Raw genomic sequence first — 57,671 nt, forward strand, 5'->3', positions numbered from 1 at the left:
GTAGGTCTTGTTACCAAACCAACTACCGCAGATATTAAATTTGGTACAACCAGCGTAACAGGTGCTGGAGATTTCATCTCGGAAATTACAGGCTTAAAAGCCAATACAAAATATTTTTTAAGAGCTTTTGCTACCAATAAAACCGGTACAGGTTATGGTAACGAAATTACTTTTACCACCACTGCTATAGGTAATGCTAGTTTTAACTTTACACCAATGTTTATTGTGGGTGCAACGGTAGCGGCTGCGGATATCGAAATTACTAATGATGGGGGTGATGCTGTAACCGAACGTGGATTAGTTTATGGTCTTGCCCAAAATCCGACAACAGCTGATACTAAGATTAAACACGGTGCCAATGGCACAGGTAAATACAGATTGATGCTAAAAGGATTGTTAGACAAGACTGGATATCATGTTAGGGCTTACGCTGTTAACGCAAAAGGCACCAGCTATAGCAATGATGTTACTTTTAGAACCATCCCGAAAGGAAAAATAACTTATACCTTTAACAAAGCAACTAATCCGTCGAATTCTGAGTTGGAAGCTTATGCAAGATTGCAAATTGCAGTAGATAGTGCAGCTTGGTATCTATCAAATTTTAGTTCTGCAACTAAGCATGTTTGGTTAAACTATGTTGATGGTGTGCCTACTGCAGATGCCAATAACGAAGGTTGGATGCGTTTTGGTACAAACAGTGGTTTCCAAAATATTAGAACCATGTTGCACGAAATGAACCATACCTTAGGCACAGGTACAAGCAGTTGGTGGAATAGCAAAATTGTTGGTGGCAAATTCCAAGGTCAGCACACGAATGAGCTTTTGCAAAAAATTCAGAAAAGTGCTGTAGCGGTGCAACTAAGTGGCGACACACAACACTGGTGGCCTTATGGTTTAAACCAAAACTCAGAAGTTACTTCTAGTTGGGATTATGTTTACAACTGTATCCTAATTGAGGCTATGCGTAAAGATGGATTAACACAATATAGTGGTGCTTACATCCCTTAATAAATAATAAAACACAACACACAAATGAACCTTAAAAACCTAATTCCACAAACTTTAATTGCGTTAATGTTGGCAGTGCCGGCAATGGCGCAAAATAACGATTGGGAAAATCCGCGATTGGTAGACGTGGGCAAAGAAAAACCACATGTTACTTTTGTACTTTTTAACAACCAGAAAGATGCTATTTTAGATGATTATAGCAAATCTGAAAATTTTAAATCCTTAAACGGAAGTTGGAAATTCAACTATGTTGATCAGCATAAAGATAGACCAACAAATTTTTTTAGCACTAGTTTTAACGATGGCGGTTGGGCCAACTTAAACGTGCCTTCTAATTGGGAGTTAAACGGTTTTGGTATTCCTATCTATACCAATATCGCTTATCCGCATCCAACTACGCCACCTTTCATCGGACCAAATAATCCGGTTGGTACTTATCGTAAAACATTTACGGTGCCACAAAATTGGGACAATAAGGAAGTAATGTTGCACTTCGGCTCTATTTCTGGTTGCGCATTTATTTACGTTAACGGGAACAAGGTTGGTATGACTAAAGCTTCTAAAACGCCAAGCGAATTTGATATTACCAAACACTTAAAAACTGGCGAAAATCAAATTGCAGTACAGGTTTACCGTTGGCACGATGGTAGTTACTTAGAAGATCAGGATTTTTGGCGCCTAAGCGGTATCGAACGCGATGTATACCTTTATGCTTTGCCAAAACTATCCCTTTGGGATTATTTCTTAAAAGGAGATTTAGATGCAAAATATACCGATGGGTTATTTAGCGCTGCCGTAGATGTTAGGAAATTTACCGGCAACGATATTAAAGCAGGTAAAGTTTCTGTTAGTTTGTTTGATAAACAAGGGAAATCAGTTTATTCTAAAGAGCAGGCATTTTCTGTAGGGGCAGATACCATTCAAACTATAAATTTCGCAAGCACCATTAAAAACCCTCTAAAATGGACTGGCGAAACACCTAATTTATACAACTGCGTTATCACTTTAAAGGATGAGAAAGGCAAAGTTTTAGGTGTTACCAATACAAAAGTTGGATTTAGAAAAGTGGAGATTAAAAATGCTAGGTTATTGGTAAATGGAGTTAAAATTTCGGTACACGGAGTTAACCGTCATGAACACGATGATGTTACTGGCCATTACACTACAAAAGAACTGATGTTGAAAGACATTAAATTAATGAAACAATTTAACATCAATGCAGTACGATTATCTCACTATCCAAACGATCCGCTTTTTTATAAACTATGTGACGAATACGGTCTGTATTTGGTAGATGAAGCTAACATAGAAACACATGGTTTAGGCGCAGAGTTTCAGGCTTGGTTTGATAAAAGTAAGCACCCAGCTTATTTGCCAGAATGGGCTCCAGCTCACGTAGATCGTACAGTTCGTATGGTAGAACGCGATAAAAACCACCCTTCGATTATTATCTGGTCTTTAGGTAACGAGTGCGGCAATGGCCAGGTATTTCATGATAATTATAAATGGATTAAAAACCGAGACAACACCAGACCAGTTCAGTTTGAGCAAGCTGGAGAAGATTGGAATACAGACATCGTTTGCCCAATGTACCCAAGTATCGGAAGTATGAAAAGATACGCTGCGGATACCACAAAAACACGCCCTTACATTATGTGCGAGTATTCTCACGCAATGGGTAATAGCAACGGTAACTTTAAAGAGTATTTTGATATCATCAGAAACAGTAAAAACATGCAAGGTGGTTTTATTTGGGACTGGGTAGATCAAGGCATTAAAACAAAAGATTTGAACGGCAAAGAATTTTGGGCCTACGGAGGCGATTTAGGTGGTTTCTATTGGCAAAATGACGAAAATGGCGTAGCCGATGGAATGGTAAGTTCAGATCGTACACCAGATCCAGGTGCTTATGAGGTGAAACAAATCTATCAAAACGTATGGATTACTGATAAAGCAGTATCTAGAGGATTAGTTACCATAGAAAATAATTACGATTTTACTAACCTAAGCGAGTACAATTTTAAATGGATTTTATTCAGAAATGGTGTTCAAATTAAAGAAGGAATTCTTCCGGTACAGTTGGCACCACACCAGAAAAAAGATTTCCAATTAAATTTACCAATGTTTAAAGCAGAAGCTGGATCTGAGTTTTACTTAAACTTCTCGGTAACTACCAAAAATCCTTCCGCAAGCTTAGATGCGGGTTTTGAAGTTGCAAAAGAACAGTTTAAATACGCTGGCGATTACTTTGCGAAAGAGCTTAAAACAGACACTAAATTAGTGGTTAAAAAAGAGAACAATAAAATCAGTTTTACTGCCGGAAATGTAAAAGGAGAGTTTGATACTAAAAACGCAAGATTTACAAATTACTTTAACGGTAGCAACAGGTTTACAAATTTCTTAGAACCCTACTTCTGGAGAGCACCAACCGATAACGATTTTGGTAACGATATGCCAGGTAAATTAGGGGTATGGAAATCAGCACATTTAAATAAGCAGTTAAAAAATGTAAAAGTTGGCGAACAAACTGCAGCAGGCTTAGCAATTAATGTTAGCTGGTTATTGGGCAATATCAACGTGCCTTATGAGATAACTTACCTAATCCAAAATGATGGTTCTGTTAAAGTAACTGGAGCTATGGATTTTACTAATACACAATTGCCAGAGCTGCCAAGATTCGGTATGAGAACAACCTTATCTAATTGGTATACAGATTTAAGCTATTATGGCAGAGGTCCGCACGAGAATTATATAGACAGAAACCACGGTTCGTTTTTAGGAATTTATAGCGATAAAGTGGCAAATCAATATTATAAAGGTTATATTCGTCCTCAAGAAAGTGGTAATAAAACCGATGTACGTTGGTTAACATTAACCAACAATCAGGGTATGGGTGTAAAAATTGAAGGCGCACAAGCCTTAGGTTTTACGGCCATCAACCATAGTGTTGAAGATCTAGACCCGGGACTAACCAAAAAACAACAACATCCAACGGATTTGCCTCCGAGAAACCAGGTTTTCTTGTCGGTTGATTTGAAACAACGCGGTGTTGGTGGCGACGATAGCTGGGGTTCATTACCGCATGCACAATATCGTTTGATGGATAAAAAATATAGCTATAGCTATACAGTGAGTTTAATTGGCCAGTAGAGGCAGAAGCATATGAATACGAATAACATACAAGAAAAGTTTAACCTAATGTTCGGCAAAGCACCTTCGCTTTACCGTTCTCCAGGACGAATAAACATTATAGGTGAGCATACAGATTATAACGAAGGATTTGTACTTCCTGCAGCTATTGATAAAGCAGTTTATGTAGCTATTTCAAAAAGAGATGACCAACAAGTTCATCTGCACGCAACTAAATATGACGAAACGTTTCAATTCGATTTGTCGGATATTAAGCCAACAGAAAAACAATGGCCTAATTATATTTTAGGTGTAGTTGCCGAAATCCAAAAGAAAAACCTAAAGATTGGAGGCTTTAACCTGATGTTTGAAGGCGACATTCCTGGCGGTGCTGGTCTTTCTTCGTCTGCAGCTATCGAGTGTTCTGTAGCGTTCGCCTTAAACGAACAATTTTCTTTAGGTATAGATAAAATGACTTTAGTACATATAGCACAAAAAGCAGAGCATAACTTTGCTGGTGTAATGTGCGGTATTATGGATCAGTTTGCTTCGGTATTTGGTAAAAAAGACCATGCAATTATGCTCGATTGCAAAACATTGGAGTATAAATATGTGCCTATTAATCTACCGGGATATACTTTTGTGTTGTTTAATACCAACGTAAAACATAATCTAGCATCATCTGCTTATAACGATAGAAGAGCATCTTGCTTTAAAGGTGTAGAGTGGGTTAAAGAACATCATCCAGAAGTTAATAGCTTAAGAGACGTAACCATCGCTATGCTAGATGAACATGTTAAGGCTAAAGACCAAGATGTTTATGTAAAGTGTAAGTTTATTGTTGAAGAAATTGAGCGTTTACAGTTAGCTTGTATTGATTTAGAAGTTAATGATTTGGTTTCTTTGGGCAAACGTATGTTAGAAACGCATGAGGGTTTAAGCAAAGCTTACGAGGTAAGTTGCGAAGAGTTGGATTATTTGGTAGACCAAGTTAAAGATAACTCTAATGTTTTAGGTGCCCGAATGATGGGTGGCGGATTTGGCGGTTGTACCATTAATTTGGTTAAAGAAGAAGCTGTAGAAGAACTTACAGCCACACTTACTAAAAGCTATACCGAAAAGTTCGATTTAGAACTTACATCTTACATTGTAAAAATAGAGAATGGTTCTGAAACGGTAAAACTACCAGAACTACAGTCTAGTTAAAAATTAATTTTATTTAAGAAACAATACTCGCAAACACAGATTTTTTAAGCTAAAATCTGTGTTTGTTATATAATGTGGTCTCAACTTATAACAGATGAAGAAAATTACAACTATACTTTTTACATTTTACAGTTTGATCTCTTTTGCACAAATTGATACTAAAGCGGGTTCTGCCGTAGAAGAGAAAGAATATGCAAAGCTCGGTTACAAATTGGTTTGGGCCGATGAATTTAATAAAGATGGCAAAGTAGATTCTGCCAAATGGAAATTTGAGAAAGGTTTTGTAAGAAACCAGGAGTTACAATGGTACCAAGAAGATAATGCCTGGCAAGAGAACGGCGTGCTGGTAATTGAGGCTAGAAAAGAAAACAAACCTAATCCTAAATACAAAGAAGATAGCAAACATTGGGCAAACAGTAGAAAAAACATCGAATACAGTTCGGCAAGTATAAATACCGGCGGTAAACACAGTTGGCAGTATGGTAGGTTTGTAATGCGAGGCAAAATAGATATCAGTGATGGTCTTTGGCCAGCATGGTGGACACTGGGTGTAAAAAACCAATGGCCGTCAAACGGCGAGATAGACATTATGGAATACTATAAAAAGAAACTTTTGGCAAACATCGCCATTGGCACAAATAAACAATACAACGCCCATTGGTTTAGCAATACAAAAGACATTAATGAATTAGGCGGTAAAGAATGGGCATCTAAATTCCACATTTGGCGCATGGATTGGGACGAAGAAGCAATCTCGCTTTATGTAGACGATGTTTTATTAAACAAAGTTGAAATGAGCAAACTTAACAACAGAGATGCCAAAGGCGATAATCCGTTTAAACAGCCACATTACATGCTGTTAGATTTAGCTATGGGCGGGTTAAATGGTGGCGAGTTAAACGATACGAAATTCCCAAATCGTTACGAAGTGGACTATGTAAGAGTATATCAGAAAAAATAATATAATGAGAACAAAACTAATTTTAGCCGTATTAGCCGTGCTGTTTTCTGTTAGGATAACAAATGGCCAAACCCAAAACATTTCTAGCCCTAACAAACAGTTATTGGTCGAGTTATTTAACAATCCTGATGGCACCTTAAGCTACTCGGTAAAACGCAAAGGAAAACTTGTTCTGGCAAGTTCAGATTTAGGCTTAACTACCAACACAACTTCTTTTAAAAGCATTGCTTTCGTGAGTGCATCAAAAATTACTGCAGTAAGCGATAAGTATAGCCTGCTTCACGGAAAAAAGGCCAATGTTATTTACAAAGCCAACAAAAGGACTTTCACTTATGCCAATGAAGCCAAAAAGAAAATCGATATTGTTTTTCAGGTTTCCGACGATGCGGTTGCCTTTAAATATCTATTGGCAGATCAAGCTGGTTTAGGTAAAGAAATTGCCGACGAGCTAACCACATTTAACTTTCCTGAAAAAACCAAAACTTGGTTGCAACCTATGCAGGTTTCTAAAACCGGATGGGAGCAAACCAACCCGGCTTACGAAGAACATTATAATGTAGCTGTAGATGTGGCAAAAGTTATAGATTATAAAACTGGATGGGTTTATCCGGCACTTTACCAAACAGAAAATACTTATAGTTTAGTTACCGAAGCTGGATTAGACGGAACTTATTGCGCTACAAGATTACTTTCTTCGCCAAGCAAACCGGGCAACTTTAAAATTGGTTTTCCAGACCCAAGAGAAATTTTTCCGGGCAAAGCTTTATTGCCTCAAATTACGTTTCCTTTTGCATCGCCTTGGCGTGTAATTGCCATAGGCGATTTAAAAACTGTGGTAGAATCTACCGCCGGAACCGATTTGGCTAAGCCATCTCAACTAAAAGATTTAAGTTATATTAAACCAGGTAATTCTTCATGGAGTTGGATAAACTCTAAAGACGATTTTATAATTTATAAAGAGCAGAAAAAATACATTGATTTTGCTGCCGATATGAATTGGCAATATTGCTTAATAGATGTTAACTGGGATAAAAATATCGGTTACGAAAAAATGAAAGAGCTAGCCGATTATGCAAAAACTAAAAATGTTGGTTTATTACTTTGGTACAATTCTGCAGGTGATTGGAACACCGTAAAATATACGCCTAAAAACTTGTTAACTACGCAGCAAAGTCGCGTTAAAGAGTTTGCTCGTTTACAAGAAATGGGTATTAAAGGTGTTAAAATCGATTTCTTTGGTGGCGATGGACAATCCGTTATTCAATATTACGTCGATATTTTAAATGATGCTGCAAATGCTGGTTTAATGGTCAACTTCCACGGTGCAACGTTACCAAGAGGCTGGGCAAGAACTTATCCAAATTTGTTAACGGCTGAAGCTGTTCGTGGTTACGAAAATGTAACTTTTACGCAAAAAGATGCAGATAAGGAAGCAGAGTTTTGTACCGTTTTGCCTTACGCACGTAATGCATTCGATCCGATGGATTATACACCGATGAACCTGTACAAAAACCCATCAAATGTACAGCGTAAAACCAGCGGTGCTTTTCAATTAGCACTTTCTGTTTTGTTTACTTCCGGTCTGCAACATTTCGCCGAATCTCCAGAAGGAATGGCAAAAATACCGGAAAATGTACAAGCTTATGTTAAATCAATCCCTACAAAATGGGATGATGTTAAATTTATTGATGGCATACCCGGCGAATTTGCTGTTATTGCCAGAAAAGCAGGTGGCAAGTGGTATGTTGGTGGTATAACTAACAAATCTGCTCAGAAAATCAATCTAAATTTAGCACAGTTTGCGGGTAAAAATGCAACCCTGTATTTAGACGGAAAAGAAAAATATACTTGGGATGTTAAAGCTATTCCGGCGAAAGAAAATCTGAATTTTACCATAGAGCCGTCTTCGGGTTTCGTAGTGGTAGTTGAGTAAATATTATTATAACAGATCAATTTGCTAGGCTCAGGATATCAAAATTTAAAAACCTGAGCCTATTTAATTTTCAGTAAGTAACCAATAATCATTTAATTAAAAAACAACGTTGATGCAGAAAAAAATCTACTTTATGTTCACGCTACTTTTAGCTGTTTTTGGTGCTTTTGCCCAAAGGCAAATGGAGTTTTTAGATAGAGGTTTAGTTGCTATCGCAAATGGTAAAGACGTTGCGATTAGCTGGCGTTCTTTAGTTACAGACGCAGAAAAAACTGCGTTTAATGTTTATCGAACTACGGATGGAAAAACTGTAAAACTAAATCAACAACCACTTATTGAAGCAACATTTTTTAATGATGCTAAGGTAGATCAGACTAAAAAACAGATTTATTTTGTAAAAACGGTTTTAGCTGGTAAGGAAAAAGAAAAGAGCAAAGGGTTTGTTGTAGCAGCTAATTCAAAACCTTATTTATCTATCAAACTACAAACGCCAAATGGTTACTCTCCAAATGATGCTTCAGTTGCAGACTTAGATGGCGACGGAGAATACGAAATCGTGCTCCATCAAGTTGGAAGATCAAAAGACAACAGTCAATCTGGGGTTACAGATCCGCCAATTTTTCAGGCTTATAAATTAGATGGAACTTTGTTATGGTCAATTAATCTTGGCAAAAACATTCGCGAAGGTGCGCATTACACGCAGTTTATGGTTTACGATTTCGACGGTGATGGGCGTGCGGAGATAGCCATGAAAACCGCCGACGGAACAATCGATGGAAAAGGAATAGCCATTGGCGATACCACCAAAGACTATAGAAATAGTGCTGGTTATATTTTAGCCGGACCAGAATATTTAACCATGTTTGATGGTTTGACAGGTGCCGCACTTTCTACGGTTAAATATAATCCGCCTAGGCATCCCGAGACAGAAAATCCAACTTCCGATCAATTGAAAAAACTTTGGGGCGATGGTTATGGTAATAGAATGGACCGCTTTTTAGGTGGCGTTGCCTACCTTAATGGTAAAACGCCTAGCTTAATTATGGCTCGCGGTTATTATACCAGAGCGGTTATTGCAGCTTGGAATTTTGTAAACAAAAAATTAGTTCCGGTTTGGGTTTTTGATAGCGAAGATGGTACGCCCGGCAACAAAGCTTACAGCGGACAAGGAAATCACAGTTTAACCGTAGCCGACGTTGATGGAGATGGAAAAGACGAAATTGTTTATGGTGCAATGACGATTGACGATAATGGTAAAGGATTGTATTCTACAGGAATTGGACACGGTGATGCCTTGCATGTTTCAGATTTAGATCCGAATAGGCCAGGTTTAGAAGTTTTTGACATTCAGGAACGTTTTGATGATGCTGGCGCAAGTTTTAGAGATGCTAAAACCGGAGAAGTGATTTGGAAAAAGCCATCGGTTAAAGCTGGTGATGATGGCGAAGGACCAGGCAGAGGTTTATCGTTGAATATCGATCCGAGGTATGACGGTGCAGAATCTTGGGTAGCAGGAGCTGGAATTACCGGGATATTCGACGTAAAGGGAAACAAAATTGCCAACAACACGCCTCCTTGCAATATGGGAATTTATTGGGATGGAGATTTGCTAAGCGAGATTTTAAATGGTACAAAAATAGATAAATGGGACTACCTTAACGAAAAAACAAAACTGCTTTTAAATACAGCAGACTTTAATTGTGCAAGTAATAATGGTACAAAAGCTACACCCACTTTGGTGGCAGATTTATTTGGCGATTGGCGTGAAGAAGTAATTTATAAAACAACTGATAACCAGGAGTTGAGGATTTTTACTACTGCAATTCCAACTAAGCACAAACTGTATAGCTTAATGCAAAACCCACAGTATAGGTTAAGTATTGCTTGGCAAAATGTGGCCTATAACCAACCGCCACATACAGATTATTACATGGATGAAACCATGAAAAAGCCTTCGTTACCAAATATCAAGATCGTAAATCCTACAAAAAACATTAAAAAATGAGTAATCTTAAATTAGTCGCTTTAACTGTCTTAGTTGCATTTTCTTTTATCGCTTTGCAGCAAAAACCTGTGGTTTATATTATTGGCGATTCTACAGTTAAAAATGGAACCGGAACGGCAGAAAATAGTCAGTGGGGTTGGGGAAGTGTAATTCAAAATCATTTCGACACAACAAAAGTAAGTGTAGAAAATCATGCAATTGGCGGCAGAAGTAGCCGTACGTTTATAAATGAGGGAAGATGGGACAAAATTTTAGCAAAGCTGAAAAAAGGCGATTACGTGTTAATCCAATTTGGACACAACGATGCCGGACCGTTAGACGACACCGCAAGAGCAAGGGGAAGTATTAGAGGAATCGGCGAAGAGAGCAAAGTGATTTTTAATCCGAAGCTAAAAATGCAGGAAGAGGTATTTACCTACGGACATTATTTGCGTAAATACATTGCAGATGCGAAGGCAAAAGGTGCAATTCCCATTATCTGTTCTCCAGTTGCCAGAAACGGCTGGAAAGACGGTAAAGTAAATGGGACTGACTATGCGGTTTGGGCAAAAGAGGTAGCCGATAAACAACAAGCTTTTTTCTTGCCATTGAATGAGATTATTAGAAAAAAATACGAAGAATTAGGCTCAGATAAGGTAAAGTTGTTCTTCCCAACCGATCAAACGCATACAAACAAGAATGGGGCAATTTTAAATGCTGCATTAGTAGCAAACGGTTTAAAAGAAGTGCCTAATTGCGATATTAAACAGTACTTACTGCCTTAATAACAAACTATATCATCGTAAATAAACCATTTGTTTACAGATATTAACGAGCTTTTGTTTTCGCTTTAAGTCGTGTTTTTTTAATAATACATTTGATTTATGACAACTTTATCGCATTTCAAAAGCTTGTTTTTTATTGCCATTATTTTGCTGTCGCAAGTAGCTTTAGCGCAAAACAGAACAACTTATACTTTAGAAAAAAATTGGAAGTTTAGCAAAGGAGACCATCTAGAAGCTATTGCTAACAATTTTAATGATAGCAAGTGGGAAACCGTTACTGTACCGCATGATTGGGCAATTAAAGGTCCTTTTGATGGGCAGAACGACAGCCAAAATGTGCAAATTGAACAGAATGGAGAAAAGCAGGCATCTGTTAAAACTGGTCGTACCGGCGGATTGCCTTTTGTAGGTAAAGGTTTTTACCGAAATACTTTTACGGCGCCGGCTTTTAAGAAAGGCAAAAAGGCTGTTGTACTTATAGATGGCGCAATGAGTTATCCGGTGGTTTACCTAAACGGTAAAAAAGTTGGACATTGGGCATACGGATACAACTCGTTTTCTATAGATGTTACCGACCAAATGGTAGAAGGTAAAAATACAATTGCAGTTAGTTTAGAGAATAAAAAAGAGGCTTCTAGATGGTATCCAGGCGCTGGACTTTATAGAAACGTTCACGTAATTATTACCGAAGATGTAAATGTGCCAGTTTGGGGAACTTACATTACCACGCCAGAAATTAATAAAGATTTTGCGAAAGTTAATATCAAAACAAAAATTGATTTTCCGGCAGGAAAGAAAGCAACTTTAAAGCTAAAAACAGAAATTAAAAATGCCAAAGGCGAAGTTGTCTCTACATTTACCTCGTTATTACCGCCTACAGATAGCGAATTTGAGCAGGTTTTGGTTGTTAAAAAGCCTGAACTTTGGTCGCCAGAAAAACCTAGTTTGTATTATGCACATTCGAAAGTTTATGAAGGCGAAGTTTTAAAAGATGAATATACCACTCGCTTTGGTATCAGAACCATAAAGTACGAAGCAGAGAAAGGCTTTTCGTTAAATGGAGAAATTCGCAAATTTAAAGGGGTTTGCAACCACCATGATTTAGGTCCGCTTGGCGCTGCGGTTAATGTAGCTGCATTACGTCGTCAACTAATAATGCTAAAAGATATGGGTTGCGATGCCATTCGTACTTCGCATAATATGCCTACACCAGAGTTGGTTCAGCTTTGCGATGAGTTGGGTTTTATGATGATGGTAGAATCTTTTGACGAGTGGAAAGCGCCGAAGGTTCGTAACGGCTACAGTCACTTATTCGACGAATGGGCGGAGAAAGACGTAATAAACATGATCCACGCAAACAGAAATAGTCCTTGCGTAATTATGTGGAGCATTGGCAATGAAGTTCCTGATCAATCTACCAAAAATGGAAACAAAATCTTAAAATTTTTACAGGATATCTGTCATCGCGAAGATCCAACTAGACCTGTAACCATTGGTATGGACAGAATTAAAGATGCGCTAGATAATAATTTCGCTTCTATTTTAGATGTTCCCGGATTTAATTATAAGCCACATTGGTACGAAAATGCTTACAGTCGTTTGCCACAAGGGTTTATATTAGGAACAGAAACAGCATCAACAGTAAGCTCCAGAGGTGTTTACAAGTTCCCGGTTGAGTTTGCAAAAATGAAAATGTACGATGATAACCAAAGTTCATCATACGATTTCGAATATTGTAACTGGTCGCAAATACCTGATGACGAATTTGCAAAACAAGACGATTTAAAATATGTAATTGGCGAATTTGTTTGGACCGGATTTGACTATTTAGGAGAACCAACTCCTTACGATGAGAAATGGCCATCGCATAGCTCATATTTTGGGATTATTGATCTAGCAGGAATTCCAAAAGACCGTTATTACTTATATCGTGCAAAATGGAATACAAATTCTCCGACCTTACATTTGGTGCCACATTGGACATTTCCGGGTAGAGAAGGACAGGTAACGCCAGTGTTTGCCTACACAAATTATCCTTCGGCCGAATTATTTATTAATGGAAAAAGCCAAGGCAAGCAAAGTAAAAACAATTCCTCTAATGCAAATCGCTATCGTTTAATGTGGAAAGATGTTAAATATGAAGCTGGCACTTTAAAAATTGTGGCCTACGATGAGAGTGGAAAAGCAGTTGCAGAACAAACTGTTAAAACTGCAGGTAAACCACATCATATTGTGTTAGAAACAGATCGTAAAACGCTAACAGCAGATGGTAAGGATTTGGCTTATATTACCGCAAGTGTGGTAGATAAAGATGGTAATTTATGTCCTGACGCTTCAGATTTACTTTCATTTAACGTTACCGGAGCAGGTTCTTACAAGGTAGTTGCCAACGGCGATCCAACCAGTTTAGAGTTGTTCCATTTACCACAAATGAAAGTTTTTAAAGGTAAATTGGTAGCCACTGTGCAAGCTACAGAAGTTGCAGGCAAAATAAATTTAAAAGTGAGTGGCAAAGGTTTAAAAACAGCCGATATTGCCATCGAAAATATTAAATAGTATTAAAGATGATAAGGATGATTAAAGGATATACGCTTGCAGCATTGTTACTTGTTGGTGTAAGTGGTTTTGCGCAAGAAAAACAGTTAACGCCTTGGGAACGTTTGGCTGCAAGACCATCAACCTTAGGCGTAGAGCAAGGCGAACTTACATTTGAGGCGGGTAACTTAAACGTTAAAATTTTAAAATCTTCTCAAACATTATCGTCTTTAACGCTAAAAGCGGATGATAAATTTGATTTTAGTCCGAAGAAATACTTGCAAAAGCGAAGTTCTGATGGATTATATCAGTTAGGCGATATTAACATCAGACTAAAAACCGCTAATGGCGATTGGAAAAAATATACCACGGCTGCAAAAAGAGCCAATGTGGTTGCTCTTCCAGCATCGGGAAACGTTTTAGCTGCTGCTAACTTGGCAGCCACACTTCCTGCAGATCTTCCGCTTAAAATCACCCGTTTGTGGGAAAAAAGCGGTAGCGATTTAGTGTTGCGCTTTCAAATCGAAAATACGAGTAAAGCTGATGTAGAACTTGGTTCTGTAGGCGTGCCAATGATATTTAACAATATTTTAGATGGCGTTTCGCTAGACGAAGCTCATGCGCAAAATGTTTTTTACGATCCTTATATCGGGATGGATGCCGGTTATTTACAAGTTGCCAAGTTAAGCGGTAAAGGTTCGGCTTTGCTGGTTATCCCGCAAGGAAAAACACCTTTTGAAGCATACAGTCCATTGCTAAATGATCCAACACCTAGAGGAATTACCTTCGAAGGCTTTCATGAGTGGATGATTTTAAGTAAAGCGCATGCAAACACAGACTGGAAAAATGCTGATCAATGGAATGAAAACAATAGTATAGTGTTAAAGGCAGGCGAGAAAAAAGATTACGGTTTTAAATTTGTTCTTTCTCCGTCTATAAAGAATATAGAACAAACGTTAGCCGCTAACAAACGTCCAGTTGCAGTTGGCGTTCCTGGTTATGTTATAACGCAGGATGTTAATGCCAAACTTTTTATAAATTATGCCCAAGGTATAAAATCGATTTCGGTGTTTCCTAAAGACGCTTTGACTGTAAAGGCATCAGCAACACTAAAAAACGGAATTAAAACTTATGATGTAAATGGAAAAAATTGGGGTAGAGCGAGAGTAACCATTACCTATAATGATGGTTTGGTGCAAACTATTCAATATAAAATCATTAAATCTGAAACGCAGTTGGTAGCCGATTTTGGTAAGTTTTTAACAACAAAACAGTGGTTTGATGATGTAAATGATGTATTTAAACGTGCACCATCGGTAATTAGTTACGATTATGAAACCAAAAAACAAGTTTTAGAAGATAGCAGAGCTTGGATTGCAGGCCTAGGTGACGAAGGTGGTTCTGGTAGCTGGTTGGGTGCAATGACGAAACAGTTGGTTTTACCAGATGCTGGCGAAGTTGCAAAAATGGAGCGCTTTGCGAACGAAACCATGTATGGCAGATTACAAAGTAGCAAAGCAGATTCTACACATTACGGTGTAAAAAAGAGCTTGTTTTATTACGAGCCAACTTTAATGCCCGAGGGAACTTACAGTAAAGATGTAAACTATAAAACTTGGTCGGCCTGGCCAAAAAAGGAAGCCGATAATTTTGGTAGATCTTACAATTATCCGCATGTAGCGGCAGCGCATTGGGTGCTTTATAGGTTAGGACGTTACCACAATGGTTTTGTAAAGCAAAAAGATTGGAAATGGTATTTAGAAAGTGCTTACCATACCAGTATAGCAATGGTTGAACAAGCCCCTTATTACGCACAGTTCGGACAAATGGAAGGCTCTGTTTTTGTACTTATTTTAGATGATTTAAAACGTGAAGGTTTTACTGAAATGGCTACGAAAATGGAAAGTGCAATGAAAAAACGTGCCGACCATTGGCGTACTTTAAATTATCCATTTGGTAGTGAAATGCCTTGGGACTCGACCGGCCAGGAGGAAGTCTACTTATGGTCTGATTATTTTGGTTATGACGATAAAGCAAACGTGACTTTAAACGCAATTTTAGCTTATATGCCAACAGTTCCGCATTGGGGCTACAACGGTAGCGCCCGTAGGTATTGGGATTTTCTTTATGGTGGTAAATTGAGCAGGGTAGAACGACAATTGCATCATTACGGTTCTGGCTTAAACGCCATTCCGGTTTTGTCTGCTTACAGAAAATCTCCATCAGATTTATATTTATTGAGAGTTGGCTATGGAGGTTTACTCGGTTCGGTTGCTAACATTACCGAAGATGGTTTCGGACCATCAGCCTTCCACTCTTTTCCATCAACCTTAAAAATTGATGCACTTTCTGGAGACTATGGACCTAATTTTTACGGGTATGCGGTTAATACGGCTACTTACCTAATTAACGACGCAACTTATGGTTGGTTAGCCTTTGGCGGAAATTTAACAGCGAAAGGAAACGAAGTGGAAGTTAAGCTTACAACTGCTGCAAAATCAAAAGTATTTATAGCGCCACTAAATTTGTGGCTTAGTTTAGATGCCGGGAAGTTTGATAAAGTTGTATATGACAAAGTAGCAAAAACTGTAGAGGTTACTTTACAAGCTAAAGATGCATTTACACCAAGCGCCTATTTAAGCATTGAACAGCCAAAATCGGGTAAACAGTATAAGCCCGCCACAAATTTAACACAAGATAAAGGTGCTTATGTAATTCCTTTGCAAAACGTTGCCAGTAAAGTGATTTTAAAATAATTGCGCTAAAACAGGATCGTTATAGTCCTTAACAAAAGCGATAACGTTTTTGTATGTAGCAAAATCTTCTTTGTCGTGCATGGTGGTTAAAACTATGCACGGCATATTTGCATTTTCTGCCGCTTCAACACCCTTCGGCGCATCTTCAAAAACTACGCACTCGCTCGGTTTAACACCTAAAATTTCTGCGCACTTTAAAAAAGTTTCTGGGTTTGGCTTGCTGGTAGCCACATCATCTGCGCTAACTATTGCCCCGAAATAAGATCTTAAATCTAAATTATCTAAAACAAAGTTGATGTTAAATGGAATTGCCGCAGAGCCTATTGCCATCTTAATTGATAGTGCCGATACTTTTTCCAAAAAGCTGTCCAGTCCATCAATTAAACGGAGGTGTTCTTTAAAGGCGCTTTGATATCTTTTTTCTTTTTCGATGGATAATTCGTTTTCTCGTTCTACGGTAAAGTGCCCAGCTCCAAAAATACGATGTAATAATTCACTGTTTTTCCCATACATTTCTCGTTTTACATCAGCATAGCTTAAGCCTGCATTCAAATCATCATTTAAGATAGACGCCCAAGCCGTAGCATGAAACTCCATATCATCTATCATTGTGCCGTTTAAATCAAAAAGAAAAGCTTTGGGTTTGTTTATAAAAGTCATGGGCTAAAATACGAGTTGTTCTGGGTTTGGAATAAAATTGATAAAAGATTGAAATTTGGTTTTATACTTGGTGTTATCCAGTTTATAATAAAATGCACCTCGTTTGCTACTAGATTTGTCCTTTTCGGTTAGCTTAATTAGCAAGCCACTTGATGCAAGTTTTCTTAGAAAATTACGGTTGTCTATTTTTGTATTATAAACTTGTTCGTATAAGTTCTGAAGTTGCGGCGTTGTAAATTTTTTTGGTAATAACTCAAATAAAATAGGGTGGAAGGCTGCCTTGTAGCGTAATCTCGCTTTTGCTTCTTCTACCATTAAATCGTGGTCAAAAATTAATTCGGGTGCTTCGTTAATAGGGAACCACTTGGCTTCATAAACATCGTTTATTTGCGCTTTGTACTTATTAATATCTATCAGAGCAAAGTAGGCTACAGAGGCTGTACGTTCTATCGGATCGCGTTTTGGATCTCCGTATATTTTAAACTGGTCTAGGTAAACATCTTTAAGCCCGGTATAAGTTTCCAATACACGTTCTACCGCATGGTATATATTCTCATCTGGACCTACAAAACCGCCCATCAAGCTCCATTGCCCTTTGGCAGGTTCCATTGCTCTTTTTACCAATAAAATTTGTAGTTCTATACCATCATATCCAAAAATTATACAGTCTACTGCTAGTAATAAGGGCGTTTGATTAGGATATTTGTTCATTTATTACATTTACTTTATAAGGTGTTTGCGTGGCAAAGTAATACATTGCCATGCAAACACAAAATAAAATGCAATTTATTAATCCGGTTCTAGAAAAAAAGCAAAGCAGATTAAGGTTTCTTTTCAACGTCTGTATGTTCCCAATCTGCAGCTTTTTTATGCTCTTCCTCGGCATAGTTTTGTGCGTCCTGCTTAATGTCTAAATTATCATTAGCTTCCTCGGGCAATTCGCTTTTATCAACGCTATTGGGCTCCATATCCAAATTTTCTGCGGCAGGTTTTGCCTCGCTTTGTTTTTTAGCAATATCTTTATCGTTCTCCTGTGCTTCTTTATCGTGGTTTTTTCCTAAACCAGCTACATTTTCTTCAATTTCCATAATGGTAGTTTTAAGTATATAGCAATAACAACACTACTTGCACAATGTTTTTTAGGTTTTCGCTTTGCGATGTGAAAAATAAAAAGGGTTTAAAGCAACTCAGAAAGTTCGGTAGGAGAAAGTGGTTTCTTTAGTAGCTTTATCACATGCGGATTCGCTTCTGCACGTTTAATATCGCCAAAATCTAACGACGATGAAAGCATGATAACTTGGCATTTATTGATAAATTGTTTGGGTAAACGTTTATAACAATCTAGAAAATCAAAGCCATTCATGTCTGGCATTTGTATATCGAGAAGAATATAGTTTGGAAGTTTTTCTGGACTGTCAATGAATTTGTTCAAGTAATCCATTCCTTCCAATCCGGATTTGCAAACAATTATCTCGTCAAAAAGCTTGGTTATTGTAATTATTTTTGAATTTATTTTCAGGTCGATTTCGTTATCATCGACCATCATAACTGTACGCTTATTCTCTAGCATTTGGGATGGTTATTTTAAAGGTTGTGCCACGATCTAGGTCAGAGCTAACATCGATTCTTCCATCGATCTTATTTAGAGCTTCTTTAACAATAAATAATCCTAATCCGCTACCGTGTTGTACCTTGCTTTTGAAAAATTGTGTAAAAATCTTTTCTAGATGTTCATTAAGTATACCAATTCCGTTGTCACTAATGCTTATCTCGGCTTTATCGGCTGTTACGTTTACGCCAATTTCTACTTTCTTGTTTCGCTCGTCTACCTTCTGGTATTTAATCGCGTTAGAAATAAGGTTACCCAGAATAACTTCTATCCTAAACAAATCGCCTATAAATGGTAGGGTTTGATTTACATTTATAGTAAACTGCGTATCTCTATCGGTGTAAGAGTAAACATCTACCAGCTCGCCAACTAATTTGCTAAAATCTATTTCAGTTTGTTCGGCTGTAGTTTTATTGTTTTTGTAGTATTGTAGCGTTTTTTGAATGTAATAATCTAGTTTATTAGAGCAAGTTTCTATTAATCCCCAGTATTCGCCACTAGAATTAAATAGTCCTTCCATTTTAACCAGATTTACGATACCGATAACAGAAACTAATGGAGCTCTCAACTCGTGAGAAATGCTGTAAATGAAACGGTTCAGCTCATCGTTAGTTTTTTCGAGTTCAGCTATTTTCTTTCTTAAATCTATTTTTGCCTTATAAGCATCATAGGCATTTTTTATAGAGTTGTGGAGTTCTAGGTCATTCCAAGGTTTGGTAATGTATCTATAAATATCGCCGTGATTAATCGCATCGGCCAATGCTTCAATATCTGTGTAACCAGTTAGTAAAATGCGTATGGGGTCGGGGTAAGTTTCTGTTATACTTTGAAAAAATTCTACACCTGTAGTATTGGGCATTTTCTGATCGGCGATGATAACCTGGATATCAACGTTTTTCATTATTTTTAAGCCTTCGGCTGCCGAAATTGCGGTGTAAATTTCATAGTGTCTCCTAAAACTAGCTTTAAAAGCCTGTAAGTTATGATCTTCGTCATCAATATATAATACTCTTACGTTGGGAGTTCTCATGGCGTTTATTCTGGATTTACATTTAAGGTAAGAATAAATTCTGTTCCTTCACCTAATTTAGATATAACTTCTATGTGACCCTTGTGTTTCTCTATAATGCTAAACACAATAGATAATCCCAGTCCAGTTCCTTCGCCTATATCTTTTGTTGTAAAAAACGGTTCGAAAATACGATGTTTCGTCTCGTCTGTCATACCGATGCCACTATCCTTTATACTGATTTTTACTTGATGATCTACATACCAAGTTCTTATAGTTAAAAATTCTTCTTCATTTTGAATTGCTTTAGTTTTTACTGCCTGTATAGCATTAGAAACCAAATTCATGAATACTTGATTTATTTTGCCAGGCATACACTCAACCTTTGGCAAGTTGCCGTACTCTTTAATAACCGTTAAATTATCTGGCATATTGTTGCGTACCAAAACCAGCGTAGATTGTAAACCTTCATTTAAATCTATAGGTTTCATATCGGTTTCATCAACCCTACTAAAGTTTCTTAAGCTCCGTATAATTTCTGCCGTACGTTTTGCACCTTCGCTAATACCAGATAAAAGCGAAGTGATTTCGTTATTGACAAAATCTAAATCTATCTGCTTTTTAAAAGAATCAATATCTTCAACCTGAGCTTTTACATCACCTTCCAAATCTAGCTTTTCGTACATTTCTATAATTTCCTTTAAATCTTTTATATCTAGCTCTAAAGGTTTAATATTTGAGGTTACGAAATTGATTGGGTTGTTAATTTCGTGTGCTATACCGGCCGTTAGCTGACCAAGAGCTGCCATTTTTTCGGCATCAACCAATTGCGACTGGGTATTTTTTAAATTGCTAAGTGTTACGTTTAAGGTTGAGTTTGTGCTTTGTAATTCCTCTGTACGCTCTTGAACTTTTTTCTCCAAGATGATATTTTGCTCTCTAATAAGTTTCTGGTTTTCTAATGACGCGTTAAGTGCTTGAGCTTGAGCAACCTCATTCTCTTTTTTAAAGAAATTTATTTTATCTGCAAGTGCGAAAGAAAGCAACATAACCTCTACGGCGGAAGAGATTTGAAGAAGATAGACCGTAAAACGATTGTAAGGTAGTATGCTATAATCTTTCATTATAAAAAGTATAGTGCCAATAATTAGCACGGACCAAGCTACCAAGTAAAATCCGGCAGGTTTAAAATGTTTTTTGAAATAAACATAATACGCAGTAGATATGGCTAACAACGCACCAATTACTGTTAACATTTGCATTAACAGAAAAGCAGCATTTCTGCCAAATGCAAAAAGTATAATGATGTTAATTATGGTAGCAAACGCTAAAAGCTTTAAAAGCCAATCGTAAACTTTTGCAAATACTTTTGTATTTAAAAACGAAATTGTAAATAAACATGCAAATAGTAATGCAACGCAAGAACTTAAGATTACAGCGTAGTTGTCTAGAAAGGAGTCTTCCGACCAAAAATATTTGGCTGCATAACCTTGCAATGTTATTTGCGTAAGCCAAACAAATAAAATGTAGAATATGTAATATAAATAGCTTTTATCTCTAATTATGATGAATAGAAACAAATTGTAAATAAACATTACCACCATAATGCCAGAGTACAGCCCAAATACGATACCTTTTAACGAAAAGGATTCTAGTACAGTTAGTTCGCTATCTATGGTTATGGGTGCTAAAAAGGTTTCTTTTGCTTTTAACTTTAAAAAAATAATATCGTCTTTATTTAAAAACGTAGGTATCTGATAAAGTTTCCCTTGTGTGAAATTACTTTGATGACCGGTAAACGGATTTTGCGCTTTTACGGTATCTAAAATATTGGTTGTAGGGTGGTAGATGTAAACTTGTGCAACTGCTAACCTAGCTTGTTCTATAAACAATACTTGATTAATAAATTGCCTGTTCTCGTTGTTTACAAGTTTTATCCAATAGGTATTTTTACTTATCCCGTAATTAAAAATACTATTTTTTGCAGGCGAAAATTCTTTTTTTAGCAGATTTTTAACATCAATTTTATTGGTATTGTCTTTATAAACAGCAACGTTAAAACCTTTTTCCTGCAACTCGTATTGCGAAAAAGTGGCGAAGCTATTAAGGTAGCTTGAGCAAATAACTGCTAAAAGAAACAGAATTTTTTTCATTTCTGGCTAGAGCGTTAAATCGTAATGCAAATTAACCATTTCGCCGGTTTTACTTGCCATTTGGTGGGTAGAAATTGGATTTTCTCGTAATTTCATTATGTCGTTTCTTACCTCTTCGTATGTTAATGGTAGGTTCTCTACATCGTCTATTAAAATTGAAGTAGCAGTTAAATCTTCTTTAGGATAATAAAACTTGCCATTAATACCAATCTCGTTAATTACCCTAAAACCACCTCTAATCGAGTTTCTATAAGTTGCTGGTGCACATAAGCCAAACAAGGTCTCAAGTTTTATCAGTCCGGCAAATGCAACCGATGCTATGCTAAGCTGCATGCTTCCAATTCCCAGGCCCGCAATTTCCCAGGAGTTCCATAAACCGCAAAATTCTCCCGTTCCGGCAGGTGTACGCTCTTCAACCATTTGGTAAATTCTATTGTCCATTTCGCCAACAGCAAACTCTACCGGCAAAGGTGTTTTTCCATCGGCAACATGTATTCGGCTGCCGGCCAATGCTTTACCATCTTTTTCTGCGCTTACTAAAATAACATAAACATTTGGATTTAATACCCAATCTATTTTTGCCGATGTAATTTGTGTAATCCCAAATATTTCTAAAACGTGTGTATGTCCTTCTATAAATTTCATGCACGATGCACGGTCATCAACAGCTCTAAATGCTTTGAAGTATAAATTGTCTATGTGTGGCTTAGTCTCTTCCAATTGAAAATATTTTAGCTGTTGTTTTTCTTAAAGTTCTCTCGGGCGATGGCGAAGCTTTGAAAATTCTGAACATGAATATGGCTTCATCTTCTTCGCTCATCTCAAAAATTTGTTTAAATGTAATTTCTTGTTGTGTTAACAACGTTTTGTTTTCAGGTAGGATGGATGGATGGTTTTCTATTGTATTCTTGTAGAAAAATATAAGAGGAACGTTAACAGGATGTATTTGCCAATTTAAGGCGGTAGCGCCCAGCCATAGTCTTTCGGCTGCTATTCCACCTTCAATAAAAGAAGAGATATTTCCTTTAGGCATTGTTATTAATCCAATGGCCGAAGATGCAATAAATTGCTGAGAAGTTAAACGCTTAAAAGCACTGCCACCATCTATATCTTGTAAAAAATTAACTGCTTTTCTATCTTTTAATAATCTAATTCCAACTTGATCGTTGTGACCCAGATCTAAAGTGTGTATACCTATGCCATCTTCCTGCCTAATTGCGTCTTCCGGATTCCAACGCATTTCTCTGTTTATAAAATCCTCGTGAGCTTCGGTAATAAACATTCGTTGCAAATCTGTACTGGTAGCAATGTTAGCTAATGCCTTAATTTTATCGGCATCTTTTAACCAAGTTATTTTAGCACCGTTTACTTCGGTTACTAAATTGCTTAATTTATCCTGTTCAGTTTGCGGTAAGTCTTGTTTTGGTGTGGTTTTCCTATTCGTATGGCGATTGGGTATTTGTTTTGCCAGATTCAACTCAATTTCGCTAGCATTATAATCTGGTGTAAAACTAAACCAAGCGATGTGCTTAGGAGCAAACTGAGGAGTTAAAGTGTAGCTTGCTTTCACCTTATTTTCTGCTGCAACAAGTACAATGTTTTCGATAGCTGCACCCAAAGAACTATAGGAAGAAGTATACAACGGATCTAAGTATGCTTGAGCAGCGCTTTGCTCTAAAAATAGGTGTAAAATATTGTTTTTGTAATGAAAACGCCAAGGTTGGTTGTTTCCGCCAGATGGCGCCTTGCTAGCTGCCACAATAATTGCATTTAATATTTCTGTAGGAAGTTGGTAGTTAACTTTATCGAATGCTAAGTTGTTGATCTTAATAAAACTATCTAACTCTGCAGTTTCCAGTGGCGGAATTTCTATTTGCGGAGCGTTGTTTTTTGGTTTTTCTGGATCTGAAATTAATTCATCCATATCTATAAAAAATCTGCCAGAAACAGACAGATTTCCTAAAAGGATTTTTCTAGACAAATCTGCCGTTATACCGCCACCATAAGTAACGGCGCTTGCCAGTTGCGGCCAAGTAGAAATAGATGCCATAATTTCTATAGCAGATGCCTTCATTCTCGGTGATAATGTTTCTACACCGGTAACGGCAGTTATGTAAGGAATCCGCTCATCCATTGTTTTAAGGTCTTTGTATTTACTCATATCAAGATGAGCAACCATGCCGTGTAAAACTGGTCTTTCGGGCTCCAAATCAAAACGTTCGATGTCAATCGTTCCGCGATCGCTACCTTCCATTAATACTGGTATGCCAAGAGCTTTTGCCTTATTTCTGGCGTTTATTTTTATATCGAAACTATCACATTCATCAATTAATAAATCGAGTTTGCCGTTGCCGGTTAAAAATAAATCTAAGTTTTCTTCAGTTATGCCTTCATCGAATAGAACTACATTTAAATAAGGATCTATTTCTGCAATTTCTCTTGCAACAACAACTGTTTTTTTAATTTTTAGGTTGAAGATTCCCGTTCTTATTCTATTAATATTGCTTAGGTCAAGCGTATCAAAATCTGCTATTCGTAATTCTCCAAAACCGCGTTCCATAGCTAAGGTTAACGAAACGGATTGCCCAACCGATAAACCCATTACGCCAATTTTTTTAGTAGCTAATTTGGCCTGTTCTGCCGCGGTTATTTTATGTTTATTTCTATTTGTACGTACAATTGCGAATTCTTGCTCATCTAAAATGTGAACTAATTTTTGCGCCCACGGATAATAAACCCAAACACCATAATTGGTTTCATTTTTATCTGCTAAATGATTTTTTATCGCATTTTGTATTTCGCTTTGCGGAAGAAAAACAATTGTAGGCGTTTTACATCTAATTAGCTCTTCAACCTGACTTAAGATGTGGTTGTAAACTTGAATGTTTGGATTGTTAACAAGTAATTGCTCAAACTCGTTTTGTTGAGCTTTGTTATCTAATCTGAAAAAAACTGGTTTGTAAATGTTTTGATTTAGAGAGGTTTGTTCTAATAGTTGTGAGAGTAAAGGGCTGAAACCAGTTTCAAGATTCATCTTTAAAAAAGCTATAATTTATGGTAATTAAAATAAAAACTACATAATAATGTTAAAACATCTAAATTAGTCTTTTAAGAGTTATAATAAAAAAGTATTTTTATCTTTTATTAGCACGCAGATGAACACAAACATTTTATACGTAGATGACGAGCCACACAATTTAAGTGCTTTTGCCGCAACCTATCGCCGATTATACAAGATATTTACGGCAGAGTCTGCAGATGAGGGAAGAAAGATATTAGATCGAGAGGATATACATATTATTATTACAGATCAACGCATGCCAAAAACTACTGGTGTAGAATTTTTAGCATCGATTTTGGAAGCTCACCCGGATCCAATTAGAATGATTTTAACTGGTTATACTGATATTGACGCAGTAATAGATGCGATAAATAAAGGTCAGGTTTACCGTTACATTCAAAAACCTTGGATGGAAGAAGATTTGAGAATTAATATTGAAAAAGCTATTGAGATTTACAATTTGAGAAAAGAGAACAGGGAATTAACGGAGAAATTGTTAGTCGCCAACCGCCAACTCGAATTTATCGCACGCCAAAGCCTATTGTCTTAACATCTTAAACGGTGTTTAAACACCGTTATTTCGCATAATTAAATAGCGAAAAATAACATGGTTTATTGTAAATAATACTATTATTGTAATAGGCTAAATATTTTTCGCTATTTATAAATGAGGACTTTGTGTCGTTTTTTACTCCTTGTTGCAGTTCTTTTGGTTTTTGCGCCAGAACTAAATGCGCAAAATACTTCTAACAAAGGGAAAGAGTTCTGGGTGGCCTATCCCGGTCATATAGATGAATTATCTTCGAGGCTAACTTTATTTCTCTCTGCCGACCAGGCTACGCCTTATAAAGTTTTTATTGGCAATGTTTTGGTAGATGAAGGAGCAATTGCTTCCAATACTTGTCGACCGATTATTATTAATCCTAATTTACGCCCAGTGTACGTTGGGAGCTCTAACGTAGTGGAGCCTAACAAGGCAATTAGAGTAGTAACAGAACGGCCCATTTCACTCTACAGTATTATTTCTAACAGTGCACGCACAGGCGGAACTCTGGTGCTTCCATCGAATACGTTGAGTAAAGAGTATTATGCCTACACTTACCGTAATGCCGGTACATCACCAGGTTATGCACAATTTACTATTGTTGCCACAGAAGATGATACTAGAGTAGAAATAACTCCTAAAGAAGCAGAGAGATATGGTAACAGACAGGCTGGCGTACCATTTATCATCACCCTAAAAAAAGGAGAGATTTATCAATATCAATCTGGTAATAAGGGTGATTTAACGGGTAGCCATATTAAATCTTTGGATGGATGTAAATCGATTGCGGTATTTTCTGGAAATACATGGGCAGCTTTTTGCGAAGATGGAAATTCAAGGGCATTGAGTCCAAGTGGAGGGGATAATCTTTATCAGCAAATGTTCCCCGTAAACGCTTGGGGCAAGAAATTTGTAACTGCACCTTTTTATAATACTATAAACGGCAGTTCTGAGTTGTTAAGCATAATTATATCAGACGATAATACTGTGGTAACTGTAGATGGAAGTACGACAATTGCTGGCGGAAAAACGCTTAGCAATCCATATAACCGAGGTGACGTAATCACTTTTGCATCAAGAACCGCGACCGTTATTAGTGCATCAAAACCAATTTCTGTAGCGCAAATTCAAACTTCGCAAACGTGTAATCCTTCAAACCCCGCTGTTATAACTAATAATGGAAATGCTCCTTTTCCCGGCGATCCGGAAATTACAGTGCTAAATCCGGTAGAACAAACTTTAAGTAGCATAACGGTATACACTAAGCTGCAAAACGTTCCTACACAGATTAACCGGTATTATTTGAATGTTATTATTAAAACAGCAGATATCAGTTCGTTTAGACTCGATGGAAGTCAGATTTCGGGTTTTATTCCGATTAACAGCGAATATAGCTATATCACTATTGATGTGACCAATATGCCAGCCCAGCTTCGCTTAACTGCGGCAGGGGGCTTTTCTGCAATAGCTTACGGTTACGGTAATGTAGAATCGTATGCCTACTTAGCCGGTGCAAATCTTCAGGATTTTACTTTTCAGCCTGTAAGTAGCGTAACAAAACAAAAGATAACCAGCGGATGCTTGGGCGAACCCATCGATTTAAGTATAAATTTGCCTTATAAGGCATTAAACTTAAAATGGGAGATATCGGGTGAACCAATTTTCGAAGAGGCGAATCCGCAAGAAGTTGGTGTTATAACCCGCGATGGGGTGCTGTATTATGTGTATAAATACCCTAACGTACTCACCTACAATATAGCAGGCGATTATACTTTTAAAGTTGTTGCTACCAAACCTACAACCGATAATTGTGGCAGCACAGAAGACTTGGTGGTTGATTTTACTGTTGACCAAGAGCCGACTGCTGTTTTTGAGGTTGCTAGTGAAGGTTGCCAGAGCGCTAAAATACAATTTACAGATAAGAGCAAATCAAACTCCGAAGTGAGATCTATCGCGTCTTGGGAATGGGATTTTGACGATGGCTCTCCTAAGTCTACAGTTCAAAATCCTGTACATGAATACGCCAACCCTGGCACTTATAATGTTGTGCTAACCGTTAATACTGATACCAAATGCGGTAAAGTTTCGCAACCTTTTACAATTGTTATCAACCCAAAGCCACTTGCAGAATTTACAACAGCCTTAAATTTTTGCGTTGATAAGGAATTAGTAATTACCAACACATCTAGCATCGCCGCTGGCGGAAACATTAAAAACTACACTTGGGATTTTGGGAATGGTACAGCACCAATTATTACAACCGATGCAACTCCTCCAATTTTTAAATACACCACCCCTGGACCCAAAACTATCAGATTAACCATTTCGTCTGATAAAGATTGCATTAGCGAAGTGTATTCGCAAACGGTAAATATTGTAGCCTTACCAACTGTAGATTTTACCATGCCAGGTTATTGTATAAATGATGGTTTAGCTAAATTTACAAATCTAAGCAAAGACCATGATGGTGCTACGGAAAACCTGAGGTTCGAGTGGAATTTCGGCGATGGATTACCTACCGATGTTCAGTCTACAGCGTTCAATGGCGAGCATACTTACGCAGCTCCGGGCATTTATACAGTAACATTAAAAGCATATAACCAATATGGTTGCTTGGCTGATGTGAAAACGCAACAATTTACTGCTAATCCTTTTGTAGAGAAAGCAGACTTTACGATACAAAACGAAGCTAATCTGTGTAGTGGTAAGGATGTAATTATTAATAACACATCTACTATTTTGCCACCAGGAAAGATCCTTAAAATAGAAGTATATAAGGATTTTGTAAACGAGCCTTCAAACTTTATCACTATAACTAATCCGCAAAGCGAAGACATTGTTTTAAGCTACCCTAAGTTTGGTGGAATGGCAAGCAGGACATTTAAAATAAAATTGATTGCCTACTCTGGAGAAAGTTGTTTTAAAGAGGAAATTAAAACTATTGAAATTAAACCCACACCGATGCTTTTGTTTGGCGCAATTCCAGATGCTTGCTTAAACCAAGGAATTTTGAATATAAGCTCTGCTAGAGAAACCAGCGGATTAACTGGTACGGGAATTTATTCTGGTACGGGAATTATATCGCCAGATGGCCAATTTGATCCAAGTTTAACAGGAATTGGCACCTTTCCAATAACTTACACTTATACTAGTAATTTGGGTGGCGCCTGCCAGGAAGTGATAACCCAAAATATAACGGTTAAACCTGCGCCTAGTATTTTACTACCTAATATTGTTTATGTTTTAGCTGGTGGCGAGGTAGAACTTCCAGCTACCGTTGATGGTACAAGTATGACATATAAGTGGTCGCCCGCACTGGGCTTAAACAGAGATGATATTTTAAACCCTATAGCTAGCCCAGAAAAGGATACTGAATATACGGTAACCGGAACTAACGAACTATTATGCAGCGTTACAGCAAAAATTTTTGTAAAAGTGTTGGAGGGTGTAAGCATTCCAAATTCATTTTCGCCCAATGGCGATAGTGTAAATGATTTATGGAACATTAAATATCTAGAAACGTATCCGAAGGCTACCGTTGAGGTTTTTAGTAGAAATGGAACACGCGTATTTTACAGTACTGGATACAAAAATCCGTTCGACGGAAATTATCAAAACCAGCAATTGCCGGTAGGCGTCTACTATTATATTGTTGATCCGAGAAATGGCCGAAAAAGGTTAACTGGCTCGCTAACAATTATTAGATAATTAAAAAAGATATAACTAACTTAACCATCCGCCTTTACGGCGTAAAATTGATAGAGTTTGAAGAAAATAATTTACGCGTTTTTACTAGTTTTTATTACAAACGGAATTGCGACTGCGCAACAACGACCGCAGTATACGCAATACATCTTTAATAACTATTTACTAAACCCAGCGCTTAGTGGTATAGAAAATTATGTAGATTTTAAAGCGGGATACCGTAAGCAGTGGTCGGGTATTAACGATGCTCCAGAAACATCTTTTGCATCTGCACATTGGAATTTAGGCGATGATTATCTGTGGAAGAATCCCTTATCCTTGCCAGAAAAAGGTGATGATCCGATGAGCCAAAACTATATGCAAAATTACACAGCTTCGCCAGCGCATCATGGTATGGGAGCAACTGTGGTAATAGATAAGGCAGGGCCGATTTCTCGTTTAGACGCGAATTTAACCTATGCTTACCATTTGCAACTTAGCGGTACACTTAATTTATCTGTTGGTGCTGCAGCTGGTATTAGTCGAATAGGGTTGGATGTTGGTTCGCTTACTTTCGAAAATCCTAACGATCCTGCATTAAATAATGCAATTACAAGCCAGGTTAAGCCAGATTTAGCGCTTGGTGTTTGGCTTTATGGCGCTCGGTTTTTTGCTGGGGCTTCCGTTCAGCAAATCTTGCCGCAAAAATTATCGTTTACTACAGATCCGATTTATAATATGGGCAAAGACGTTCCTCATGCATTTTTAACGGCTGGATACAAATTCGCACTTGATGAAAGTATTTCCGTGATTCCGTCATTTATGTTAAAGTATGTAGAACCTACACCTTTATCTATAGATGCCAACTTAAAGTTTGCTTTTAAAGATAGGTTTTGGATAGGTGGTAGCTACAGGCACGATGATTCTTTTGCTGGCATGGCCGGAGTAAATATTAGTAGATTGGTTAATCTAACTTATTCTTACGATTTTACCACCTCAGCATTAAGCAATGTGAGCTATGGTAGTCATGAAATTGTACTAGGTTTACAGCTAAATAACGTTTACCAAGTAATGAGCTCAATGAGAATGTGGTAGACAACTAGCCTTAAGTCTGCAATTCTCAATCTCGAATTGACTTACGAAAAAGATTATTTACTGCGAACTAAAATCTAAAGTTCTTTCCTAAGTCTAGCCACTGGAATATTCATCTGCTCTCGGTATTTTGCAACTGTTCTTCTTGCAATATTGTAACCACGCTCTTTTAATATTTCAGTAAGTTTCTCATCTGCAAGCGGTTTGCGTTTATCTTCGTTACCAATACAATCTTCCAGAATTTTTTTAACCTCTTTGTTCGAAACTTCTTCGCCACTTTCGGTTTGTATAGCCTCAGAGAAGAAAGATTTTAATAAAAAAGTACCAAACTCAGTTTGTACGTATTTTGAATTCGCAACCCTGGATACGGTAGAAATATCCATTCCAATTTTATCGGCGATATCCTTTAAAATCATCGGGCGCATTTTACGTTCATCGGCAGTTAAAAAATAATCGTACTGATAATGCATAATAGCATTCATGGTTTTTAACAAAGTTTGCTGTCTTTGCTTAATGGCATCAATAAACCATTTTGCCGAATCTAGTTTCTGTTTTACAAACTGTACCGCTTCTTTAAGCTTTTTGTCTTTTTGAGACGCCTTATCATAATGATCAAACATATCCATATAAGAGCGACTAACTCTTAATTCAGGTGCATTTTTAGAGTTTAGCGTTAAAATAAGTATGCCGTCATTATTGCTGATATGGAAATCGGGGATGATTTGTAGTTGCTTAGTGGTAACTTGGTTCGAATCTCCCGGTTTTGGATTTAAGCGAAGTATTTCAGCTACCACTTCTTTAAGTTCATTACTATCTAAACCTACAGATTTTTCTAATTTATCGTAATGTTTACGCGTAAATTCATCTAAATGATGCTCAACAATCGCAATCGCTTTTTTAATAATAGGATTATTTACGTCCTTTCTTTTAAGCTGTAGCGATAAACACTCTTGTAAATCTCTTGCAGCAATGCCCGGAGGATCAAACCCTTGAATTACCTTTAGCATTTCAAGTACATCTTCTTCCTCAACCATAACATTTTGAGAAAATGCAAGATCATCGATCATGGATGTAATTGGTCTGCGTAAATAACCATCGTCATCTAAGCTTCCAATAATCTGTTTTCCAACAATAAAATCCGTATCCGAGAGTGGGACTAAATCCAACTGTTGTTGTAAACTTTCAAAAAAGGTACTTTCTATTGCTATCGGTGTTTCCTTCTTTTCGTCGTCATCATCTCCATTATTGTAAGATGTGCTGTAGTCGTTCTGACTGTCTTCTTGTAAATAATCCTCTACGTTAAATTCGTCAGATCCGCTTTCTTCAGAAGACTCTTTATTAAAGTCGTCTCTATCCTCATTTAAATCATCGTATTCGCTTTTCGGCTCCTCAGCAGTCATTAAACTAGGGTCTTCAAGCGCCGGATTTTCTTCCAGCTCTTCTTTAATACGTGTGTCTAGTGCAACAGTTGGCACCTGTAACAATTTGATAAACTGTATTTGTTGTGGTGATAACTTCTGTAATAACTTCTGTTGAAGATGTTGTTTTAACATACGTAACGATAGGATTTAGATGCCAAAAATAGTCATTTGCTTTAGAATTAAATAATAATGCAAAAACTATCTGATAGGTTTTGTCAAATTTTATTTAAAATTGCGAATTGTAACAAAGTTTGTTACTTTTAATATAACTAAAATTTAATAAAAATTAAGAATTAAAACTATTTATGGGGTTTGCAAAAGAATTTAAAGAATTTGCTGTAAAAGGCAATGTAATGGATCTCGCTGTTGGGGTAATCATCGGGGGGGCTTTCGGTAAAATTATCGATAGCGTAGTAAAAGATTTGGTAATGCCAGTAGTATCTGCAATTATTGGTCAACCAGATTTTAGTAGTTTATATGTGGTTTTGAAAGGAACAGTTCCTGCAAATTTACCACTAGAAGAAGCTAGAAAAATTCCAGATACATCTATTTTTGCTTACGGTAATTTTATTACTGTTGCTATTAATTTTTTACTTTTAGCGTTTGTAGTTTTCTTGCTAGTTAAAGGTATCAATTCTTTAAAACGTAAAGAGGAGGCTGCTCCATCTGCTCCACCAGCACCTACAAAAGAAGAGGTTTTACTTACAGAAATAAGAGACTTGTTAAAAAACAAATAACAATAAAAAAAGCTCCCCGAATTGCGGGGAGCTTTTTTGTTAGAATGTCTTTTTAACGTTGGGATCTGTAATAATTATATAATCCGCCAGTGGCGCATAGTCCGACCAATTAGGATTTTCGAAATCCTTGGCGGCAAATGCAGAGATATTGGCTATTTTTAGTTTTGGCGCATACACTTTCAATTTGGCTAGCGTCCCTAGGTGTTCATCGCTATGAAAACGGCCGTTTACCTGGAAAATTTTTTGTCCCTTATTAGCCTTAGCGTATTTAGCTATAGACCAAGCCATGGTTGCATCCCAAAAATTTTGAGTTTGATAAACTTTCATAGCACCCATGCTGTGGCCTCCTAAAGTTTCCACAAATTTCTCGTAGTATCTACCAGTTGCGGTATCTATTGGTAAGGGTGCTATAAATTGCTTAGAGCTAAGCGGAAAAGACAGCAAAGCTTCCGTACCACCCTTTGTTACCGCATTACTATATCTAGCAGCACCGTTGCCACCAATTACACTAATCTTGTTTGCTTTTGCAAATTCAATCATTGGTTTATAGTCCTTGTAATTGTTCCAGGCTCTAGCTTCCTTTATAAAATTTTTTTCGCTAATTAGCCCAGCCAAATATTCGTCTATTACAGGTTGCACATCCGTATGGAACATTTCCATCGTTAAAGCAACCTTATTCTGATGTTGCAGTGCCAACTGTTTAAAAATTGCTACCTCCAAATAATGCCCAACAGAATCGTTATGTTCTTCGCCGAAAAATAAAACGTCGATATTTTTAGTGTTTGCAACAATTTCTTCTAAACTGATTGTTTTTTGGTTCTTAATATCATAAATTTTATAGTGCTTGCTTAAGTCTTGCGCATTTGCAGCATAGCTGAAAAATAGGCAAAAGGCCAAAATCAATTTCTTTATCATAATTTCGAATTAGGCTACGAATTTATTGAAAAAAATTAAGGTTTTGGAACCGCTACACTTGTCTTCCAAGTCCATTCCGGCGGATCGACACCAATTAAATGTTTTACAAAAAAGTCTCTTCTTTTACGCTCTCCATAATCGCCACCTAAAGAGTGGCCCATACCAGGAACAAATAGGAAATCGAAATTTTTATTGGCTTTAACTAGCTTGTTTATTACCTGCATGGTAGAAGCGGGGTCTACATTATCATCAAGTTCTCCCAAAATAAGCAACAGCTTTCCTTCAAGTTTGTGGGCGTTGTCTACGTTTGAGGATGCTGCATATTCTGGCCCTATCGGATAACCCATCCATTGTTCGTTCCACCACATTTTATCCATTCTATTGTCGTGGCAACCAGAAGAAGAAACCGCCACTTTGTAAAACTCAGGGTGAAACAACAGTGCGCCTAAAGAGCTTTGTCCGCCCGCAGAGTTGCCAAAAATCCCTACACGCTCAGTATCCATGTAGCTGTATTTTTTTGCAGCTGCTTTTATAAATTCTATCCTGTCGGGAAAACCGCCATCTTTTAAGTTTTTCCAAGCTACATCATGGAAAGCTTTTGATCGGTTTGAAGTGCCCATTCCATCGCATTGCACCACAATAAAGCCAAGTTCGGCCAGTTCGTGTAAAGATCCTCTAGAATCATTTGCGAAATTTTTAGGTACAAAAGAATCATGCGGACCAGCATAGATATATTCTATAACAGGATATTTTTTTGCAGGATCGAAATTACTTGGGCGAATAATCATTCCCCAAATATCCGTCTTCCCATCTCTACCTTTTGCCGTAAAAACCTCAGGCATTTTCCAGCCTGTTTTTAATAATTCATCTGCATTGCCATTTTCTAGCTCTTTTAAAATTTTTCCTGTTTTTGCGTCTCTTAAAAGTGTTTTTTGAGGTGCGTCGATTCTAGAATAAATGTCAATAAACTTAGAGTAATCACTATTAAAAGTTGCTTGGTGATTACCGTTTTCGGTAGTAAGCTTTACCAATCCGCTACCATTAAAGTTTATTTTATAATATTGGATAAAATAGGGGTCGAGGTTTTTTTCCATCCCGCTAGCTTCAAAAATAATAGTTCTGTCTTGTTCATCAACTTTAACCACGTTACGCATCACCCAATCACCTTTGGTAATTTGGTTCTTTACTTTTCCATTTGCATCATATAAATAAAGGTGATTCCAGCCGTCGCGTTCAGATGACCAGATAATTTCTTTTCCGTCGTTAACATCATAGCGGTATTTTTTTCCGCTGTAGCTGAAAAACGTTTTTACTTCTTCGTTAACTAACTCTTTTACGCTTCCATTTGTACCATTTACTTCTACAATGCTATATTTTTGATGTCCGCGTTGGTTGTATTCAAACGTAAATGCTCTACTGTCTTTTCGCCAGTCCAATCTGCTTAAACTATATTGCGATTGAATTTTAGATGCATCAACCGGAACCTGTTTTTTGCTATCAATTAAAAAAAGCGATGGCTGCATCTGTGGCAAGGCGTCTCCGGGTTTTAGGTAATTTCTAGATTGCAGAATTGGCTGTAATTGCGTTGTGGGCGATGATTCAATCAGATAAATTAAATGCGGTTTATTCGGACGAACCTTATTTGTGGCTAGTTTTTTCGCGTCTGGCGACCATGAAACGCTTGAGCTGTAATACTCGCCTTCAGAGCCGTCAAAGCTTAATTGTTGCTCTTTGTTGTCATCGCCAACAATAAAAACATTATAGTTTTTTATAAATGCTGTCCATTTGCCATCTGGCGATTTGGTTCTCCTGTCATTTTGGTCTGCCGGTCTATCGCCCCAATAACCACCATTCGTACGTTGCTGATTCGAATTACTTATTTCTGAAATTTTAGCAGAAGAAACATCATAAGCCCATAATCTATTATCGTAGTTAAATCTAAAATTCGTTCCATCATCATTAAATGTAACGCCATAAATGGGTAGTTTGTAAGCTGTAATTTCTTTTTTCGCAAGTGCAGAAAGAGCTACAGCAAATTGTTGCTGATCAAAAGCCGGACGTTTGGTGAAATTATTGGAGTTAACCAAGGTGTATTCCGTTCCACGTTCGGTTAACATGCTATAGAAAAATTCTTTTTTCCCATCAAGCCATTTGAAACCATTTGGCGAATAATATATTTTATTCTGCATGGAAGCATTAAAAGCTTCCGCTCGCTTGTAATCTTCAATTTTTCCTTGCGCAAAGGCAGTAATATTTAGCTGTAAAAGAGCAACGGCTAATAACGATTTGTAAAATGTTCGGTTTCTTAACATTGTAAATTAACTTTGAATAATAGCTTGCTTAAGGTAGAGGTAAATGTGCTAGAATAATTTCCAAAAATTAACCAATCGTTGCCAAAATTTTAACCTGTGCCATACCATTGGTAACATAAATTGCCTAAAAACTTAACAAAAGCAAGGCGCTAAAAAACTAGGTGAAAATTTATTGGTATTTTTCACCGATAAATTAAGGTTGCTTACCGAAATTTATCAAACGATAGACCCGGTAATGTTGGCTAAACTAAATGTTCGCCATACATTTGAATCAACAAAACAATTAAACAATGGAAAACACAAATCATAAAGGTTTAGCAAACAGTTCGAGCAAGGTTTGGGCAGGAGCTATCATTATCGCAGTAGGAGCATTACTATTATTCAGAAATTTCGGTATTAGCATGCCAAGCTACATTTTTCACTGGAGCAATATTTTAATCCTTATCGGATTATTTATCGGCATCAAACACAATTTCAGAAATGGAGCAGGTATGGTATTAATTATAATTGGAGGGTTTTTTACTTTGCAGGAAGCTTTGGAAGCTTACATTGATTTTGAGAAAATAGGTTGGCCAATTCTAATTATAGTTCTGGGTTTGTTCTTAATTTTTAAACCACGCAATCAATTTAAAAAAGGATGGAAAAATAGGTTTCAGCCAGAAGAAGCACAGTCTTTTCAAGAAACGCCAGATTTTTCCGGAACAAAAAAAAAACGGGATAACGATTTTTTAGATTCTACCAATGTTTTTGGAGGTAGCCATCAAGCGGTATATTCTAAAAATTTTAAAGGTGGAGAAATTACCGCGGTTTTCGGTGGCTGTGATGTTAACCTAACCCAAGCAGATTTTGAAGGAGAAGTTGTATTGGATGTAACTGCCATTTTTGGAGGAGCTAAAATCATTGTTCCCGCTAGTTGGCAGGTAAAGCATGAAGTAACCGCTATCTTCGGAGGCTTGGACGATAAAAGACCGATTATTTTAAATGGTGAAGAAAAAACCAAGGTGTTGGTTGTAAAAGGGATAGCATTGTTTGGTGGGGTAGATATTAGAAGTTATTAGTTCACCGTTTACTAAACCTAAATGTTTTGACAACACCACCATTAACCATCAAACCAATTGCATTAGGGTCGGGCATTGCATTAGCCTGTATAACCCTGGCTTGCGGACTAATTTTATATTTCGAGCTTAATTTTAGCTGGCAAATTGCCCTGGCCGATAGCGTTATTTCTAATGCGTTATTGGCCTTTGGCTGTGTAACCGTTAGCAATATGTTGGGCTATTACCAACCTAAAAACGAGCGTATGCTATTTCTCGTTCTGCTTACCAGCGCATTTACCGTTTTAATTGTTTTTTTAGGTAACTATGGCTTAACTTATCTTTTCGCAAAAGAAAAATCTTACCTCGGCTTTTTAGAATTTTCCCGTTCTTTTAGGGTAATTATTGCATTTTTATGCCTCAATTGGTGCGTATTGGTTAATATATTATGGTATAGGCTAGAGGAACAGGGAGAAACGCAAAAACGCTTATTGTCGGCTCAGAATTTGGCCAAAGAAGCCGAGTTAAATAAACTTAGGCATCAGTTGCAACCACACTTTCTGTTCAATAGTTTAAATTCTGTTTACGCATTAACTATTGTAAATCCCACCGAAGCCGGTACCATGATTACTAAGCTCGCTGCTTTTTTACGCGGTACGCTTAAAAGAGACGATGAAGTTTGGGTAAACGTGGCCGAAGAAATGGAGTACATTCAACTTTATTTAGATATAGAAAAAGTACGTTTTAGCCATCGTTTAAGTATCGATGTAGCAATTGCAGAAGAAACCCTAGACTTGTGTTTACCTGGTACGCTGTTGCAACCAATTGTAGAAAATGCCATTAAATTTGGGCTTTATAACACGCAAACAGCCATTACCATTACCATAAAAGTTAAGTTAGAGCAACAAAATCTGGTTATCTGTGTCGCAAACCCTTACGATCCGGAGATGAAAGCCAGCAAAGGAACAGGTTTTGGTTTATCATCCATAAAACGACGATTATATTTGCTCTTCGGCGATACCAACCTTTTGCAAACAGAAACCCAGAACCAAAATTTGTATATTACTACCCTTAAAATACCTCAAAAAAATGATAAGAACGATACTAATTGATGATGAAGCTTTAGCTAGGGATGTGGTTAAACATTATCTGAAATCGTATCCGGATATAGAAATTGTAGCCGAATGCAGCGACGGATTTGAAGGTTTAAAAGCAATTAACCAACACCAGCCAGATTTTATTTTCTTAGACATACAAATGCCTAAAATTAGTGGTTTTGAAATGCTAGAGTTGGTAGAGAAACATCCTGCGGTTATTTTTACAACCGCTTTCGACGAATATGCTATTAAGGCCTTCGAAGTAAATGCGGTAGATTATTTGCTTAAACCAATAGAGAAATCGCGTTTCGATCAAGCAATGCAGAAGCTGCCGTCAAAATTGGCTAAGGAAGAAAATAGCAATGAACTTTTAGAATCTGCTTCGCTTTCGCCAGCACAGAACAGTCGTATAGTTGTTAAAAATGCAGGAGTGATTAAGATTATTCCTGTCGCCGAACTAAATTACCTAGAAGCTGATGATGATTATGTTAAGCTAAATACCACCGAAGGTAACTTTCATAAAAACAAAACCATGAGCTTTTTCGAGCAAACGCTAGATCCTGCACAGTTTATTCGTATCCACAGATCGTATATTATCAATTTGGCGCAGGTAACTAAAATTGAGCTCAAAGAGAAAGAAAGCTATATTGTTTTGTTAAAAACAGGAATTTGGCTACCAGTAAGTAAAACGGGTTACGTAAAACTTAAAGCAGCTTTGGGCATGTAATTTTTTTTGAAAAGCAAATTTCTCCCAAGATTTAAGTCAGTCCCGCTTTACGCTACAATCTTTTTGCCATGGGCAGTGATACGAGGGTTGTTTGTGCTTCAAAAAGTATTTCCGCTGCAATCGGGTTTAGCTACGTGGTTTTGTGCACAACACTAGCATTTTTAAACCCGATAGGAGTGAGCATGTAGTCTCGACCTTTAGGTTGGGACGAAATAAAACGGATAGCGGGGCAGAACCTGAGCCAAGTATTTACTACATTTGCTTTTCAAAAAAATAGTGGCAACAACCAAAACGTATCCGCAATTAAATTTCTAAAAATAAAAAGATAACACTCTTGCATTTTTAGAAAAATCGCATTATATTTGCACCTCTTATTTAAAAAACTCTAGTTAAGATATTATACAGTTATGAAAAGAACATTCCAACCTTCGCAAAGAAAGAGAAGAAACAAGCATGGCTTCCGCGAAAGAATGGCTACAGCAAACGGTAGAAGAGTATTAGCTTCTCGCCGTGCAAAAGGAAGAAAAAGATTATCAGTTTCTGACGAGCGTCGTCATAAAGCATAATTTTTGATTGCCACCTGTTTTTGGGTGTAAGCAGTCTAATCTGCAGTATTGCAATCAAAAAACATGAACAAATTTTATAAAGAAGAACGGTTATGTAGCAAAAAGTCTTTAGACTTGCTATTTAAAAACGGTTCTTCTTTTTTGTTATATCCCTTTCGGGTAACTTACTCTTTTGTTGCCGAATCCCATAACTATCCGGCTCAGGTTGTTATAAACGTTGCTAAAAAGCGTTACAAACACGCCGTAGATCGTAATCTAATTAAACGCCGAACTCGCGAAGCCTACCGTTTGCAAAAGCAAACACTACTCTATAGTTTTTTAGCAGACAAACCAGAATTATTGCTGTTATCTTTGCAATATGTAGGTAAGCAAAAATATGAATATGCTTTTTTTGAGAAAAAATTAGCACAAGCGTTAAAAAAACTACAAACCTTAATTAATCCTGATGAAAATAATTAAGCTACTTTTTTCTTGGTTGTTTTTGGGTATAATTAGGCTCTACCAAATACTTTTATCGCCTTTGTTGGGCGCAAGTTGCCGATATACACCAACTTGTTCTGCTTATGGCATTGAGGCAATAAAAAAACACGGTCCGTTTTATGGTGGTTGGTTAACGCTAAAAAGGATTGCCAGTTGTCATCCTTGGGGTAAGCATGGCCACGATCCGGTTCCTTAAATGAGTTTAAAGTGATAAGCTGAAAGTATAAAGTTTAAAGATTCAGCTGGAAATCGGAATTTAACTTAACTTTACAAGCTACAATATTAATCGTCTAATGTCAACAATCCTCCAAATCGAAACCGCTACGCCGGTTTGTTCTGTTGCAGTTTCTGTAAATGGAATAACTGTTGCTTTGGTTGAAGAAACTGCGCAAAACATTCATGCTTCTAAGCTTACTTTATTTATAGATGAAGCCATGAAAAAGGCTGGTATTACTTACAAACAGTTGGATGCTATAGCGGTAAGTAAAGGGCCGGGTTCGTATACCGGTTTACGTATAGGTGTTTCTACTGCGAAAGGCTTATGTTTTGCCTTAGATAAACCTCTTATTGCTATTGGAACATTAAAAATGATGGCAAATGGTTTTGTAACAGCGCACCCGAATTATGGTGGTTTAATTTGCCCAATGATCGACGCTCGTAGAATGGAAGTTTTTACAAGTGTTTACGACAATAAATTAAAGGAGATAGAAATTGTAAATGCCAAAATTGTGGATGAAAAGAGCTTTATCTTTGAGCAAGATGCGCATTATGTAACATTTATTGGCGATGGCGCCGAAAAATGCAAGGCGGTGCTAACACATCCAAATGCTCATTTTAATAGTGTTAATTATAATTCTGCAACGCACATGAGTTCGTTGGCCCAAGAGGCTTTTGATGCCGGTAATTATGAAGACGTGGCTTATTTTGAACCTTTTTATTTGAAGGATTTCGTATTTACAACGCCGAAGAAAAAAGCTTAGCAGTTTTTAGAAAAACTCGTAAATACTTCTGAAAAAACCTTTGTGGGTTTTCTCTCCGCCAACGCCTGGCATGGTACTTAAATTCATCGGATGGTTTACGGTTCTTCCAAACTTAATTCCCAGTCCCATGTAAAATGAGCCACCGTTATAGCCTGTGCCCACCGGACCATCTGCATTGTTAATGGTTCGGCCCAGATCTACGGATTTGTTAATATTATCGCTACCTAAAAAGAATTCGAAATTTGGTGTTTTGTACATGGCTTGTACGCCGACCATGAAAATTTGATTTAGGTTATATGCTGGCGTAATACTTGCAGAAAAACTATTGTGGCTGAAAGTATTTACAAAGGCAACATCGCCACCTGGGTAAAACAGGTTTTTGGAAACGATTAACGCTGGCTTGTAAAAGTTAAAGTTTTTTGAAACCATAAAATCTGCCTTTGCATTGGTAAAGGTGTGAAAACGGCTTTCTACGTCTATCTCATTAGCGATATCGGTTATTTCTTCCTTGATCTGGCTATTTGGCTTAGTAGATACATCATAAATGCTCTTTAAGGTATTAATTTGTGCAATATGAGAACGCTTACTCCAACGAATAAAACCTAAATCTTTAACGTTTGCCATTAAAAAGAAACCCGAACGAGATTGGTAGGTAGTTCCTAAACTTATAGCGGCGCCTGGGTTTCTGAAATTTGGAATAAATGTATTTCTATCAATTTCATCTTTTCTTATAAAGCTAGCTTCGTACCTGCCATTTAAACCTATGTCTAAACGGTCGTTAAACGGATCTGCATAAATGTAAGAGTCGTCTATTTTTAAACTGTTATAAGCTATACCGCTCAACAAACTTAATTTCACCCCAAAAGCTAAACGTTTATCCCAATTTTCCCTTATGCTCACACTAAACTGGTGGTAAGACTGTTGGTAGCCATCGTTATTAAAAACATCGTTATAAGGAACTTGAGCAAAACGGCGGTAAGAATCGAGAATGGCTAGGGTTTCATTGGTGTAATCTATATTTGCATCAGAGCGAACTTGCCAAGCAAAACCAATTTCCTGATTGTATTTGTACGAACTAAATATTCTGAACGTTGCCAGGTATACATTTGTATTTTGGTAAAGAGTATTCATAGCACCAGAGCCAATAGGAAGATTGGTGGTGTTAATAATTCCGTCGGTAGTTAGTCTGCGTATTACTTCTGTCGCACTACCGCGGTTAGCGGCGTTAATACCAAAGTTTGGCAATAAAAAATTACTGGCATATTTGCCAGAACTGTCTAAAGTAAAAGCTTTTATTGCCGGATTTTCGAACGAATCGAACAATGATCTGGTGCCAAATTGAGCGTACTGCTGTGCGGATAATAATTTAGATACCAGTACTATACAAGCAAATAAAAGTAGCTTTTTCTTCATGTCTTTTTAACTATCAATTTGTTTTTAAAGTATCTGGAACTAAAATTTTTTCTTCTTTTTTAAAGAGGAGAAGATTGGTAAGGAATTTGCCATTGTCGGCAGCTAATTGATAACTAAAAGCGTTATAATCTTTAAAACCTTTACTGCTTTGATATTGCTTAAAGTAAGGTGCCTTTAAATTTCTGCCAAAAATATCGTTGCTGTTTTTTCTGTTAATGTAAAACAGAATAGTAGAAGAGCTCAAAATCTGATCGTTAAAACTGATAAAATTTTCGTCTTGGCTTAACAATTTGTTGTTTCTGTAGCTATTTAAGAAAACCTGTAAATTACTTGCATTGTTGGCCATTATCAGGTAGTTGTCTATAATGATAAAATATGGCTTCTCAAATTTTTTAAACGGTTGTCCAAAAAAAGAATAGGGTATACCATCTTCCCTAAAAATACGAATATCCAAGTCGTACTCTTCGCTTACATCTAAAAAAGACTGGCTTACTTTTTCGCCATTGCTTAACGCTATCGCACCAAATTTCTCTCCACTGGCTAATTCAAACGTTAGGAGTTGATTTTTAAAATATGTACTGAAAATTTGATTAAGATCTAGTCTATGTTTCTGATCGATACGTTTAATATTCTCCTCAATTTTGCTAAACTCCTTAGTTGAAGTAAAAAGAATGTTAAGATTGTTTTTCCATCTTTTGTAATCGGCTATGCCATAAGCAGTAAAATTAGCTGTTTTTTCTGGAAGGATATTTTGTATGGTTAATTTTTGCTCGGCTTCATCAACAAAAAGCTTATGATAGCTGTTTTGCGCATTAATTTCGGTGCTGCCACTAAATAAAAGTTTGTCTTTGCTAAAGCTGTACGTAAACGTTGCAAAGGCATCTTGTTTATCTAGCACGCTCAATTCTCCGGTTAGGTTAGTAGTTAAAATGTTTTTAAGCACTTGAGGTAAAAGATTAAAATTTACAAAAAGGCTAGCTAACGTATTCTTATTGTAACGACTGTTGTTTTTTACGTAGTTGGTAAAAGGTGTTATATTTTCTGAATTATTTTTTAAAGTTTGATTAATCGCATCAGCTGTGCTACCTAAAACTACTAAAGACTTTTGTATAGATAAGAAGCAAGTTGCACTATCGGCAAAAGTAAGTTGATAAAGGTCGTTAGCTTTATCTACCTTAAGTTTTCTTTTTAAACCGTTGATAACCTGATTTACGTCTACAGCGGATTTTAATTGCGATGTAATTATAAAATCAATCGTATTCTTTTCTCCTGGAAGAAACCCTATATAAACTTTTTGACCGCTGAAAGCATTATTTACATTCGCATCGTTAACTAAGCTGTTTAATGCTTTAAGTTGCTTAGATTTTTCTTCGCCCAAAATATCTGCAAAAATCTCTTGCCCACTTAAAATATCATAAAAACTTTTTTCATTATCGAAGCTAAATACTAATGCAGAGCTACTTGCAACTGCATTTAACGATGAATCGTTAGCGCTAGTTTCGGTATGCAGATTAGAAAAGTACAGATAGGCCATTCCAACCATTCCGACCAATAAAAACACCAGTGTAATGTAAATTCGTTTCATGTGCTGTTACAAATTTAATTTAATTTTGGTATTACAGAGATTATAAGGGCATTTTCTTAATTTAGCGATTGTAAAAGCCGATTTCTCATGAACAAACGTATTATTCTCACTGCTTCTTTTTTTGGTGCCCTTGCAGTAGTTTTGGGTGCATTTGGTGCCCATAGTTTAAAGAATTTAGTAGATGCTTATGCCTTAGATATTTGGCACAAAGGCGTAGAATACCAATTTTATCACGTTTTCGCTTTGTTGTATTTATCAACTTTTGCCAGATATAAGAACAAGCTAATAGGATTTTCATTTCTGTTTTTCACCCTTGGTATATTACTTTTTTCTGGTTCATTATATATTTTAGCGCTGAAAGACATCTTGAATATCACTAATACGAAAATAATTGGCCCAATTACTCCAATAGGAGGATTGTTCTTTATTTTAGGATGGATAAGTTTATTTTTAGCCGCTGTTAAGGATAAATAATGCAGTTTGCAAACACCATAGATTTTGCCGAACGCGAAACTTTTTTCGTAGAAGTTGTGCTACCGCTGTCGCTAGCTATAAATTACACTTATAGGGTTCCATTTGAGTTAAACGACAGAATTGCTATAGGCAAGCGTGTGGTTGTGCAGTTTGGTAAGCACAAAATTTATACTGCGCTGGTAAAAAGTATCGGCAAGCAACCGGCGGAGCTTTACGAAGCAAAATATATTATAGACGTTGTCGATGATTTTCCCGTAATTACCGAAAAGCAGTTTCAGTTTTGGGATTGGATAACCTCTTACTATCTAGCAAATGAAGGCGATGTAATGGCTGCCGCATTGCCAACTGGATTAAAGTTAGCCAGTGAAACCATTTTGGTACTACGTGATGAATTGCCGACCGAACTTGTACTAACCGAGAAAGAAAGTTTAATTGTTGACGTATTGCACAAACAACAACGTATAAGCATCGATAATGTAATAGAACTTTTAGGTCAAAAAACAGTCTATCCGATTGTTAATTCGTTAATTGCAAAAGAAGTAATTTATATTGCAGAAGAGGTTATCGAGAAATACAAACCTTTATTAAAAACTTTCTTAAAATTAAATTCATTTTATAGAGATGAAGAAAATTTAAAGGAGCTATTTTCGGTTTTAGAGCGAGCGCCAAAGCAGTTAGATGCGCTATTGGCTTATTTAAAACTTTCTAAAAATGATGTTTTTGTTGCTAAACAGCAAATTTTAGAAGATAGTGGATGTGGGCAAGGAGCTATAAAGTCTTTAATAGATAAATCAATATTTGAGCAAGAAAAAAGACAGGTAAGCAGGCTAGGCCATGCCGATGATGAGTTTGAAATTAATTTTGAACTTAGCAAAGCTCAGCAAACAGCCTTTGACGAAGTAGACCTTCAATTTAAAGAAAAAGATGTGGTGCTTTTGCATGGAGTAACCGCTTCTGGTAAAACGCAACTTTACATTAAATTAATAGAAAAAGCTATTGAAGATGGTGGCCAGGTTTTATTTCTCTTGCCCGAGATTGCATTAACCACCCAGATTGTTCACAGAATTAAACGTTATTTTGGAGAGAAAATTGGGGTTTACCATTCAAAATTTAATGATAACGAACGTGTAGAAATCTGGAATCGTGTTTTAAACGAAACGTACCAGGTTGTTTTGGGCGCTCGTTCAGCAGTTTTTTTGCCTTTTGCTAATCTTAAGCTAATCGTGGTAGATGAAGAACATGAGTCATCGTACAAACAACACGATCCAGCTCCACGCTACCAAGCTAGAGATGCTTCTATAGTTTTAGCACATTTGCATCAAGCAAAAGTGGTTTTAGGCTCCGCAACACCATCACTAGAAAGCTATTATAACGCCAAAACCAATAAATACGGATTAGTTGAGCTTAACGAACGTTTCGGCGGTGTAGAATTGCCTTTGCAAGAGGTGGTAAGCATAGCTGAAGAAACTAAGCGTAAAAAAATGTCGTCGTATTTTACAAGTGTTTTATTAGATGATATGACAACAGCGCTTGAGAATAATGAGCAGATCATTCTATTTCAAAATAGGCGAGGATATGCTACTATTCTTATTTGCGCCACCTGTGGTTACGCACCAAAATGCGTTAATTGTGATGTTAGTTTAACTTTTCATAAAACAAGTGGTAAACTTCATTGCCATTATTGCGGCTACCACCAAAGTAGTTTAAATATTTGTCCGGCATGCGGATCTGTGCATATAGAACAAAAAGGTTTTGGTACCGAAAGAATCGAAGAAGAGTTAAGTTTACTTTTTCCAGAAGTTAGCATTGCCCGATTGGATTTGGACAGTACACGTACCAAAAATGGTATGCAACAAATCATTGCTGATTTTCAGGACAAGAAAAATCAGATTCTTATTGGCACTCAGATGGTTGCCAAAGGTTTAGATTTTGATAATGTTAGCCTTATTGGTGTAATTAATGCTGATACTTTGTTAAACTATCCCGATTTTAGGGCTTTTGAACGTAGTTATCAATTGCTTTCGCAGGTAGCTGGAAGAGCAGGTAGGCGTGACAAACAAGGAAAGGTTTGTATTCAGGCTTATGATGATAATCATCGCATTATAAAACAAGTAATCGCCAGCGACTACCATCAAATGTATTTGGATGAAATGGCCGAACGCAAGCAGTTTAACTATCCGCCTTTTAGCAGGTTAATCTTTGTAAACGTAAAACATAAAGACGCTAATGTACTTAACGTAGCATCTTTATATTTGGCCAATGCGCTAAAGTCGCAATTAGGTGCAAGGGTTTTAGGCCCTGAGCAACCTTTGGTAGCAAGGATAAGAAACTATTACATCAAGCAAATTATTATTAAGATCGAAAAAAATGCGGCTATACAAAAAGTAAAAATGGTGCTCAAAGACACCATTAAAGACTTTAATTCGCAAAAAGATTTTAAAAGCGTTATTACGCAAATAGATGTAGACCCTAATTAATCTTTACTAACCAAATGTATTTGAATACCAACAGAAACTGGGTTTAATAGAAACTCCCATTTGTTGTATTTAGCAAAAGTTCTGGTGTTTGCAGGATCATGCTGAATAGTTTCCTGACGCTCATAAGAGTAAAAGAAATCCATACTGGTTTCAGCAAAAATAGAAACTTGTTTAACAGGATTAAATTTTAAACCGATTAAAGGAGCAATTACAAAACCATTTTTATCCGTATCCAAAGTATATGGCGTTCTAACGGTTAGTGGATTTGCATTTTGGATTTCGCCAGTAAAATTATTAGATCTAAATCCCAAATCTGCTCCAAAATATGGTTGTACGCGAGCGTAGTTTATATTTTTTTCAAAGCCAATTTTAAAGCTGTAATCGGTTACTTTTCCGTTTGCAGTTTCGCAAGTTTCACATTGGTTGGCAAAAGAAATATCTTTTCGAAGATAATTTCCGCTTATGCGGTAACTAAGTTGGTTGTCGTTAAATTTAATTAACAAGCCGTTTGCGTACGCATCAATATAATCGTTAGCATTTGTTTGATTTAAAATTTTAGGCAACTGTAAACTGCTATAGCCTCTTAAACCAATAGAATAATTGTAATTTCCATCCATTTGTGCAAAGGCAACAGTAGTTAGAAATAAACCAAAAATACTAAGTAATAATTTTTTCATAGGTGTGTTTATTACAATGAGTTCCAAAAGTATAAAATATTTGTATAACCAAAGCAAATTCTTAAACTAACACAACAACCGTAACTATGTAGAAAAAAAATATCAATACAATGTTGATAATTTCTTTAAAGTTGATTTCGTGTCGTTTAGGTTAGTTTAAATTTGAAGGCGATAAATGTAGTCTCTTTATTAAGCTTAAAAAGCTATTTTTGAAACGAAATGGCATATAAGTTTATAGATAATTATCGCGAAAAAGGAGCAAGAAAGAAACTAGTAGCTTTACTTAGAGAGAGGGGGATTTCAGATGAAAGGGTTTTAGGAGCAATTGGCAAAGTTCCCCGTCATTTTTTCTTTGATGAGACTTTTTGGAACCAAGCTTACAAAGACATCGCTTTTCCTATCGGCGATGGACAAACCATTTCGCAACCTTACACAGTAGCCTACCAAACCGAATTATTGCATATACAAAAAGGCGATAAAGTTTTAGAAATTGGTACTGGTTCTGGTTATCAAACTTGCATTTTAATGGAATTGGGAGCCAAGGTTTTTACCATAGAAAGGCAACCTAACATTTTTGCGCATACCATTAAAGTTCTGCCAGGGATGGGTTACAAAGCACATTTCTTTTTGGGCGATGGCTCTAAAGGTATTGAAGAACATGCGCCTTATGCCAAAATTATTGTTACCGCTGGTGCACCTTTCGTACCCGAAATTCTTTTAAAGCAACTAAAAATCGGTGGTATTTTGGTAATCCCTGTTGGTGATGAAAAATCACAGAAAATGATTACCGTTATCCGCGTTAGCGAGAACGATTTTGATAGAATAGAACTCGATACATTTAGGTTTGTTCCTTTAGTAGGCGATCAGGCTTGGTAAGCTAAGCCCGCTTTAGGAGGTTGGGGGTCTAAATCTTCATTGCTCTGTCCATCTCACGCTTGCCTTCTTTTTCCTTAATGCTATCGCGTTTGTCGAACTCTTTTTTACCCTGCGCTAATGCAATTTCTATTTTAGCGTAACCACGTTCATTTGTGAAAATTCTGAGCGGAACGATAGTGTATCCTTTTTCTTCTCCTTTTACCTTAAGTTTTTTTAACTCTCTTTTCTGTAAAAGCAGAGCTCTATCTCTCTTAATATCGTGAAAACGAAAAGAGCTATGGCTGTACTCTGAAATATGTAAATTTCTTACATAAAGATTGCCACCAATAAACATGCAAAAGGCATCGGTCATATTTGCCTTACCTTGTCTTATAGATTTAATTTCTGTACCTAATAACGCCAAACCGGCTACATAGGTATCTAATATATGATAGTCGAAGTATGCTCTCTTATTCTTTATCTGGATTTCGTTTCCCATAGCATGCAAATATCAACATTTCTTAATTAATCCTTAGCTATAATCAAAAAAACAGATTTTATTATTTCTCAAAAACTGAAGTTTATAAATCAACGTAAATAATCTATCTAAATATTTTTTTAGATGAATCTAAATTTATAGTTTTGCTTAACTAATTTTATTTTAATGCGTGTTCTAATTCTATTGTCGTTCGTTTTATTTTCTGGTTACCTTAATGCACAAGAAATTGTAATAAATGGTGTTGTAAAAAGCAAAGCTGATGTTTTGCCAAATGCTTCCGTACAAAATTCCGATACCAAAGCCACCACTGTAAGCGATAGTTTAGGCAGGTTTAGTTTTAAGATCAATAACCAAAAATCACTTAGTTTAAAGGTAAGTGCTGTAGGTTATCGCACTTTTGTGCAAAAAATAACTTTAAATAAAGATTCTGTTTTTCAGATAATTACCTTGGAAGATTTAGATGAAAAATTGAACGAGGTTGTAATTACAGGGACACAGAAAGAGGTTAATAGGTTAGAAAGCCCAGTTCCGGTAGAGATTTATACGGCCAAGTTTTTTCAGAAAAATCCGACACCAAGCATTTTTGATGCTTTGCAAAATATAAATGGCGTTCGTCCTCAGCTCAATTGCAACATCTGCAATACAGGTGATATTCATATTAACGGTTTAGAAGGTCCGTACACAATGGTGATGATAGACGGAATGCCGATAGTGAGTAGTCTTTCTACCGTTTATGGTTTGTCTGGCATACCAAATGCCTTGGTCGAAAGAATCGAGATTGTTAAAGGTCCCGCATCATCATTATATGGTAGCGAAGCGGTAGGAGGATTGATAAACATTATAACCAAAGATGTAAGCAAAGCTTCTCGCCTAAGTGCTGATTTTATGACTACGAGTTATTTGGAACATAATTTAGATTTAGGATTTAAGACTAAAATCCATCCCAATGTTAATGTGTTAACCGGCATAAATTATTTTAAATACGGCAACAAAGTTGATGACAATAAAGATGGCTTTACCGATGTTACTTTGCAAGATCGGATTTCGGTATTTCAGAAATGGAATTTTAACAGAAAGCAAAATCGAGTAGCTTCTTTAGCCGGAAGGTTTTTGTACGAAGATAGGTGGGGAGGCGAGATGAACTGGAGTAAACAATACCGAGGTGGGGACGAAGTTTATGGCGAAAGCATTTACACAAAGCGTTTTGAGCTGTTAGGTAATTATCAATTACCTGTTAAAGAGAAAATGTTCTTTTCATTCTCGTTAACCAATCATAATCAGGACAGCAGATATGGAACAACTTCTTACATCGCTCAGCAAAACATTGCTTTTTCTCAGTTAACCTGGGATAAAAAAATCAATAACCACGATTTACTTTTTGGTACTGCTTTTCGTTATACTTTTTACGACGATAATACTCCAGCTACGCTCGGTTTAAACGGCAGAAACAATCCTGAAAATACTTTTTTGCCTGGTTTATTTGTGCAAGATGAGATTAAAATTGCCGACAAGCAATCATTGTTGCTGGGGTTGCGATATGACTATAATTCTAATCACGGTAGTATTTTTACACCTCGTTTTGCTTACAAAGTTAATTTTGACGAGAATACAATTATAAGACTAAATGCAGGAACGGGTTTTAGGGTGGTGAACGTGTTTACCGAAGACCACGCCGCTTTAACCGGAGCCCGAGAGGTTTTTATAGCAAACAACCTAAAGCCAGAGAAAACATATAACGTAAATTTAAATTTTCTGAAAAAGATTTACGATACGCATTCAAACTCTCTTACAGTAGATTTATCGGCTTTCTATACGCATTTTAATAACCGAATTGTAGCAGATTACGAAAGTAACATCAACCAAATTAGGTACGAGAACTTAAATGGCTATGCAGTTAGCAAAGGTTTGACTGCTAATTTAGATCTGGTGTTGAATTTCGGTTTAAAATTAAATGCAGGCGTTACACTACAAGACGTAGGTTTAATTGAAGATGGATTAAAGACGCAACAAATTCTAACGGAAAAATGGATGGGAACTTGGTCGGTTTCTTATCTTATAAACGCTTTAAATTTGGGCATCGATTATACAGGCAACATCTACGGGTCGATGCGTTTGCCTTTGTTGGGAGATTTAGATCCGCGACAACCAACTTCTCCGATTTGGAGCTTGCAGAATATTCAATTTGTATATAGGGGATTTAAAAATTTGGAAGTATACGGTGGCGTTAAAAACCTACTCAATTTTAAGCCAACCAAAAATAATCCGTTTATCATCGCCCGTTCTAACGATCCATTTGATAAAGAAGTAGCATTTGATGCTGGAGGAAATCCACTTGCTACTCCAAATAATCCATATGGTTTAACATTTGATCCGAGTTATGTGTATGCACCAAACCAAGGTATTAGAGGTTTTTTCGGCATAAGATATAATTTAAGGTAAATATAATTAGGTTTACAAATCCTGCGATAGGGCTTCCAGATTACAAATTATCGAAAAAGTCTTCACTATAAATTTCTTCTCCATGATAACCCTCCTCCCAAAACCATATTCTCCCTTCAAAGTTTAAGGCTTTTAGTAACCAATTTTTTCTACTTTCTCGGTGATTTTCTTCTATAGCTTTAAAGATGGCTTTTGAAGTGAACTTTTTAAAATCTCTAATTATATCACTCAAATTATCATTTTTTGCACTTACTATAAAGTGGCAATGGTTACTCATAATAACCCAGGCATATATTTCTAATCCTTTTTCTTTCTGACAATGAGTTAGACTATCTAATAAAATTTCAATATAAATTGGTCGGGTAAAAACATCTACCCATTGATGAACAGTAAACGTTACAAAGTGTACTGCGCCTTGATCTTTAATATGGTAAGCAAAACCCATATTTAAATTTATTTAATTAGGATTACAAATCCTACGATAGCGCTTGCAAATCTGGAAGAGTATAAGATTTTTTGGTTTAAGGTATAATTTTAAGGTAATGAGGAATTAGGATTACAAATCCTACGATAGGGCATCCAGATTGCAAATCTGGAAGAGCGTTAACAGTTGTGCTCTTGTGCTCTTCGCGATTTGTAATCGCGAAGTTCTTATCGGCGGATTTTTAATCCGCATATTAAAACTCGGTATATAACAATTCCTACCTCACAATTAAAACCGGAATTTCCACTTTATGCCTAACCGCATCTACGGTAGTACCAAAAATAATATCCTTAATTCCTTTGTGACCATGGGCGCCCATCACCAATAGCTCAATTTCATTTCGGTTACTAATGTCGGCAATTGCTTTAGCAGTGCCCCCAAAACCAATGTGTGCGCTAGCCTCATAACCCAATTCCATTAAATTAAGTCTGTATTTTTCTAAGTTTTCGGTGTCGGCTTGGGTTTCGTGATCCATTGCTTTTGTGCCATGATAACGAGCTACAGCTGTTTCTACAACATGAATCAAATAATAGTGCGCATCTTTTCCACCTTGAATCAAGGCATGTCTAATAGTATTTCTATCATTTTCAGAGAAATCTACCGTAATGCCAATTTTGGTATAGTTAATCTTTTTAATCTCGCCTATGGCTAGTGCGTTGCCATGTGGCACATTTCCATCCCTTAATTTTTTGCCCAAAAGTGGATAAACGAAAATATACACAAGCAGTAAGGCTATTAAAATGGCAATAGGGATAACGATGGCGTAAATATACCAACCGTCTGCTTCGGCAATCCAGCCATTTATCTCTTCAACTACTAACTTAATGTTTAAGCTTACAATAACTACCGCACTCATCCACGCTAAAACCTTTACCCAAGTTTTTATGGTAAAATCCTTCATCTCTTTTTTATCGGATGTAAGATGTATAAGCGGAATAATTGCAAAGCCTAATTGTAAACTTAGTACCACCTGACTTAAAATCAATAAGCCGCCAAGTGCATCATCGCCAAAAAATAATATGGTGCAAAATGCAGGTATAATTGCCAATAGCCTAGTAATTAATCTCCTTAGCCAAGGTTGTATTCTTAGGTTTAGGTGGCCTTCCATAATAATCTGACCAGCTAAGGTACCAGTAACGGTAGAGCTTTGTCCGGCAGCAATAAGAGCTATTGCAAAAAGTGCAGGTGCAATTGGGCCGAATATATTATCCAGCAAACGATGGGCATCTTGAATTTCGGCAACTTCGTGAAAGCCATTTTTAAAGAAGGCAGCCGCCGCTAAGATTAAAATGGCAGCATTTACAAAAAAAGCAAGATTTAAGGCAACTGCAGTATCAATAAAGTTAAACTTTATAGCTTCCTTTATGCCCTTTTTATCACGCTCAAACTTTCTGGTTTGTACCAGAGAGGAGTGGAGGTATAAGTTGTGTGGCATTACCGTAGCACCAATAATACCGATAGCGATATACAAAGCCTCACCCGAAAGTAGGCTTGGTTCTAGTCCTTTTACAATTTCACCCACAGAAGGCTCGACAATAAACATCTCCACCAAAAATGAAAGGCCAACAATAAATACCATGGAAACAATAAATGCTTCCATTTTACGCATGCCTTTATTTAATAAGAATAGGAGGAGGATGGTATCAAATATGGTAATGGAAATGCCCCATATTAACGGTAAGCCAAACAATAAGTTCAAACCGATAGCCATTCCAATAATCTCGGCCAGATCGCAGGCAATAATTGCGGTTTGTGCTAAAATAAACAGCGGAAAGTTAACCCATTTCGGATACGCATTTCTTGAAGCTTGAGCTAAATCAAGCCCCCTAACTATACCCAAACGAGCACTTAACGATTGCAAAAGTAAAGCAATTAAGTTAGACATTAATAGCACCCAAATTAACTGATAGCCAAACTTACTACCGCCGGCAATGTCTGTAGCCCAGTTGCCTGGGTCCATGTAGCCCACACTAACTAAGTAGGCAGGGCCGATGAAAGCTAAAATTCTACGCCAACCTTTACGTTTATCCGTGGCAACGCTGTTATGTACTTCGCTTAACGATTGCTTTTCGCTCATTTGTTTTTGCTAATTAAAAGGTGTTTAGCTACTTCTCTACTCAAATTTAATTTGTTGCCATTGCAAAGAATTTCAACTGATCCATCAAAATCTACAATTTCTATCACCTCAATCTTTTTGCCTAAGGTTAAACCCAATTTTTCTAAATGTTTTAAAAATGCCGATGAGTGCTCACTTACACCGGTAATTGTTCCTTTTTCGCCAGTTGGCAATTTGCTCAGCTTAACAAAAGAGAGGTCGGCAAAGTTTCCATATTTATCAGGTATCGGGTCGCCATGTGGATCAACCTTCGGAAAATCCAAAAATTCGTCCAATCGTTCTGTTAGCAATGTTGATTTAATGTGCTCTAATTCTTCCGCAACATCGTGCACTTCATCCCATTTAAAACCAAGCTTATCTACTAAAAAAACTTCCCAAAGCCTATGTTTTCTAATGATATTTATAGCGGTAGACTTACCGTTTTCGGTTAAATTAACCCCTTGATACTTTACATAGTCGACCAATTCTTTTTCCGCAAGCTTTTTTAACATGTCTGTAACCGATGCAGCTTTAGTTTGCATCTTTTCTGCAATAGCATTTGTTTGCACAGGATTGCTTACAACAGAAAGGTGGTAAATGGTTTTCAGGTAGTTCTCTTCGGTGTACGACTGCATTTTTGGGTGTCTAATAATTAGTTTAGACAAATCTAAAAATAAATTGTAAAATAAATGCCATTTATAATAGGTTTTTGTAGAATAATATTTGGCAAATAGACGTTACTATTCTACCTTTGGCTATCAAACCAATTACCACTATGGCAGCAGAACTAGATAAAATCGATTTTAAAATTCTTAAACTTTTACAGGAAAACGGAAGAATTACCAATTTACTGCTTTCGCAAGAGATCGGACTTTCGCCAGCGCCTACTTTAGAAAGAGTACGAAAACTAGAGATGTCTGGTTTTATTAAAAGTTACCATGCTCTGGTAGATGAAGAGAAATTGGGCTTAGGTATCAAGACATTTATTCAAGTTCAGCTAGACTTCCATAAAAATAATACTATTCAGATATTTTTAGATGAGGTTAACAGCATTAAAGAGGTAACCGAATGTCACCACGTAACGGGTCAGGCAGATTTTCTTTTAAAGGTTTATGTAAATGATATTAAATCGTACGAACGTTTAATTATGGATAAAATCAGTAAGATCTCTGTAGTTAAAACCTTCCAGACGATGATGATTATGTCTACCACCAAGAAAGAGCCAATCGTACCTTTAGAATATTAAGATTATTTATTTATCTTTCTAATTTCATCTTTGTTGTATCGCTTTGCGCTTTTAAGTGCTAAAGCTTAAATTTGCATTTTACAAGAACAAAACCATGTCTCAAGAACAAGAAATAGAACACGTACAGTGTTTAATTATAGGCTCTGGCCCTGCCGGATATACCGCGGCAATTTATGCTGCTCGTGCAGATTTGAAACCAGTAATGTACACCGGAATGGAAATGGGCGGACAATTAACCCAAACCACCGATGTAGATAATTTTCCGGGTTACCCTAACGGGATTATGGGCCCAGAAATGATGGAAGACTTTAGAAAACAAGCCGAGCGTTTTGGTACACAAATCCGTTTCGGTTATGTAAGTTCTGTTGATTTCACTACGCTTCCGCATAAAGTTGTGGTAGATGAAATTAAAACCATTACCGCCGATACTGTAATTATTGCTACTGGCGCAAAAGCAAAATGGTTAGGTTTGCCGAGCGAGCAAAAATATAATGGTTTTGGAGTATCTGCATGTGCTGTTTGCGATGGCTTTTTCTTTAAAGGACAAGACGTTGCAATTGTTGGCGCTGGAGATACGGCTGCCGAAGAGGCAACCTATTTAGCTAAACTTTGTAAAAAAGTTTACATGTTGGTGCGCAGAGACGAGTTTAGGGCATCTAAAGCAATGGTTCACCGTGTGTTAAATACTCCAAACATCGAAGTAATTTATGATACCGAAGCAACTGAAGTTATAGGTAATGGAAAGAATGTTACCGGCATTAGAACCATAAACCATAAAACACAAGAAGAAAAAACCATCGACGTAGAAGGTTTCTTTGTGGCAATTGGGCATAAACCTAATACGGATATTTTTAAAGGTTGGTTAACGATGGACGAAACTGGTTACTTAAAAACTTTGCCAGGCACATCTAAAACTAATATTGAAGGAGTATTTGCCTGTGGCGATGTTCAAGATCATTATTACCGCCAAGCAATTACGGCTGCGGGTTCTGGCTGTATGGCAGCTTTAGATGCAGAACGTTATTTGGCTGCTAAAAGCGATGAAGTAAAGGTTTTATTCTAAGCCTTTTTATTATAAATAGAAAAGCGCTGTGTTTTACACAGCGCTTTTTTTTGTAGCTAAGAAATAATTCTCAGTCGTCATTGCCAGCTCGATTAGCAATCCTAATGATAGGATAGGTAAGGGAGAAAATCGTTTTTACAAAATGATCGCTGTTTTAAGACTCGCGAAGTTTTTATCAAAATAAATTTTATAAAACCTCGTAAATCTTCACCTAAACCTCAGCCTTTTTACTTAATCAATATCGGCTCACCAAAACCTAAGGCGCTTAATCTTGGCAATTGTGTTTTAGCATCACCTACAAATAACCAAATCATTTTATTTGCATCTAGATATTTCTTAGCTAATGCCTGAATTTCAGCTATGCTCATATTTTTAACGATTTCTTCACGCTCTTTAACATAATCTGCTTTCCATCCGTACTTACTAATATTCTCTAACATATTTAATTTAGATCCCGCAGTTTCAAAAGCCCTTGCATTACTTTTTATTAAGAAGCCTTTGGTTGTTGCTAAATCCTTATCGCTGTAGTTTTTGCCATAGTTCTCTAAAATCTCTTTTACGGCTTGTGCAGATTCTAGCGTAACATTGGTTCTTACGTTACTTGCAATTGTAAAGGGTCCAACATTGTTGGTTCCCGAAAAGCCAGAGTTTATGCCATAGGTATAGCCTTTTCCTTCACGCAATTGCTGGGTAAGCTGTGACGCAAAACCACCACCACCCAGTATATAATTCATAACCGTGACAGGATAATAATCTTTGTCGGTTGCAGCCAATGCCGGGTAACCAAATCTAATTACAGACTGCTTCGCATCTGGAACATCGTAAAAATAGATTTGCGATTTGGTGGGTGCAATGGGCTTAACAAGTGTTGGCGGAGCAACTGTTTTGTTTTTCCAAAGGTTGGCAAGGCTTGCTAAGGAATTGGTAATAGTTGTTTTATTAAGCGAGCCTACTACATGCATACGAGCAATAGAAGGAGATAGGTTTTTACTGTAATATGCTTTAAGGTCGTCGAGCGTGATCTTATTTACACTCTCTAATGTGCCCAAAGTATTTTTAGAGCGAATATTATCTTTACCATACAGTAACTGATTGTAGGTATTTTGGGCAATAGCGCCTGGGTTAGCTTCCTGCTGGCGAATTTGGCTGATTACATTTTGTTTAAGTAGATCAAATTCCTTAACATCCCAACGTGGTTCTAGCAAAATCTCTTGCAGTAATGCTAAAGTTGCGGTGTAATTTCTAGCCAAAGTAGTTACCCTTACACGAATATCTTCGGCACTTGATGAAAAGTTAATGCTTGCGCCCAACTGTTCAATGGCATCTTCCAATTGCTCTGGCGTTTTGTTTTTGGTGCCTTGGGTCATCATTTTGGCCATTAAATTGGCAACTCCAATTTTATTAATGTCTTCCAAAAGCATTCCTCCATCCATCACCAATTCAAATTGTACTAGTGGAACTTCGTTGTTTTCGATCCCATATAACTTTAAGCCATTGTTTAACTGATCGGTCCAAATTGTTGGCGTTTTAATTTCTGGTGTTTTGCCATACGCAGGCTCTTTGCTACGGTCGAAACTAGATGGCGTACGCGTGTAAGTTGCATTGGCAGATGCATCGATGCTTTCTTCGGCACCTTGTACAATCGCTTCTTCCACTACATCGGCTTTGGTAGAACCTTCTAAAGCTAACGCTATTTCCCCTTTGGGTACAAAACTCGTTGCTACATAGTTTTTGTTCTTAATGTATTTCTCGTAAACCCTTTTTACATCTGCGGTAGTTACCGCCAAGGTGCTGTTAATATCTTTTTCGGTAAAGCCCGGGTCGCCGGCAAAAATATTATACTGTGCTAGCTGACTGCCTTTGCCCAATACGCTAGAAAGCGATGAATAAAATCCAGTTTCCAGGCCAGCTTTAATTCTGCTCAAGTCCTTCTCGCTAATGCCTTCTTTTTCAAATTTTGCGAAAGCTTCGCCAACCGCTGCTGCG

At 36.9% G+C, this 57,671-nt stretch carries 45 protein-coding genes (2 of these 45 cut by a window edge); 26 read left to right on the top strand and 19 right to left on the bottom strand.

All coding sequences use genetic code 11. The features are described 5' to 3' along the window. The 9 genes from DUT69_RS18060 to DUT69_RS18100 form a co-directional block, all read left to right on the top strand. Nucleotides 1-1,008, top strand: partial view of a hypothetical protein gene (locus tag DUT69_RS18060; RefSeq protein ID WP_113654679.1) — the 3' portion only. The gene continues 222 nt to the left of window position 1, outside the view; 1,008 of the gene's 1,230 nt are visible here — the last part of the coding sequence; its start codon lies beyond the left edge, outside the window; the stop codon is at nt 1,006-1,008. A 24-nt stretch (nt 1,009-1,032) separates the two neighbouring features. After that, nucleotides 1,033-4,158, top strand: coding sequence for a glycoside hydrolase family 2 TIM barrel-domain containing protein (locus DUT69_RS18065; RefSeq protein ID WP_113654680.1), 3,126 nt, complete (start codon nt 1,033-1,035; stop codon nt 4,156-4,158). A gap of 12 nt (nt 4,159-4,170) precedes the next feature. Then, on the top strand, nt 4,171-5,343 hold the full coding sequence (locus tag DUT69_RS18070) for a galactokinase (RefSeq protein WP_113654681.1): 1,173 nt from the start codon (nt 4,171-4,173) through the stop codon (nt 5,341-5,343). Between the two features lie 94 nt (nt 5,344-5,437). Further along, a complete protein-coding gene (locus DUT69_RS18075; RefSeq protein WP_113654682.1) occupies nt 5,438-6,304 on the top strand; it encodes a glycoside hydrolase family 16 protein in 867 nt (288 codons plus the stop codon). A 4-nt stretch (nt 6,305-6,308) separates the two neighbouring features. Beyond that, on the top strand, nt 6,309-8,237 hold the full coding sequence (locus DUT69_RS18080) for a glycoside hydrolase family 97 protein (RefSeq protein ID WP_113654683.1): 1,929 nt from the start codon (nt 6,309-6,311) through the stop codon (nt 8,235-8,237). Between the two features lie 112 nt (nt 8,238-8,349). Further along, complete coding sequence (locus DUT69_RS18085; RefSeq protein ID WP_205314302.1) at nt 8,350-10,242, top strand: rhamnogalacturonan lyase; 1,893 nt, start codon at nt 8,350-8,352, stop codon at nt 10,240-10,242. After that, complete coding sequence (locus DUT69_RS18090; RefSeq protein ID WP_113654684.1) at nt 10,239-11,006, top strand: rhamnogalacturonan acetylesterase; 768 nt, start codon at nt 10,239-10,241, stop codon at nt 11,004-11,006. The genes DUT69_RS18085 and DUT69_RS18090 overlap by 4 nt, the downstream gene beginning before the upstream one ends. A gap of 99 nt (nt 11,007-11,105) precedes the next feature. Next, the gene (gene galB / locus DUT69_RS18095; RefSeq protein WP_113654685.1) at nt 11,106-13,562 is read left to right on the top strand and encodes a beta-galactosidase GalB; all 2,457 of its coding nucleotides are present in this window, start codon (nt 11,106-11,108) and stop codon (nt 13,560-13,562) included. Nucleotides 13,563-13,579: 17 nt separating this feature from the next. Beyond that, the gene (locus tag DUT69_RS18100) at nt 13,580-16,297 is read left to right on the top strand and encodes a DUF5695 domain-containing protein (RefSeq protein WP_240186760.1); all 2,718 of its coding nucleotides are present in this window, start codon (nt 13,580-13,582) and stop codon (nt 16,295-16,297) included. Here DUT69_RS18100 and DUT69_RS18105 read toward each other — a convergent pair. From DUT69_RS18105 to DUT69_RS18140, 8 genes are all read right to left on the bottom strand, one after another. Next, nucleotides 16,289-16,957, bottom strand: a complete 669-nt coding sequence (locus DUT69_RS18105) for an HAD family hydrolase (protein ID WP_113654687.1) — start codon at nt 16,955-16,957, stop codon at nt 16,289-16,291. The genes DUT69_RS18100 and DUT69_RS18105 overlap by 9 nt on opposite strands. A 3-nt stretch (nt 16,958-16,960) precedes the next feature. Further along, nucleotides 16,961-17,668, bottom strand: coding sequence for an NUDIX hydrolase (locus tag DUT69_RS18110; RefSeq protein WP_113654688.1), 708 nt, complete (start codon nt 17,666-17,668; stop codon nt 16,961-16,963). A 110-nt stretch (nt 17,669-17,778) separates the two neighbouring features. Continuing rightward, complete coding sequence (locus tag DUT69_RS18115) at nt 17,779-18,045, bottom strand: hypothetical protein (protein WP_113654689.1); 267 nt, start codon at nt 18,043-18,045, stop codon at nt 17,779-17,781. A gap of 89 nt (nt 18,046-18,134) precedes the next feature. Further along, nucleotides 18,135-18,527, bottom strand: coding sequence for a response regulator (locus tag DUT69_RS18120; protein WP_113654690.1), 393 nt, complete (start codon nt 18,525-18,527; stop codon nt 18,135-18,137). Continuing rightward, nucleotides 18,514-19,596 (bottom strand): hybrid sensor histidine kinase/response regulator, encoded by a 1,083-nt coding sequence (locus DUT69_RS18125; RefSeq protein WP_113654691.1) that lies wholly within the window; start codon nt 19,594-19,596, stop codon nt 18,514-18,516. The genes DUT69_RS18120 and DUT69_RS18125 overlap by 14 nt, the downstream gene beginning before the upstream one ends. A 5-nt stretch (nt 19,597-19,601) precedes the next feature. Then, nucleotides 19,602-21,728 (bottom strand): 7TM diverse intracellular signaling domain-containing protein, encoded by a 2,127-nt coding sequence (locus tag DUT69_RS18130; protein ID WP_113654692.1) that lies wholly within the window; start codon nt 21,726-21,728, stop codon nt 19,602-19,604. Nucleotides 21,729-21,734: 6 nt separating this feature from the next. Beyond that, complete coding sequence (locus tag DUT69_RS18135; RefSeq protein WP_162796357.1) at nt 21,735-22,448, bottom strand: hypothetical protein; 714 nt, start codon at nt 22,446-22,448, stop codon at nt 21,735-21,737. Beyond that, on the bottom strand, nt 22,435-24,762 hold the full coding sequence (locus tag DUT69_RS18140) for an Rv1355c family protein (RefSeq protein ID WP_113654694.1): 2,328 nt from the start codon (nt 24,760-24,762) through the stop codon (nt 22,435-22,437). Before DUT69_RS18140 ends, DUT69_RS18135 begins: the two co-directional genes overlap by 14 nt. A gap of 121 nt (nt 24,763-24,883) precedes the next feature. Here DUT69_RS18140 and DUT69_RS18145 point away from each other — a divergent pair, with 121 nt between their 5' ends. The 3 genes from DUT69_RS18145 (at nt 24,884) to DUT69_RS18155 (ending at nt 30,112) form a co-directional block, all read left to right on the top strand. Further along, nucleotides 24,884-25,339 (top strand): response regulator, encoded by a 456-nt coding sequence (locus tag DUT69_RS18145; RefSeq protein WP_113654695.1) that lies wholly within the window; start codon nt 24,884-24,886, stop codon nt 25,337-25,339. A 117-nt stretch (nt 25,340-25,456) separates the two neighbouring features. Beyond that, nucleotides 25,457-29,041 (top strand): PKD domain-containing protein, encoded by a 3,585-nt coding sequence (locus tag DUT69_RS18150; RefSeq protein WP_113654696.1) that lies wholly within the window; start codon nt 25,457-25,459, stop codon nt 29,039-29,041. A gap of 57 nt (nt 29,042-29,098) precedes the next feature. After that, nucleotides 29,099-30,112 carry a PorP/SprF family type IX secretion system membrane protein gene (locus tag DUT69_RS18155; RefSeq protein WP_113654697.1) on the top strand — a complete coding sequence of 338 codons (1,014 nt, stop codon included), beginning with the start codon at nt 29,099-29,101 and terminating at the stop codon, nt 30,110-30,112. Nucleotides 30,113-30,186: 74 nt separating this feature from the next. On the opposite strand, the gene rpoN is transcribed toward DUT69_RS18155, so the two are convergent. After that, nucleotides 30,187-31,662, bottom strand: coding sequence for an RNA polymerase factor sigma-54 (gene rpoN / locus DUT69_RS18160; protein WP_113654698.1), 1,476 nt, complete (start codon nt 31,660-31,662; stop codon nt 30,187-30,189). Nucleotides 31,663-31,835: 173 nt separating this feature from the next. Between rpoN and mscL the strand changes: the two genes are divergently transcribed. Further along, nucleotides 31,836-32,267, top strand: a complete 432-nt coding sequence (mscL, locus tag DUT69_RS18165; protein WP_113654699.1) for a large conductance mechanosensitive channel protein MscL — start codon at nt 31,836-31,838, stop codon at nt 32,265-32,267. Between the two features lie 39 nt (nt 32,268-32,306). Here the strand turns inward: mscL and DUT69_RS18170 are convergent, their stop codons facing one another. Together DUT69_RS18170 and DUT69_RS18175 are read right to left on the bottom strand one after the other, a co-directional pair. Then, complete coding sequence (locus DUT69_RS18170; protein ID WP_113654700.1) at nt 32,307-33,182, bottom strand: ChaN family lipoprotein; 876 nt, start codon at nt 33,180-33,182, stop codon at nt 32,307-32,309. Between the two features lie 35 nt (nt 33,183-33,217). Further along, nucleotides 33,218-35,494: a S9 family peptidase gene (locus DUT69_RS18175; protein ID WP_113654701.1), complete on the bottom strand. Its 2,277-nt coding sequence runs from the start codon at nt 35,492-35,494 to the stop codon at nt 33,218-33,220. 290 nt (nt 35,495-35,784) lie between these two features. On the opposite strand from DUT69_RS18175, the gene DUT69_RS18180 reads away from it, so the two are divergent. From DUT69_RS18180 to tsaB, 7 genes are all read left to right on the top strand, one after another. Next, on the top strand, nt 35,785-36,552 hold the full coding sequence (locus DUT69_RS18180) for a LiaF transmembrane domain-containing protein (RefSeq protein WP_113654702.1): 768 nt from the start codon (nt 35,785-35,787) through the stop codon (nt 36,550-36,552). A 26-nt stretch (nt 36,553-36,578) separates the two neighbouring features. Then, nucleotides 36,579-37,640, top strand: a complete 1,062-nt coding sequence (locus DUT69_RS18185) for a sensor histidine kinase (protein ID WP_240186761.1) — start codon at nt 36,579-36,581, stop codon at nt 37,638-37,640. Then, on the top strand, nt 37,618-38,352 hold the full coding sequence (locus tag DUT69_RS18190; RefSeq protein ID WP_113654703.1) for a LytR/AlgR family response regulator transcription factor: 735 nt from the start codon (nt 37,618-37,620) through the stop codon (nt 38,350-38,352). Before DUT69_RS18185 ends, DUT69_RS18190 begins: the two co-directional genes overlap by 23 nt. A gap of 407 nt (nt 38,353-38,759) precedes the next feature. Beyond that, nucleotides 38,760-38,918 carry a 50S ribosomal protein L34 gene (rpmH, locus tag DUT69_RS18195; RefSeq protein WP_055133745.1) on the top strand — a complete coding sequence of 53 codons (159 nt, stop codon included), beginning with the start codon at nt 38,760-38,762 and terminating at the stop codon, nt 38,916-38,918. Between the two features lie 63 nt (nt 38,919-38,981). Then, complete coding sequence (locus DUT69_RS18200) at nt 38,982-39,377, top strand: ribonuclease P protein component (protein ID WP_113654704.1); 396 nt, start codon at nt 38,982-38,984, stop codon at nt 39,375-39,377. Beyond that, complete coding sequence (gene yidD / locus DUT69_RS18205; RefSeq protein ID WP_113654705.1) at nt 39,364-39,594, top strand: membrane protein insertion efficiency factor YidD; 231 nt, start codon at nt 39,364-39,366, stop codon at nt 39,592-39,594. Before DUT69_RS18200 ends, yidD begins: the two co-directional genes overlap by 14 nt. Before the next feature lie 97 nt (nt 39,595-39,691). Beyond that, entirely contained in the window at nt 39,692-40,378 is a 687-nt protein-coding gene (gene tsaB, locus DUT69_RS18210) for a tRNA (adenosine(37)-N6)-threonylcarbamoyltransferase complex dimerization subunit type 1 TsaB (protein WP_113654706.1), read from the top strand. A gap of 6 nt (nt 40,379-40,384) precedes the next feature. Here the strand turns inward: tsaB and DUT69_RS18215 are convergent, their stop codons facing one another. Both DUT69_RS18215 and DUT69_RS18220 read right to left on the bottom strand, forming a co-directional pair. Further along, the gene (locus DUT69_RS18215; protein WP_113654707.1) at nt 40,385-41,791 is read right to left on the bottom strand and encodes a DUF5723 family protein; all 1,407 of its coding nucleotides are present in this window, start codon (nt 41,789-41,791) and stop codon (nt 40,385-40,387) included. A gap of 13 nt (nt 41,792-41,804) precedes the next feature. After that, nucleotides 41,805-43,376, bottom strand: coding sequence for a hypothetical protein (locus DUT69_RS18220; RefSeq protein WP_113654708.1), 1,572 nt, complete (start codon nt 43,374-43,376; stop codon nt 41,805-41,807). Between the two features lie 87 nt (nt 43,377-43,463). Here DUT69_RS18220 and DUT69_RS18225 point away from each other — a divergent pair, with 87 nt between their 5' ends. Both DUT69_RS18225 and priA read left to right on the top strand, forming a co-directional pair. Further along, nucleotides 43,464-43,850: a DUF423 domain-containing protein gene (locus tag DUT69_RS18225; protein WP_113654709.1), complete on the top strand. Its 387-nt coding sequence runs from the start codon at nt 43,464-43,466 to the stop codon at nt 43,848-43,850. Next, nucleotides 43,850-46,327 (top strand): replication restart helicase PriA, encoded by a 2,478-nt coding sequence (gene priA, locus DUT69_RS18230; protein ID WP_113654710.1) that lies wholly within the window; start codon nt 43,850-43,852, stop codon nt 46,325-46,327. Before DUT69_RS18225 ends, priA begins: the two co-directional genes overlap by 1 nt. On the opposite strand, the gene DUT69_RS18235 is transcribed toward priA, so the two are convergent. Further along, on the bottom strand, nt 46,324-47,004 hold the full coding sequence (locus DUT69_RS18235) for a hypothetical protein (RefSeq protein ID WP_113654711.1): 681 nt from the start codon (nt 47,002-47,004) through the stop codon (nt 46,324-46,326). The genes priA and DUT69_RS18235 overlap by 4 nt on opposite strands. A gap of 219 nt (nt 47,005-47,223) precedes the next feature. Between DUT69_RS18235 and DUT69_RS18240 the strand changes: the two genes are divergently transcribed. Continuing rightward, nucleotides 47,224-47,880, top strand: coding sequence for a protein-L-isoaspartate(D-aspartate) O-methyltransferase (locus tag DUT69_RS18240; protein WP_113654712.1), 657 nt, complete (start codon nt 47,224-47,226; stop codon nt 47,878-47,880). 28 nt (nt 47,881-47,908) lie between these two features. Here the strand turns inward: DUT69_RS18240 and smpB are convergent, their stop codons facing one another. Beyond that, complete coding sequence (smpB, locus tag DUT69_RS18245) at nt 47,909-48,358, bottom strand: SsrA-binding protein SmpB (protein WP_113654713.1); 450 nt, start codon at nt 48,356-48,358, stop codon at nt 47,909-47,911. Nucleotides 48,359-48,523: 165 nt separating this feature from the next. On the opposite strand from smpB, the gene DUT69_RS18250 reads away from it, so the two are divergent. Beyond that, entirely contained in the window at nt 48,524-50,797 is a 2,274-nt protein-coding gene (locus DUT69_RS18250) for a TonB-dependent receptor (protein WP_113654714.1), read from the top strand. Between the two features lie 40 nt (nt 50,798-50,837). Here DUT69_RS18250 and DUT69_RS18255 read toward each other — a convergent pair whose 3' ends face one another. From DUT69_RS18255 to DUT69_RS18265, 3 genes are all read right to left on the bottom strand, one after another. Continuing rightward, nucleotides 50,838-51,242: a transposase gene (locus DUT69_RS18255; protein ID WP_205314303.1), complete on the bottom strand. Its 405-nt coding sequence runs from the start codon at nt 51,240-51,242 to the stop codon at nt 50,838-50,840. A 256-nt stretch (nt 51,243-51,498) separates the two neighbouring features. Beyond that, nucleotides 51,499-53,358 (bottom strand): Nramp family divalent metal transporter, encoded by a 1,860-nt coding sequence (locus tag DUT69_RS18260; protein ID WP_113654715.1) that lies wholly within the window; start codon nt 53,356-53,358, stop codon nt 51,499-51,501. Further along, entirely contained in the window at nt 53,355-54,011 is a 657-nt protein-coding gene (locus tag DUT69_RS18265) for a metal-dependent transcriptional regulator (protein ID WP_113654716.1), read from the bottom strand. Before DUT69_RS18265 ends, DUT69_RS18260 begins: the two co-directional genes overlap by 4 nt. A gap of 140 nt (nt 54,012-54,151) precedes the next feature. Between DUT69_RS18265 and DUT69_RS18270 the strand changes: the two genes are divergently transcribed. Both DUT69_RS18270 and trxB read left to right on the top strand, forming a co-directional pair. Next, nucleotides 54,152-54,622, top strand: a complete 471-nt coding sequence (locus tag DUT69_RS18270) for an Lrp/AsnC family transcriptional regulator (protein WP_113654717.1) — start codon at nt 54,152-54,154, stop codon at nt 54,620-54,622. A 94-nt stretch (nt 54,623-54,716) separates the two neighbouring features. Further along, nucleotides 54,717-55,685, top strand: coding sequence for a thioredoxin-disulfide reductase (gene trxB, locus DUT69_RS18275; protein WP_113654718.1), 969 nt, complete (start codon nt 54,717-54,719; stop codon nt 55,683-55,685). Between the two features lie 227 nt (nt 55,686-55,912). Here trxB and DUT69_RS18280 read toward each other — a convergent pair whose 3' ends face one another. Further along, nucleotides 55,913-57,671, bottom strand: partial view of a M16 family metallopeptidase gene (locus DUT69_RS18280; RefSeq protein WP_113654719.1) — the 3' portion only. It continues 1,049 nt past the right edge of the window; only the last 1,759 of its 2,808 coding nucleotides appear in the window; its start codon lies off the right edge, out of view; the stop codon is at nt 55,913-55,915.

Origin of the sequence: Pedobacter namyangjuensis (genome assembly GCF_003313325.1) — a bacterium.
GTDB classification, from domain to species: domain Bacteria; phylum Bacteroidota; class Bacteroidia; order Sphingobacteriales; family Sphingobacteriaceae; genus Pedobacter; species Pedobacter namyangjuensis.

What these genes read in the sequence shown, in the direction of transcription:
- DUT69_RS18065 (WP_113654680.1), top strand. Translation starts at nt 1,033, where the DNA reads ATGAACCTTAAAAACCTAATTCCACAAACTTTAATTGCGTTAATGTTG.
- DUT69_RS18070 (WP_113654681.1), top strand. Translation starts at nt 4,171, where the DNA reads ATGAATACGAATAACATACAAGAAAAGTTTAACCTAATGTTCGGCAAA.
- DUT69_RS18075 (WP_113654682.1), top strand. Translation starts at nt 5,438, where the DNA reads ATGAAGAAAATTACAACTATACTTTTTACATTTTACAGTTTGATCTCT.
- DUT69_RS18080 (WP_113654683.1), top strand. Translation starts at nt 6,309, where the DNA reads ATGAGAACAAAACTAATTTTAGCCGTATTAGCCGTGCTGTTTTCTGTT.
- DUT69_RS18085 (WP_205314302.1), top strand. Translation starts at nt 8,350, where the DNA reads ATGCAGAAAAAAATCTACTTTATGTTCACGCTACTTTTAGCTGTTTTT.
- DUT69_RS18090 (WP_113654684.1), top strand. Translation starts at nt 10,239, where the DNA reads ATGAGTAATCTTAAATTAGTCGCTTTAACTGTCTTAGTTGCATTTTCT.
- galB (WP_113654685.1), top strand. Translation starts at nt 11,106, where the DNA reads ATGACAACTTTATCGCATTTCAAAAGCTTGTTTTTTATTGCCATTATT.
- DUT69_RS18100 (WP_240186760.1), top strand. Translation starts at nt 13,580, where the DNA reads ATGATTAAAGGATATACGCTTGCAGCATTGTTACTTGTTGGTGTAAGT.
- DUT69_RS18105 (WP_113654687.1), bottom strand. Translation starts at nt 16,957, where the DNA reads ATGACTTTTATAAACAAACCCAAAGCTTTTCTTTTTGATTTAAACGGC.
- DUT69_RS18110 (WP_113654688.1), bottom strand. Translation starts at nt 17,668, where the DNA reads ATGAACAAATATCCTAATCAAACGCCCTTATTACTAGCAGTAGACTGT.
- DUT69_RS18115 (WP_113654689.1), bottom strand. Translation starts at nt 18,045, where the DNA reads ATGGAAATTGAAGAAAATGTAGCTGGTTTAGGAAAAAACCACGATAAA.
- DUT69_RS18120 (WP_113654690.1), bottom strand. Translation starts at nt 18,527, where the DNA reads ATGCTAGAGAATAAGCGTACAGTTATGATGGTCGATGATAACGAAATC.
- DUT69_RS18125 (WP_113654691.1), bottom strand. Translation starts at nt 19,596, where the DNA reads ATGAGAACTCCCAACGTAAGAGTATTATATATTGATGACGAAGATCAT.
- DUT69_RS18130 (WP_113654692.1), bottom strand. Translation starts at nt 21,728, where the DNA reads ATGAAAAAAATTCTGTTTCTTTTAGCAGTTATTTGCTCAAGCTACCTT.
- DUT69_RS18140 (WP_113654694.1), bottom strand. Translation starts at nt 24,762, where the DNA reads ATGAATCTTGAAACTGGTTTCAGCCCTTTACTCTCACAACTATTAGAA.
- DUT69_RS18145 (WP_113654695.1), top strand. Translation starts at nt 24,884, where the DNA reads ATGAACACAAACATTTTATACGTAGATGACGAGCCACACAATTTAAGT.
- DUT69_RS18150 (WP_113654696.1), top strand. Translation starts at nt 25,457, where the DNA reads ATGAGGACTTTGTGTCGTTTTTTACTCCTTGTTGCAGTTCTTTTGGTT.
- rpoN (WP_113654698.1), bottom strand. Translation starts at nt 31,662, where the DNA reads ATGTTAAAACAACATCTTCAACAGAAGTTATTACAGAAGTTATCACCA.
- mscL (WP_113654699.1), top strand. Translation starts at nt 31,836, where the DNA reads ATGGGGTTTGCAAAAGAATTTAAAGAATTTGCTGTAAAAGGCAATGTA.
- DUT69_RS18170 (WP_113654700.1), bottom strand. Translation starts at nt 33,182, where the DNA reads ATGATAAAGAAATTGATTTTGGCCTTTTGCCTATTTTTCAGCTATGCT.
- DUT69_RS18175 (WP_113654701.1), bottom strand. Translation starts at nt 35,494, where the DNA reads ATGTTAAGAAACCGAACATTTTACAAATCGTTATTAGCCGTTGCTCTT.
- DUT69_RS18180 (WP_113654702.1), top strand. Translation starts at nt 35,785, where the DNA reads ATGGAAAACACAAATCATAAAGGTTTAGCAAACAGTTCGAGCAAGGTT.
- DUT69_RS18190 (WP_113654703.1), top strand. Translation starts at nt 37,618, where the DNA reads ATGATAAGAACGATACTAATTGATGATGAAGCTTTAGCTAGGGATGTG.
- rpmH (WP_055133745.1), top strand. Translation starts at nt 38,760, where the DNA reads ATGAAAAGAACATTCCAACCTTCGCAAAGAAAGAGAAGAAACAAGCAT.
- DUT69_RS18200 (WP_113654704.1), top strand. Translation starts at nt 38,982, where the DNA reads ATGAACAAATTTTATAAAGAAGAACGGTTATGTAGCAAAAAGTCTTTA.
- yidD (WP_113654705.1), top strand. Translation starts at nt 39,364, where the DNA reads ATGAAAATAATTAAGCTACTTTTTTCTTGGTTGTTTTTGGGTATAATT.
- tsaB (WP_113654706.1), top strand. Translation starts at nt 39,692, where the DNA reads ATGTCAACAATCCTCCAAATCGAAACCGCTACGCCGGTTTGTTCTGTT.
- DUT69_RS18215 (WP_113654707.1), bottom strand. Translation starts at nt 41,791, where the DNA reads ATGAAGAAAAAGCTACTTTTATTTGCTTGTATAGTACTGGTATCTAAA.
- DUT69_RS18220 (WP_113654708.1), bottom strand. Translation starts at nt 43,376, where the DNA reads ATGAAACGAATTTACATTACACTGGTGTTTTTATTGGTCGGAATGGTT.
- DUT69_RS18225 (WP_113654709.1), top strand. Translation starts at nt 43,464, where the DNA reads ATGAACAAACGTATTATTCTCACTGCTTCTTTTTTTGGTGCCCTTGCA.
- priA (WP_113654710.1), top strand. Translation starts at nt 43,850, where the DNA reads ATGCAGTTTGCAAACACCATAGATTTTGCCGAACGCGAAACTTTTTTC.
- DUT69_RS18235 (WP_113654711.1), bottom strand. Translation starts at nt 47,004, where the DNA reads ATGAAAAAATTATTACTTAGTATTTTTGGTTTATTTCTAACTACTGTT.
- DUT69_RS18240 (WP_113654712.1), top strand. Translation starts at nt 47,224, where the DNA reads ATGGCATATAAGTTTATAGATAATTATCGCGAAAAAGGAGCAAGAAAG.
- smpB (WP_113654713.1), bottom strand. Translation starts at nt 48,358, where the DNA reads ATGGGAAACGAAATCCAGATAAAGAATAAGAGAGCATACTTCGACTAT.
- DUT69_RS18250 (WP_113654714.1), top strand. Translation starts at nt 48,524, where the DNA reads ATGCGTGTTCTAATTCTATTGTCGTTCGTTTTATTTTCTGGTTACCTT.
- DUT69_RS18255 (WP_205314303.1), bottom strand. Translation starts at nt 51,242, where the DNA reads ATGGGTTTTGCTTACCATATTAAAGATCAAGGCGCAGTACACTTTGTA.
- DUT69_RS18260 (WP_113654715.1), bottom strand. Translation starts at nt 53,358, where the DNA reads ATGAGCGAAAAGCAATCGTTAAGCGAAGTACATAACAGCGTTGCCACG.
- DUT69_RS18265 (WP_113654716.1), bottom strand. Translation starts at nt 54,011, where the DNA reads ATGCAGTCGTACACCGAAGAGAACTACCTGAAAACCATTTACCACCTT.
- DUT69_RS18270 (WP_113654717.1), top strand. Translation starts at nt 54,152, where the DNA reads ATGGCAGCAGAACTAGATAAAATCGATTTTAAAATTCTTAAACTTTTA.
- trxB (WP_113654718.1), top strand. Translation starts at nt 54,717, where the DNA reads ATGTCTCAAGAACAAGAAATAGAACACGTACAGTGTTTAATTATAGGC.